The following is a 41216-nucleotide window of genomic DNA, read 5'->3' on the forward strand; positions in this document are numbered from 1 at the left end:
GAGGGCAGAAGGACTTTGTTTCAAAGGAACCACCAAACGAAACCCGATCGGGTTCCGCCCGGGGTGTTTTAAGTCTGGCGTTGACTTTTGGCACGCTGTTGAGTTCTCAAGGAACGGACGCTTCCTTCGGTGCCATTTTACCGGCGCCCTCCGAGCTTCCCTTCGTGTTTCTCAGCTTAGCAGATCCGATTTCCCGTTTCTGCCACCCGCTGAGGCGGGCTTTTGTTTCTCGCCTTGCGGCGTGTCCACTACGTTAGCCGATTTCCTGCCCCGCTCATAATCGAGCTATTCGGACTGAATTCCGGCGCACCGAAAAGCAACCCTGACGGGAAGTCGTAGTAGTGGGTGGCCACCCCCGCGGGATCCGGACGAACCGGACTCACCGTTTCAAGCGGCTCGGACTACGTTACGTACGAGCGGCGGCCGAGTCAAGCTCAACCGCCGCCCAAACGCGCAGTTTCAGCCGACCTCGACCGCGGCGAGGCTCTTCTTGCCGCGGCGGAGCACCAGCCACCTGCCGTGCAGCAGATCGGACGCGGCCGGGACCGCGTCCTCGCTGGTCACCTTGGCGTTGTTCAGGTAGGCGCCGCCCTCCTTGATGGCGCGGCGGGCGGCCGACTTGCTGGCCACCAGCTCCACCGCGGTCAGCAGGTCGACGACCGGCTCCAACGTCGTGACCTTGGCGTACGGCAGCTCGGAGAGTGCGGCCGCGAGCGTGGCCTCGTCCAGATCCGTCAGTTCTCCCTGGCCGAAAAGCGCCTTGGAAGCGCTCGTGACCGCTGTGCACTGGGCCTCCCCGTGCACCAGGGTCGTCAGCTCCTCCGCCAGGGCGCGCTGGGCGGCGCGGGCCTGCGGGCGCTCCTCCGTGAGGCGCTCCAGCTCCTCGATCTCCTCGCGGGACTTGAAGCTGAAGATCCGCAGGAACTTGGAGATGTCACGGTCGTCGGCGTTCAGCCAGAACTGGAGGAAGGCGTACGGCGTGGTCATCTCGGGGTCGAGCCAGATCGCGCCGCCCTCGGTCTTGCCGAACTTGGTGCCGTCCGCCTTGGTGATGAGCGGGGTGGCCAGGGCGTGGACGGACGCCCCCTCGACGCGGTGGATCAGGTCGATGCCGGCCGTCAGGTTGCCCCACTGGTCGCTGCCGCCGGTCTGCATCGTGCAGCCGTGACGCCGGTAGAGCTCCAGGAAGTCCATCCCCTGGAGGATCTGGTAGCTGAACTCGGTGTAGCTGATGCCCTGGTCGGAGTTGAGCCGCCGGGCGACGGCCTCCTTGGCGATCATCTTGTTGACGCGGAAGTGCTTGCCCACGTCGCGCAGGAACTCGATCGCCGACATCCCGGACGTCCAGTCCAGGTTGTTCACCATCAGTGCGGCGTTCGGGCCCTCGAAGGAGAGGAAGGGCTCGATCTGCCGCCGGACGCGCTCGACCCAGTCGGCGACGACCTCGGGAGCGTTCAGCGTTCGCTCCGCCGACGGCTTGGGGTCACCGATCAGGCCGGTGGCCCCGCCGACCAGGCCCAGCGGACGGTTGCCCGCCTGCTGCAGCCGCCGGATGGTGAGGATCTGCACCAGGTTGCCGAGGTGCAGGCTGGGCGCCGTGGGGTCGAAGCCGCAATAGACCGTGACCGGGCCGTCCGCGAACGCCTTGCGCAGTGCGTCCTCGTCAGTGGATACGGCGATCAGTCCGCGCCACTGCAGCTCGTCGACGATGTCCGTCACGGGTCTCTTGTCTCCTTGGGTCAGTGCGGCGTCAGTACTGGGGTCGGCTCTCCGCGGTCCGCTCGGGGCGGTCGCGGAGCGTCCGTACAGCGTGTCCGAGAGTACGCGTTCGCGGCGAGTCGTTATCGACGGCGTCTGGGGGCGTGGGCGCGGTAGGGACTGACGGTGCGGTCGCCGTCGATCCAGAAGCGCCAGGGGTGGACGGCGCCCTCGCCGCCGACGCCGGTGCGGGGGCCGCTGCGTACCAGGCCGGCGGCGGGCGGTGTGCCGGTGAGGACGCGGAACGGGCTGCCGGCCGGTTCGCCCGCCACGCTCGTCCAGGGGTCGCAGACGTCGGACCCGTTCAGCGACCGGTCGACGGCGAGCGCCGTGGCGAGCCGGGCCGGGCCCTGGGCGAGGTCGGCGTCCTTGCGGGAGGTGGGGCGGTTCGCGCGGGCGAGGTCCGCGCCCCGGATGATCTCGCCGCCGCGCAGCAGGATCCCGCTGGGCGTGCCCTCGGGGCCGCAGACCAGGTTGAGGCAGTGCCACATGCCGTACGTGAAGTACACGTAGCTGTGGCCGGGCGGGCCGAACATCACCGCGTTGCGTTCGGTGCGCCCGCGGTAGGCGTGTGATCCCGGGTCGACGGGTCCTGCGTAGGCTTCCACTTCGGTGAGGCGCAGCTCGATCGCGCCGTCCGGAGTGGTGCGGACGAGGATGCGGCCGAGGAGGTCCGGTGCGACGTCGAGGACGGGGCGGTCGAAGAAGGACCGGGTGAGCGGGGCCCTTTCCCTGTCGGTGATCATGCGGTACGAGGGTACTGGAACCGTTCACACCGGTTCCGCGTTCGTAGAGTCCGTAGGAACGTAGAGAAACAGTCAACCGCCGGTATGAGGAGTGGACCAACGTGGGCTTCAAGAAGCTGATGGCCAGCATGGGTGCCGGTGGCGCGTCCGTCGAGACGGTGCTGACCGACCCGAACGTGGTGCCGGGTGGTGTCGTCCGGGGCGAGGTGCGCATCCAGGGCGGCTCGGTGGCGCAGCAGATCGAAGGCCTCTCCGTCGGACTGCAGGCCCGGGTCGAGGTCGAGAGCGGCGACAACGAGTACAAGCAGGACATCGAGTTCCACCGGCAGCAGCTCGGCGGGGCGTTCGAGGTGGCACCGGGGGCCGTGCACACCGTGCCCTTCGCGCTGGAGATCCCGTGGGAGACGCCGGTCACGACGTTCCTGGGCCGGCACCTGTCGGGGATGAACATCGGGGTGACGACCGAGCTGGCGATCGCCCGCGCGGTGGACTCGGGTGACCTCGACCCGGTCAGTGTCCACCCGCTGCCGGCGCAGCAGGCGCTGCTGGACGCGTTCGGGCAGTTGGGCTTCGCGTTCAAGGCCGCGGACCTGGAGAAGGGGCAGATCCGGGGGACGCGGCAGCGGCTGCCGTTCTACCAGGAGATCGAGTTCCGGGCTCCGCACCAGTACCGGGGGCTGAACCAGGTGGAGCTGACCTTCATCGCGGACGGCCACGAGATGGACGTGATCCTGGAGATGGACAAGAAGCCGGGGCTGTTCGGCGAGGGCAGCGACTCGTACCGGTCGTTCACGGTCAACCTGCAGTCCTTCCAGGGCACCGACTGGACGGCGTACCTCAACCAGTGGCTGGCGGAGGTCGGCGGCAAGCGCAACTGGTTCTGACGATCTAGGCTCGGTCCGCAGGTGCCGCCGGCCTCGGCCGGCGGCAGTGCACAGACGTTCCCGCGATCAGGAGGTGTCGAGGTGACCGAGCAGAAGCGGCGGCCGCTCCCCCATGAGTTCCATCCGCCGGTGCCGTCGTTCACGGTGGTGAGCGATGACGTGGCGCCGGGCGGGGTGTTGAAGGACGAGCAGGTCCACGCGGCCGGGAACACCTCACCGCAGCTGCGGTGGGAGGGCTTTCCCGCCGGGACGAAGAGTTTCGCCGTGACGTGCTTCGATCCGGACGCGCCGACCGGCAGCGGGTTCTGGCACTGGTCGCTCTTCGACATCCCCGTGTCCGTCACCGAACTGCCCGCGGGTGCGGGCGGCGGGGAGTTCAAGGGGTTGCCCGAGGGCGCGGTGCATGTGCGGAACGACTACGGGACGCGGGACTTCGGCGGCGCGGCGCCGCCGCCCGGGGACGGTTCGCACCGCTATGTCTTCACCGTGTACGCGGTGGACACCGAGAAGCTCGGCCCGGACGCGGACGCCTCGCCGGCCGCGATCGGTTTCAACCTGCGCTTCCACACGCTGGGCCGCGCCCAGCTGATCGGGGAGTACGAGGCGCCGGCCGGGAGCTGACGCCGGAACCCTGAGAGCCGCCGGGGTCCTCGGGGCCGTCGGGGCGCGTTAATTGCGTTGCGCCCGAACGTCCCGAATCGCACAGTGGTACGTGTCTGGTGGTGGCCCACCATCACCGGGCGGTGGGTACCGCGTCAGCGGGGGCGGCGGTGCGTCGTGTTGTGGTGGTTCTCGCCCTCGCGATGCCGGCCGTCCGTCGGAACCGGGTGTTTCCCGCCCGGTGCCCGCGCCGCCCGCCGTACGCTCCGGACGCTTCCGTTACGCACGGGGGGAAGCGTCCGGGGCGTCCGGCGTTTTCGGCTGTCCTTCGTCCCGCGGCTGTTCCCGCGCCTCTCCGAATCCCCTGTCCCCGCAAGGAAATTGCGTTGTCCGCGGGAGTCCTGCCAGGCACAGTGGACCCACTTCGCCATGGGGCGGGGACGGATCCTTGGGGTGGGTGCAATGCGGGAGACTCTGGTGCTGAACGCGAGCTTCGAGCCGCTGTCGACGGTGTCGCTGCGGCGTGCCGTGGTGCTGGTGATGCAGGAGAAGGCCGTCGTCGAGCAGGCGCATCCCGGGCTGCGCATCCGCGCCGCGGCCGTCGAGGTTCCGGTTCCGCTGGTGATCAGACTGCGCAGATACGTTCGGGTGCCGTTCCGACAACGGGCCCCGTGGTCGCGGCGGGGGGTGCTGGTCCGTGACCGGCACCGGTGCGCGTACTGCGGTCGCCGGGCGAGCACGGTGGACCACATCGTCCCGCGGTCGCGCGGTGGCGGGGACACCTGGCTGAACACGGTCGCGGCCTGTTCCGAGGACAACGGCCGCAAGGCGGACCGGACTCCCGAGCAGGCGGGGATGCGGCTGCTGGCGCAGCCGTTCGAGCCGACGCCGGCGGACACCCTGCTGCTGGCGCTCGGGATCAGGGACAGTGCGGCGCTGCCGGGGTGGCTGGCGCTGCCGGCCTGATCGCGGTGGGGCGCTGACGGTGGCGGGCCCGGGGCGGTGTGATCACCGCGGTGTGATCGCCGTCCCGGGCCGCGTGCGGCCGGTCATCTGAGGACGAGCTGGACGATGGCCACGATGCCGACGGCGACGATGACACCGCGCAGCGCCGTCGGCGGCAGTTTGCGGCCGATGCGGGCGCCGACGACGCCGCCGAGGGTGGCGCCGGCGGCGATGAGGCCGACGGCGGCCCAGTTGAAGTCGGCGACGAAGAGGAAGATCACGGCGGCGATGCCGTTGACGAGCATGCCCAGGACGTTCTTGACCCCGTTGATCCGCTGCAGGTCGTCGTGGAGCAGCAGGCCCATCAGCGACAGGTAGAGGACGCCCTGGGCGGCTCCGAAGTAGCCGCCGTACATGCTGGCGAGGAAGAGGCCGGCGAGCAGCAGCGGGCCGCCGTCGGTGGGGACCTCGGTGCCCTCGCGTTCCCGGCGGGCCTTGATGGCGCGGGCGAGCCGGGGCTGCAGCACGACCAGGACCAGGGCCAGTCCGATCAGTACGGGGACGATCGTGTCGAACGCGTCGGACGGCAGGGTGAGCAGCAGGATCGCGCCGGTGAGGCCGCCGGCCAGGGCGGTGGAGCCGAGCCGCACGACGCGCCGGCGCTGGCCGCGCAGTTCACGGCGGTAGCCGACGGCGCCGCTGAGCGAACCGGGGACCAGGCCGAGGGTGTTGGAGACGTTCGCCGTGACCGGCGGGAGGCCGACGGCGAGCAGTACCGGGAACGTGATGAGGGTGCCGGAGCCGACGATGGTGTTGATGGTGCCGGCGCCGATGCCCGCCGCGAAGACGGCGAGTGCCTCCCAGAACGTCACGCTGTACCCCTCGATGACCGGTGTCGAATACACCGATCATGCCCGAGGGTCAGTCCTTGTCGAAGCGTGGGGTCTCGCGGCGCGGAGCGGAGTCGTCACCGCCGCCGTTGACGTTCCCGTGGTTGCCGCCGCCGGCTCCGTTGCCCGGGGCGCCGGGGAGGTTGACGATGCCGCCGAGGCCCTTGAGCGCGTCGTTGAGCTCGCTGGGGATGATCCAGAGCTTGTTGGCGTCTCCCTGCGCGATCTTCGGGAGCATCTGGAGGTACTGGTAGGCCAGCAGCTTCTGGTCCGGGTCGCCCGCGTGGATCGACTCGAAGACCGTGCGGATGGCCTGGGCCTCACCTTCGGCGCGCAGCGCGGCGGCCTTGGCGTCACCCTCGGCGCGCAGGATGGAGGACTGCTTCTCACCTTCGGCGGTGAGGATCTGGGACTGCCGGATGCCCTCGGCCGTGAGGATCGCGGCGCGCTTGTCACGGTCCGCGCGCATCTGCTTCTCCATCGAGTCCTGGATGGAGGTGGGCGGCTCGATCGCCTTGAGCTCGACGCGGTTGACGCGGATGCCCCACTTGCCGGTGGCCTCGTCCAGCACACCGCGCAGCGCCGCGTTGATCTCCTCGCGGGAGGTCAGCGTCCGTTCCAGGTCCATGCCGCCGATGATGTTGCGGAGCGTGGTGACGGTGAGCTGCTCGATCGCCTGGATGTAGCTGGCGACCTCGTACGTCGCCGCGCGGGCGTCGGTGACCTGGTAGTAGATGACCGTGTCGATGTTGACGACCAGGTTGTCCTGGGTGATCACCGGCTGCGGCGGGAACGGCACGACCTGCTCACGGAGGTCGATGCGGTTGCGGATGGTGTCGATGAACGGGACGACGATGTTCAGGCCCGCGCTCAGGGTCCGCGTGTAGCGGCCGAAGCGTTCGACGATGGCGGCACTCGCCTGGGGGATGACCTGGACCGTCTTGATGAGCGCGACGAAGACGAGCACCACCAGGATGATCAGGACGATGATGATCGGCTGCATGTCCACTCCCGCGCCGTTTGCGGACGTACTACGACATGATCAATTCTCGCAGACCACTGCGGCGGTGCGCTCAGGTTCGGCGAATTCCCGGAGCACGGCCGCGGTGGCCCTGATGGACTGTGCGGTCACATGACGACGGCGGTCGCCCCGTCGATCTCTACGACATCCACCTTCTCGCCCGGGTCGAAGCTCCGTTCCTCATCCAGGGCGCGCGCCGACCAGATCTCTCCGGCGAGCTTGATCCGTCCGCCGCCGCCGTCGACCCGTTCGAGCACGACGGCCTGCCGCCCCCTCAACGCGTCGATCCCGGTCCGCAGTTCGGGCCGCTGGGTGCGGTGCCGGTAGGCGATCGGGCGGACGACGGCGAGGAGCGCGACGGAGACGACCACGAAGACGATGACCTGGATGACGATGCCGCCGCCGAGCGCGGCGGTGATCGCCCCCGCGACGGCACCGACCGCGAACATCCCGAATTCGGGCATAGCCGTGATCACGAGCGGTATACCGAGTCCTACGGCGGCGATCAGCCACCACACCCATGAGTCCACCACCCCATCGTAGGGGCGCGGAGGTGATCTGTGACAGGCCTTCCGCGTGCGGGGACGGGCGCGGGACCGGCGCGGGGAAGCACGAACGGGGGCGTCGCCGGGGGGTGTTGGACCGCGGTCCCCCGGCAGGGCGCCCGATCGTCAGGAGAGGGGCAGTCCCGTGGCGGTCCAGCGGTCGCCCCTGCGCTCGACGATCAGCGGGAGGCCGAAGCAGTGGGAGAGGTTGCGCGAGGTGAGTTCCAGCTCGACGGGTCCCGCGACGACGACCTTGCCCTGACGGATCATGAGGACGTGGGTGAAGCCGGGGGCGATCTCCTCGACATGGTGGGTCACCATGATCATGGAGGGGGCGATCGGGTCGCGGGCGAGCCGGCCGAGGCGCCGCACCAGGTCCTCACGGCCGCCGAGGTCCAGGCCCGCGGCCGGCTCGTCGAGCAGCAGCAGCTCCGGGTCGGTCATCATGGCGCGGGCGATCAGGGTGCGCTTGCGCTCGCCCTCGGACAGGGTGCCGAACTTGCGGTCCAGGTAATCCGACATGCCCAGCCGGTCGAGGAAGGCGCGGGCGCGGTCCTCGTCGACCTGCTCGTAGCTCTCCTGCCAGTGCGCGGTCATGCCGTACGCGGCGGTGAGCACGGTCTGCAGGACGGTCTGGCCGCGCGGCATCTTGTCCGCCATGGCCGCGCCGGCCATGCCGATACGGGGGCGCAGGTCGAAGACGTCGACGCTGCCGAGCTTCTCGCCGAGCACCTGGACGGTGCCGGTGGTCGGGAAGAGGTAGCTGGAGGCGACGTTGAGCAGGGTGGTCTTTCCCGCGCCGTTCGGTCCGAGGATCACCCAGCGTTCGCCCTCGCTGACCGACCACGAGACCTGGTCCACCAGAGCCCGTCCGTCGCGGACCACCGATACGTCCACCAGCTCCAGCACATCGCTCATGAGCGCGTTGTCTCCCATTGCAGTTTCGGTTGTCACGGGCAGGGCCCCGAGGGAAAACCTACGCCACGCGTCGGGCGGTCCACTCCTTAGGCTGGGGGGATGCTTGACGAACCTCGATCAGGACGGCTGGCGGCGTGGGGAAATGCCCTACTTGCCGGACTTGCCGCACCGGATGATGTCGCCCAGGAGATTCTGGGCGAGGACGCGATCCATCGGATGACCGGACTGCCGGGCGAGAACGGCCCGGTCGGGCTGACGCTCGGCCTCGGCCGGCTGCGTGCGCTCGGCACGACCGGACTGCGGATCGCCCTGCCCGCGCCGGGACATCCGCTGGGTCTCAGCGGCCCGGCGGACTTCAACGCGCGGGCGCTCGCCGCGGGCGAGGCCGTGATCGCGGTCGGCGGCCCGGCGCTCGGCCTCGTGCCCGACGTGACGGAGGCCGGGCCGCGCGGCGATGTCCATGTGGAGGTGGAGTGGCGGTGCCGGGAAGTGCGGCAGGGCCCGCCGGCCGACGTGCCTTCGCTCGGCGAGGCCGAGCGGGAGCTGGCCGAGGCGCTGCGGGACACCACCGAGGCGCTGACCCGGCTGGACGTGGCCGGGGCGGGGCCGGTCGCCCAGGCGGCCCTGGCGGCGTACCGGGCGCGCGCGGAGCGCGGCCGTGAGCTGCTGGCGCCCGGCTATCCGCCCCGGGCGGTGCGGGTGCTGGCGCTGGCCCAGCGGGTCGGCGCGCTGGTCGCGATCGCGTCCGACGGGCACGGCGGCGCGGTGAGCGCGTCGCAGATCGCCGCGCGGGCGGAGCTGCTGCGCCCGGTGGAGCGCACCGCGCGGCGCGCGCAGGTGGCGGCGTACAACGCGTACGTGGAGGAGTCGGAGCGGCGGGCCTGAGCCGCACCGGCTCCGCCGCGGGGCGGTCAGGCGTCCGGCGGGGCTCCGATGCCATGTCTGACCGCCCACAGCGCTGCCTGGGTGCGGTCCGAGACGTCCAGCTTCATCAGGATGTTCGAGACGTGGGTCTTCACGGTCTTCTCGGAGAGCACCAGCGCGCGGGCGATCTCCCGGTTGGAGCGACCGTCGGCGATCAGCGTCAGCACCTCGCGCTCCCGCTCGGTGAGCGCGTTGCCCCGCCCCTGACCGCCGCCGTGGAACTCCTGGGAGAGCAGGGCGTCGGCCACCTCCGGCTGCAGCAGCACATGGCCGGCGTGCACCGAGCGGATCGCGCCGGCCAGCGCCTCGGGGTCCACGTCCTTGTACACGTAGCCGGCGGCTCCCGCCCGCAGGGCGGGCACGATGGTGCGCTGCTCGGTGAAGCTGGTGACGATGAGCACCCGGGCGGGGTTGCCGAGCTCGCGCAGCTTGCGCAGCGCGGAGATGCCGTCGGCGCCGGGCATCTTGATGTCCATCAGGATCACGTCGGGGCGCAGTTCCTCGGCGCGGGCCACGCCCTCGTCGCCGTCGCCCGCCTCCCCCACGACGTCGATGTCGCCCTGGACCTCCAGGAAGGTCCGCAGCCCGCGGCGCACCACCTGGTGGTCGTCGACGAGCAGCACGCGGATGCGGCCCTGTCCCTCTGACTCAGCCACCGGGCACCTCCATCTCGATGACGGTGCCCTTGCCGGGCTCCGATTCCACTGTCAGGTTCCCGCCCGCGCCGCCTGCCCGGTCCCGCATGGAGACCAGGCCCAGATGGCGTCCGGCGCGGCGCACCGCGGACGGGTCGAAGCCGTTGCCGTCGTCGCGGACCCGCAGGACCGCCCCCTTGCCGCGGCCGGTGAGGCAGACGGTGACGGTCTCGGCGTCCGCGTGGCGCAGCGCGTTGTGCAGCGCCTCCTGCGCGACGCGCAGCAGCGCTTCCTCCTGGGCGGCGGGCAACGCCTTGACCTGGCAGGACGTGAAGGTGACATGGGCGGTGTGGGCCCGGTCGAGCACTTCGGCCTGGGTGCGCAGGGTCGCGACGAGGCCGTCCTCGTCCAGTCCCGCGGGCCGCAGTTCGACGACGACGGCGCGCAGTTCGTCGGCGGCCTCGGCGGCGAGCGCCGCCACCTGCTTCAGCTCCTCCTTGGCGCGCGCCGGGTCGCGGTCGACCAGGGCGGCGGCGGCCTGTGCGGTGAGGCGCAGCGAGAAGAGCTTCTGGGAGACCGCGTCGTGCAGCTCGTGGGCGATGCGCGCCCGCTCCCCCGCCAGGGTCAGTTCCCGGCTGCGCTCGTAGAGGCGGGCGTTGGTGAGGGCGATGGCGGCGTGCGCGGCCAGGGTCCGCAGCAGCGTCTCGTCGTCCTGGGTGAAGGCGCAGTCGGTGGTGGGGCCGGTTCTCGGGCCCACCTTGTTGGCCAGGAAGATCGCGCCGAGGATCTCGTCGCCGTCCACGACCGGCATCCCGATGAAGTCGGTCATGCCGGGGTGGGCGCGCGGCCAGCCCCCGAAGCAGTCGGCCTGGGTGACGTCCGCGAGCCGCTGCGGGGTCGCTTCGTGGAGCATCGCGGCGAGGATGCCGTGCTGCCGGGGCAGTGGGCCGATCGCCTTCCACTGCTCGTCGCTCACCCCGTCGACGACGAACTGGGCGAACCCGCCGTGATCGTCGGGCACGCCGAGCGCGGCATACTCGGCGCCGAGCAGCTCGCGGGCGGACGCGACGATGGTCTGCAGCACCTCGCGCACCTCCAGGTGCCGGCTCATCGCCAGGACCGCGGCGCTGACCGCTTCGATTCCGCCTCGGGGCGACCGGTTGACCATGCCGTCAACCTACCGGCGCCGCGCCGCCGGCGGATCGGCCCGGCGACCTAGGACGAAGTGCCCCCCGAGCTGCGGCGGACGGCCGACGCGCTGGGCGCGGCGGTGTTCCTACGGTGAAGGCAGCCGCCGGGCACCGGGTCCGGAGGCGGCTCGGAGGGTGGACGACGATGACGGTAGCGATCATCACGGGGGCGTCGCGGGGACTGGGGCGTGCGGTGGCCGGCGTGCTGGCCCGGCGCGGCTGGGACCTGGTGCTCGACGGGCGGTCCGAGGGGGTGCTGAAAACGGCGGCGGCGGAGCTGGAGCGGGAGGGCCCGGGGCGGGTGGCGGCCGTGCCGGGCGATGTCACCGACGCCGCCCACCGGACCGCGCTGGTCGCGGCGGCCCGCGCGTTCGGCGGTGTCGATCTGCTGGTGAACAACGCCAGCGCGCTCGGCGCCGAGCCGCTGGTGGCGCTGGCGGAGCTCCCGGTGGACGGGCTGCGGGCCGCGCTGGAGACGAACGTGGTGGCGCCGCTGGGGCTCGTGCGGGAGGCGCTGCCCCTGCTGCGGGCGTCGGGCGGTGCGGTGCTGAACATCAGCTCCGACGCGGCGGTGGAGGCCTACGGGACCTGGGGCGGCTACGGGGCGAGCAAGGCCGCGCTGGAACAGCTGTCGGCGGTGCTGGCGGTGGAGGAGCCGGGGCTGCGCGTGTGGTGGGTGGACCCGGGCGACCTGCGGACCGACCTGTACACGGCGGCCGTCCCGGACGACGACCCGTCGGACCGGCTGCTGCCCGCGGACGTCGCCCCGGCCTTCCTGCGACTGCTGGACGAGGAGGCGCCCAGCGGGCGCTACAGCGCTCCGGCGCTGCTGGAAGCGCGGTGACCGTCGTGGCGGGGCTGCGGGGGTTGCGGGTGCCGCCCGAGCTGTCGGCGCGGGCGCCCGCCGAGCGGCGGGACGGCGTACGGCTGCTGGTCGGACGGGCGGCGGCGGGCGAGGTGTCGCACCACGCCTTCCAGGAGCTGCCCACGCTGCTGCGGGCGGGTGACGTGCTGGTGGTGAACACCTCGCGGACGCTGCCCGCGGCGGTCGGCGGGCTGCTCGCCGGGGAACCGGTGACCGTGCACTTCTCGACGCGCCAGGACCCTTCGGGCCCCGGGTCCCCGGGCCGCTGGGCCGTGGAGGTGCGGACGCCGGACGGCCGCGGCACGACCGTGCCGCGCGCCGGCGGCCCGGCCGGGGCGGTCGTGGAGCTGCCGGGCGGGGAGCGGCTGGTGCTGGAGGAGCCGCTGTCGCCGCGCGGGGACCGCATGTGGCTGGCGCGGCCGTCGATGGCGGACACCGCGGGCTATCTGCACCGGCACGGCCGGCCGATCCGGTACTCCTACACGGAGCGGGACCAGCCGCTCGCCGCGTACCAGACGGTCTTCTCGGTGCCGTCGCCCGACGGCCTCGGCTCGGCGGAGATGCCGAGCGCCGGCCGGCCGTTTACGGCCGGGATCGTGACCTCCCTGGTCAGCAGGGGTGTGCAGATAGCGCCGATCGTCCTGCACACCGGGGTCGCCTCGGCCGAGACACACGAGCCGCCGTACCCGGAGTGGTTCGAGGTGCCGCCGAGCACCGCACGGCAGGTGAACGCGGCCCGCAGCGGCGGGGGCCGGGTCGTCGCGGTCGGTACGACGGCGGTGCGGGCGCTGGAGTCGGCGGCGGACGGCCGGGGCACGGTCGGTGCCGCGCGGGGCTGGACCGATCTGGTGTTGACCCCGGAACGCGGGGTACGTGCAGTGGACGGGCTGCTGACCGGGCTGCACGAGCCGGAGGCCTCCCACCTGCTGATGCTGGAGGCGGTGGCGGGTGCTCCGCTGCTGGAGCGGGTCTACGCGGAGGCCCTGCGCGGCGGCTATCTGTGGCACGAGTTCGGCGATGTGAACCTGCTGCTTCCGTAGGACGCGCGGGCCCCTTCGCTCCGCGTCCGCCGGACGTGCGAAAAAGCCGTCACCGTACGCACCCCCGCCATGACGATCCGTCATGACGGGGGTGGTGCCGTGTGACCTGCCCGATAGGACGCACGTCACTTACGAAGCCGCTTAGTGGACCAGAAGGGTGCCCGTGGCGCGTAAGGCGCCCGTAAACCGCCCCGCCCGTTCACAGTACAACTACGACTTTCGTTAGTAATCGACCTCTTTGCCCTGCGGTTTTTACCCAGCTATCAATGCCGGAGTCCGCAAATGGAAGAGGTAACTCCGCATGCAGTTCCCGACGCTCCCGAAGCTCGGCCGCCTGAGCAAGGTGCACTCCTTCGCCGTAGCCGGCACCGCGACCGCCGCCCTGACGGTCCTGGCCATCACCGCCGGTGTCCAGGGATCCGACGGAACGGCCCTCGCCTCCGCCAACGAGCCCTCCACCTTCGCCTCGGTCAGCACCGCCGACCCGCAGACGATCGCCGACCAGGCCGGCGCCGCCGCGAAGCACGCCGCTGCCGACGCCGCCGCCAAGAAGAAGGCGGCCGACAAGGCCGCGGCCGCTAAGAAGAAGGCCGCTGACGCCGCCGCGAAGAAGAAGGCCGCCGACGAGGCCGCCCAGCGCAAGGAGGAGCAGGCCGCGAACCGCTCCAAGGAGCGCAAGGCCCTCGCCGCCAAGGAGAAGGCCGAGACCAAGGCCCCGGCTCCGGCCCCGGCCGCCGTCACGTACACCAACGACCTCGACGGCTGGATCAAGGAGTCGCTGTCGGTCATGGCCGCCCACAACATTCCGGGCACCTACGACGGCATCTACCGCAACATCATCCGTGAGTCGTCGGGCAACCCGCAGGCCATCAACCTGACGGACTCCAACGCCATGGCCGGCATACCCTCCAAGGGTCTGCTGCAGGTCATCGACCCGACGTTCCAGCAGTACCACGTCGAGGGCACCTCGATGGACATCTACGACCCGGTCGCCAACATCACCGCCGCGTGCAACTACGCGGCCGCGAACTACGGCACGATCGACAACGTCGACTCGGCCTACTGAGCACCGGTACCAACGCCGAAGGGCGGCCGCACCCCCACGGGTACGGCCGCCCTTCGGCGTTCTGCGGTCCTGCGCGCTACTTGCGCATGACCTCCGGCTCGTGGCGGCGCAGCAGCCGCGAGACCACGATGCCGCAGATGACACCGAGCACGACCAGCACGCCCATGTCGACGATCCACTGGGTGGCGGTGTGCTCCCAGAGCTGGTCCGGGTTGGCCGCGTCCCATGGCATGAGGACGTTCAGCTGGGCGGTGGTGCCCAGGGCCGAGACGGCCCAGCGGGCCGGCATCAGCCAGGCGAACTGCTCCACGCCGATCGAGTCGTAGAGCTGGAAGAGCACCCCGGTGAAGACGACCTGGACGATCGCGAACATCACCAGCAGCGGCATGGTCTTCTCGGCGGTCTTCACCAGGGCCGAGATGATCAGGCCGAACATCATCGAGGTGAAGCCGAGCGCGATGACGCCCAGCGTCATCTCGATCGCCGGCGAGCTCTTGAAGATCACGCCTTCGACGGGCATGGCCCGCGGGGCGAACCCGATGCCGCAGATGATGACGCCCTGCAGGGCCGTGATCAGACCCAGCACGATGACCTTGGACATCAGGTACGCGGAGCGGGACAGGCCGGTGGCCCGTTCCCGCTCGTAGATCACCCGTTCCTTGATCAGTTCTCGTACCGAGTTGGCGGCGCCCGAGAAGCAGGCGCCCACCGCCAGGATCAGCAGGATCGTGCCCGCGTCCTTGTTGACCAGGTGGGCCTTGAGCGGGCCCGGTCCCAGTCCGCTGTCGGCCGGGATGACGACGCTCACCACACCCAGCACCGCGGGCAGGATGAACATCAGCCCGATGAATCCGCGGTCGGAAGCGATCACCGACAGGTAACGGCGCACCAGCGTCAGCAGCTGGGAACCCCAGCTCTGCGGCTTCGGCGGCCGGGTGGCCATCTGCGGGACGACCGCCGCGGCCTGCGGGGCGGAGTCCAGGTCGGCCGCGTACATCTGGTAGTGCGGCGAACCGTGCCAGCGACCGGACCAGTCGTAGTCGCGGTAGTTCTCGAACGCCGAGAAGACGTCGGCCCAGGTCTCGTAACCGAAGAAGTTGAGCGCTTCCTCCGGCGGGCCGAAGTAGGCGACCGAACCGCCCGGCGCCATCACCAGCAGCTTGTCGCACAACGCCAGCTCGGCCACCGAGTGGGTGACCACCAGGACGGTGCGGCCGTCGTCGGCGAGACCGCGCAGCAGCTTCATGACGTCGCGGTCCATCCCGGGGTCGAGGCCGGAGGTCGGCTCGTCCAGGAAGATCAGCGACGGCTTGGTGAGCAGCTCCAGCGCGACGGAGACACGCTTGCGCTGACCGCCCGAGAGGGAGGTGATGCGCTTGTCCGCGTGGATGTCGAGCTTGAGCTCCTGCAGGACCTCCTGGATCCGGTGGTTGCGCTCGTCGGTCGCGGTGTCACCGGGGAAGCGGAGCTTGGCCGCGTACCGCAGTGCTTTGCGGACGGTCAGCTCCTTGTGCAGGATGTCGTCCTGCGGGACCAGACCGATGCGCTGCCGCAGCTCGGCGAACTGCTTGTACAGGTTCCGGTTGTCGTACAGCACCTCGCCCTGGTCGGCCGGGCGGTAGCCGGTCAGCGCACGCAGCAGCGTGGACTTGCCGGAACCGGAAGGGCCGATCACACCGATCAGCGACTTCTCCGGGACTCCGAAGGAGACGTCCTTGAGGATCGTCTTCGTGGTGTTGCCCTGCGGGACCGTGACGGTCAGCCGCCGGGCCGAGAAGGAGACCTCGCCGGTGTCGACGAACTCCTCGAGCCGGTCGCCGGCCAGCCGGAAGGTGGAGTGCCCGACGCCGACGATGTCGTTCGGGCCCAGCAGGTGGCGCTGGATCGCCTGACCGTTGACGTAGGTGCCGTTGTGGCTGCCCAGGTCGACGATCTCGAAGCGGCCGTCCGGGTGCGCCTTGAACTCGGCGTGGAACCGGGAGACCTGGAGGTCGGAGACGACCAGGTCGTTCTCCAGCGCACGGCCGATCTTCGTGACCTGGTTGATCGAGAAGTGGTGCATCGTGGTCGGGCTGCGGTGCTGCTGCCCGCCCTGCGGCTGCTGCCCACCTTGCGGCTGCTGCGGCCAGCCCTGCTGCTGCGGCACCTGCGCCGCGGGGGGCTGGTTCCAGCCACCCTGCTGCGGCGGGTGGGGCTGCTGCTGGGCCGGCGGCTGGTGCGGCTGCTGGAACGGCGGGGCCGGCCGTGCGACGGGTGCCGCGCGGCCCGCGGGTGCCTGGTGCGGCTGCGCCAGCGACGTCTCCGCACTGTAGAGATCGGCGCTGACCTGTTGACCGGCGCTGAAGTTGAGACGGGGGCCGTCGGTCGCGTTGCCGAGGTTCACGGCGGATCCCGGTCCGACCTCCATCTGGTGGATGCGCTGGCCCTGGACGTAGGTGCCGTTGGTGCTGCCGAGATCCTCGACGACCCAACTGCGCTCGCCCCGGCGGATGGTGGCGTGCCGCCAGGAGACCCTGGCGTCGTCGAACACCATGTCTCCCTGCGGATCCCGCCCGAGGCTGTACGACCTGGATGGATCGAGCGTCCAGGTTTGACCGTTCAATTCGAGTACGAGTTCAGGCACCCCAAGCCCCAAAAGTTGTCCCCCGGTATTTCCCCATGCGGGGAGTCTAGGGATTGCGAACATCGGGAGGAACTATTTCAGGCCCGGCAGTCGAACCGGAACCCGCCCTCCGACAAGTACGCCCGCCGGCAGCGTTGACTGTGCTCAAAAGCCACCGGAGAGTAGTAACCGCCCAAGGACACGACCTCGGGGGGCCGGGATGACCGCTAGGACCACGCCCTGGCTGAGCGTACTGCTCTCCGCCGTCGCGGCTGTGAGTTGGGCGTTTCTGGCCATGACGGCCACCGCGGCGCTCGGGTTGCACTTACTCGGGGCGGACGCCGCCGGCTCGCTCGGACCGATGACGGCGGCGGTGGTCGCGATGGCCGCGGGCGGCCGGGTCAGCCCGTCGGGCGACGTCGCCATGTTCGGGATGGACGGCATGGAGACGCAGGGCGCCATCGGCGTCATGCCCCTGGGCGTCGGCCTGGTGGGCGCGTTGCTGCTGGCGTGGGTCTTCCTGCGGTCGTTGCGCGGCGCAGCCGAGATGCAACGAAGGGTGGGGGTCGCGAGCGAGGAACGAGCGACCGGAACCCGCCCGCAGCGGAGTCGAGGCGGAGCGCGCACAACGGAGAGGCGCAAGGCCGGGACGGTCGTCCCCGTCGGCGAACTCGCCGCCCGGGTGCTCTCGGTCGCGGCGCTCTTCCTGGCCCTGCTCGGCGGGCTGGCCTGGGCCGGCCAGGACACCATCGCCATCGACGGGGCCGCGCTCGGCTCCTCCCCGGGCGGCGGCCTGCTGGACGACCTGCCCGGCATCGGGGGCAGCGGGCTCACCGACGGGCTGGAGGGTCTGATCAAGGCCAAGACATCGGTGGGCTTCCATGTCGACACCGCCCCCACGCTGCTGCGCGGCCTGGTGTGGGTGCTGGCGGTGCTGCTGATCGCGCTGCTCGCCTCCCGCCGTACGCCGCTGCCGCCGGGCTGGCAGGCGGTGCACCGCGTGGTGCGGCCCGCCGTCTCGGCGCTGTGCGGGGTGCTGGTGCTCGCGGTGGCGGCGGGGTTCGCCGCCGCCGGGTACGCGGCGGTCACCGGCGACGAACCGGGCCGGATCATGGGCGCCGCGCTCCTGGGCGCGCCCAACGGGGTCTGGCTGGCGGTGCCACTGGGCCTGTTCGTCCAGTGGAAGGGCGTCGCGACCGGCGAACTCGCCAAGCTGCTGCCCCATCCCATCGACGGGCTGCTGAGCGAGGGCGTCAACGAGCCCGTCACGATCGGCCGCCTCGCCGACCTGGACGGCCGGGTCTGGCTGCTGCCCGTCGCGGTGGCGCTGATGATGCTGACCGCCGGGGCGCTCACCGCGACCCGCACCCCCCTGGGGGCCGGGCCGCGCGCCGGCTGGGTGGGGCGCTGCGCGCTGCGGCTGGGGGCCGCGTCGGCCGTCGCGTTCCCGCTGCTGGTGTGGCTCACCGGTGTCTCGGTCAACGCGAACCTGTCGGTCTTCGGCTTCGACGCCGTCGGGGCCGGGATGGAGCTGCACGGCAGCATCCCGTGGGCGCTGCTGCTGGGCGCGCTCTGGGGCGCGGGAGCGGGCGGCGCGGGCGCGCTGCTAGCGCTGGCGACCGGCGCCGCGGGGCGGCAGGCGGCGCCCCTGGCGCTCGGCCGCGCCCCGGAAGGGGCGGCCGGCGACTCCGCGCGGACGTACCCGGCCCTCGCGTACGAGCCGGGGCCGTACCTTCCCAGCCCGGCGTACCGGCCGGACGAGGACGGGCCGAACCCGTACAAGCAGTCGGCGGGGGCCGGCGGGAACGCCGGGGGCGACTCGCCGCACGCGGCCCAGACGGTGGCCGGCGCTCCACTGCCCCCGCCGCTGCCGCGCCGCTCCCAGGGCCGGGGCGGTTCCGACAAGTGGCCCGACCCGCCGGGCGAGCCCCCGCCCCCGCCGGGAGCACCGCCCCGCCGACGTTAGGTCGTGCTCCGGCGGCGACGGCGGTGGCAAGCGGTGGCAGCGGCGACGACGACGGCGGCGGCGGAAGGGCGTAGAGCCGGGCATTCCGGTTGATTGTCTCCCCGCAGGTCCGGACGGGTGTCCGCCACGCGGGACGGCTCGTCGTGTCCTTGAGGCCGCCGGATACGGTGGTGTCACCATGAACGACGCCACGCAGCCCCTCCCTGTCGCCGCCGTTCCCTCCGCGGACGCGCCCACCCTCCTCGTCAAGATCTTCGGCAAGGACCGCCCAGGCATCACCGCCGGGCTCTTCGACACCCTCGCCGCGTTCGGTGTGGACGTCGTGGACATCGAGCAGGTCGTCACCCGGGGCCGGATGGTGCTGTGCGCGCTGGTGACCGCGCCGACCGCCCCCGGCGCGGAGGGCGAGCTGCGCTCCACCGTGCACAGCTGGTCCGAGTCGATCAAGATGCAGGCGGAGATCATCTCCGGCATCGGCGACAACCGGCCGCGCGGTGAGGGACGTTCCCACGTGACGGTGCTGGGCAACCCGCTGACCGCCCGGTCGACAGCCGCCATAGCGGCTTGCATCACCGGCACCGGCGGCAACATCGACCGTATCTTCCGGCTCGCCAAGTACCCCGTCACCGCGGTCGAGTTCGCCGTCTCGGGCGCCGACCCGCTGGTGCTGCGCTCCGCGCTGGCGACGGAGGCCGCGGCGCGCGGGGTGGACGTGGCGGTGGTCCCGGCCGGGCTGCACCGCAGGGCGCAGCGGCTGGTGGTCATGGACGTCGACTCCACCGTCATCCAGGACGAGGTGATCGAGCTCTTCGCCGCGCACGCCGGGTGCGAGGCGGAGGTCGCGGAGGTCACCGCCGCGGCGATGCGCGGCGAGCTGGACTTCGAGCAGTCGCTGCACGCCCGGGTCGCGCTGCTGGCGGGGCTGGACGAGTCGGTGGCGGACAAGGTCCGCGCCGAGGTGCGGCTCACCAAGGGCGCCCGCACCCTGATCCGCACCCTCAAGCGGCTCGGCTACCAGGTGGGGATCGTCTCGGGCGGCTTCACCCAGGTCACCGATGATCTGAAGGAGCGGCTGGGGCTGGACTTCGCGGCCGCCAACACCCTGGAAGTGGTGGACGGGAAGTTCACCGGCCGGGTGACGGGGCCGATCGTGGACCGGGCCGGCAAGGCCCGGCTGCTGCGGAGTTTCGCCGAGCAGGCGGGGGTGCCGCTGAGCCAGACCGTCGCGATCGGTGACGGGGCGAACGACCTGGACATGCTGAACGCGGCGGGGCTGGGTGTCGCGTTCAACGCCAAGCCGGTCGTCCGGCAGGCCGCCGACACCGCGGTCAACGTGCCGTTCCTCGACACCGTCCTGTACCTGCTGGGCATCACGCGCGAAGAGGTCGAGGCGGCCGACGCGCTGGACGGCACCCCGACGGAGTCCGCCCCGGGCGAGTAGGCCCCGGAAAGCGGGCGGCTCCGGGGGCGGGCGCGGCCCCGGGCTCAGGCCTCGTGCGGCACCCAGTAGTCGGTGAGCCTGCCGACGCCGTGCTCGACGGATTTCCAGGAGCCGGAGAACGTGATCACGGCGAAGGCCGCGGTCGGGAAGCCGCCGCGGTTCATCCGGGCGAGGGCGTCCGCCTCGGCGCTGCCCGCGAGGGCGTCGGAGAGGGCGTGCACGCCGGGGTTGTGGCCGACGACCAGCAGGGTGCCGATGTCCTCGGGGGTCTCGTTGAGCAGGGCCAGCAGATCGCCCAGGCTCGCTTCGTACAGCCGCTCCTCGTAGACGGTCCTGGGTCGCTCCGGCATCTCGTGCGCGGCGAGCTTCCAGGTCTCCCGGGTGCGGGCGGCGGTGGAGCACAGGACCAGGTCGGGGGCGACCCCCGCGTCGGCGAGGCGGCGGCCGGCCACTGAGGCGTCCGTGCGACCGCGTTCGGCCAGCGGCCGCTCGTGGTCGGCGACCGCGGGCCAGTCGGCCTTGGCGTGGCGGAGTAGGACGATCGTGCGGGGCGAGTCGACGCTCATGCCCCTCAGCTTTCCAGAAAATCCGCGATCAGGCGCGGGGTAGCGGTTACGGCCCGTGCCCGGCCGCCGGTGCCGCCGGTCACAGGAGGCGCTGGGCGATACCGGGCAGCGCGTCCGCGACACGGGCGATGACGTCGCCGGCGGACTCGGTCGCCCCGGCGTCGGTCCGGCCGGGTCCCGCGATCAGCATGAGCAGGGCGGCGAAGGCGAGCGCGGGGAGCGCGACGGCCCACCACGGCAGGCTCGTCTGCACCCCGCCGACCCCTCGGCGGACCGGGTGCCGCGAGGGCCGGGTGTGTGCCTGGATGGGCTGGGTGGACACGGTGACCGCCTCGGGTAGTGCCGGGATGTTCTGACCCTTCGAAACTACGGAAGGGTGCACGAAGATCCCATCGGGCGGGCCACCCACTTGACCCTGACCTGGCCCCCCTAGGGATGGTGGGGTTGTCCCCACCCTGGGCCTCAGGGGGCGGTGGTTGACCGGCGGGTCGGCGGCGGGTCAGCCGAACTTGGCCGCGACGGTCGCGATGACCGCGACGAAGGCCGGAACGGCCAGCATCAGACCGACGATGACCATCAGCCGCTTCTGGCTCTGCGGGGGGTTGGGCTCGAGTACGGGCATGCTCCCAGTCTCGCACCGGCGCCGCGGAGGACGTCGGCGGGGTCTCTCGCGGTGCCGTCACAGTTCGTCCTCGATGTACCGGTTGCGTCCGGCCAGCACGCCGACGACGATCTGCGGCAGCATGAGCGCGGCCATCAGGGCGATGGGCAGGTCCCAGCCGCCGCTGTGCTGGTAGAGGGCGCCGACCAGGATCGGTCCCGGGATCGAGATCAGATAGCCGGTGCTCTGCGCGAAGGCGGACAGCCGGACCACTCCGGCGCCGGTGCGCGAGCGCATCCCGACCATCGTCAGGGCCAGCGGGAAGGCGCAGTTGGCGATGCCGAGCAGCAGGGCCCACACCCAGGGGGCGCCGGCCGGGGCCAGCCACAGGCCGGTGTATCCGGCGAGGCCGAAGAGCGCGAGGACGACGACGAGCGGGCCCTGGTGCCGCATCCGGCCGGCGAGCGAGGGCAGCGCGAAGGAGAGCGGGACGCCCATCACCATCGTCACGGCCAGCAGCGCGCCCGCGGTGCCGGCGGAGAGCCCGGCGTCGCGGAAGATCTGCGGCATCCAGCCCATCGTGACGTAGGCGGCGGTGGCCTGCAGACCGAAGAAGCAGGCCAGCGCCCAGGCCGTGGGGCTGCGGACGATCCGTCCGCCGTCCCCCGCCGTCACGGCGGTCGCGCCCGGGGCCCTGGGGGCGGTCCGCCCCGCCGCGCTGCGGTCCCGGATCAGGCCGAGCCACGGCACGATCGCGACGACAGCGAGCGCCGCCCAGACGCCCAGGCCGAGCCGCCAGCCGTGACCCATGGCGGAGGTCAGCGGCACGGTCGCCGCGGCGGCGGCCGCGGTGCCCAGCGAGAGCGCCATCGAGTAGAGCCCGGTCATCGCGCCGACCCGGTCGGGGAAGTACCGCTTGACGATCACCGGCATCAGGATGTTGCCGACGGCTATGCCGGCCAGCGCGACGGCGCTGGCGGCGAGGAAGAGCACGGTGCCGTTCGCGAACGGGCGCAGCAGGAGTCCGGTGGCGATGGCCGCCATGCCCGCGCACACCACGGCGCCCGCGCCGAAGCGGCGGGCGAGGCGCGGGGCGGCGATCCCGAACAGCGCGAAGCACAGGGCGGGGACGGAGGTGAGGAGCCCGGCCACGGCGCCGCTCATGCCGAGGCCGGCCCGGACCTCCTTCATCAGCGGCCCGAGGCTGGTGACGGCGGGACGGAGGTTGAGCGCGGCGAGGATCAGTCCGGCGAGCACGAGGCGCCGCGTCCAGACGGACAACGGCGCCGTTTCCCGCCCGGCGGACGGGGCGGGGGCCTGCTCCGGGTCCGCCGGGCCCGCCGAAATCACAGTCCTGTCGCGGTCGAGGGTGAGGGGTTCGTCATCGCGCATGCACCCATCATAGAATGATGGGATGAATCTCGGTCCACTCCCCCGGCAGTCCACCCTCGCCGACCAGGTGATCGCCCGACTGCGCACCCAGATCACGTCCGGGGAGTGGCCGGTCGGCTCCCGCATCCCGACGGAACCCGAACTCGTCGAACAGCTCGGCGTCGCCCGCAACACGGTCCGCGAGGCGGTCAGGGCCCTGGCCCACAACGGCCTGCTCGACATCCGGCAGGGCTCCGGCACCTACGTCCGGGCCACCAGCGAGCTGGCGGGCGTCATGCACCGCCGGTTCGCCGACGCCGACCCGCGGCACGTCGCCGAGTTGCGCAGCGCCCTGGAGGCGTCCGCCGCCGGGCTGGCCGCCGTCCGCCGCACCGACCGCGACCTGCGCCTTCTCGGCACCCTGCTGGAGCGCCGCGAGCGGGCCTGGGAGTCGGGGGACGCCGCCGCGTTCGTCGACGCGGACGCGACGCTGCACCTGGCGGTCGTCGGCGCCTCGCACAACGACGTGCTGGTCGAGCTCTACGCGGACTTCGGCGAGGTGCTGCGCGACTTCCTGCGCGCGGACGTCGGCGAGGTGCTGCGCCCGGAGCAGCACCTGGACCACGCCCGGCTGGTCGAGGCGATCCGCGCGGGCGACGCGGAGGCGGCTTCCGCCGAGGCGGCCGGGCACGCGTTCCACTGCCGGGGGCTCGGCGCCGCGTAGACCCGGCAACGGCGAACGCCCGGCCCCGGACGCCATCGAGGCGTCGGGACCGGGCGTTCGCCGTCGGTCAGGAGCGGCACAGGCCAGAAGCGGTACGGCTCAGGCTCCGACCGCGTGCAGGCCGTCGACGTGGATGATCTCGCCGGTCGGCCCCCGCGTTCCCTGCCGCGCTCGCACTGCTCGGCCCCGGGGGCCTCTCAGGCTTCGTACGGCTGTGCCGGACTCCGTCCGGCGGGGCGGCACATCACCGCCGCGCCGGCCCGCGCGCTAGGCTCCGACCGCGTGCAGGCCGCCGTCGACGTGGATGATCTCGCCGGTGGTCTTCGGGAACCAGTCCGAGAGCAGGGCGACGACACCGCGGCCGGTCGGCTCGGGGTCGGACATGTCCCACTCCAGCGGGGAGCGGTGGTTCCAGACGTCCGCGAGTTCCCCGAAGCCCGGGATGGACTTGGCGGCCATCGAGCCGATCGGCCCGGCCGAGATCAGGTTGCAGCGGACGTTCTGCTTGCCCAGGTCGCGGGCGAGGTAGCGGGAGGTGGCCTCCAGCGCGGCCTTGGCCGGGCCCATCCAGTCGTACTGCGGCCAGGCGTACTGCGCGTCGAAGGTGAGACCGACGACCGAGCCGCCGCCGTTGCTCATCAGGGGCAGGCACGCCATGGTCAGCGACTTCAGCGAGAACGCGGACACGTGCATCGCGGTGGCGACGGACTCCCACGGCGCGTTGAGGAAGTTGCCGCCCAGCGCGTCCTGCGGGGCGAAGCCGATGGAGTGCACCACGCCGTCCAGGCTGCCCAGCTCGGCGCGGACGGTGTCCGCGAGCGAGCCGAGGTGCTCGGCGTTGGTCACGTCCAGCTCGATGACCTTGGTGGGCTTCGGCAGCTTCCTGGCGATGCGCTCGGTCAGGGTGGGCCGCGGGAAGGCGGTGAGGATGATCTCAGCGCCCTGCTCCTGCGCCAGCTTGGCGGTGTGGAACGCGATGGAGGACTCCATCAGCACTCCGGTGATCAGGATGCGCTTGCCTTCGAGAATTCCACTCATGGTGATCAGTGACCCATGCCCAATCCGCCGTCTACGGGAATGACGGCACCAGTGATGTATGCGGCCTCGTCGGAGGCGAGGAAGCGGACCGAGGAGGCGATCTCCGCGGTCTGCGCGTAACGGCCCAGCGGGATCTGTCCGACGATCTTCTCGCGCTGCTCGTCGCTGAGCGTGCGGGTCATGTCGGTGTCCACGAAGCCGGGGGCCACGACGTTCACGGTGATGTTGCGCGAGCCGAGCTCGCGGGCGAGCGAGCGAGCGAAGCCGACCAGGCCGGCCTTGGAGGCGGCGTAGTTCGACTGGCCGGCGGAGCCGAGCAGGCCCACGACCGAGGAGATGAGCACAATGCGTCCCTGGCGGGCCCGCAGCATCTTCCGGGCGGCGGCCTTGACGACACGGAAGGTGCCCGTGAGGTTCGTGTCCAGGACGGACGTGAAGTCCTCGTCGGTCATCCGGAGCAGCAGCTGGTCGCGGGTGACGCCGGCGTTGGCGATCAGCACCTCGACCGCACCGTGCTTCTCCTCGATCTCCTTGAAGGCCTGCTCGACCTGCTCGGATTCGGTGATGTCGCAGCGCACCGCGAGGAAGCCCGCTGGTGGCTCGCCCGAGCGGTAGGTGATGGCGACCTTGTCCCCCGCGTCGGCGAAGGCCTGGGCGATGGCGAGGCCGATGCCCCGGTTTCCTCCGGTGACGAGAACCGAGCGGCTCAACGGATCACCCTTTCCCATAGTTGTGGCTATCACCACGAAACTATCGGTCCGGGCAGCGATACGAGGAACCGGGCCCGACAGGGGCATCAGGCTGTCCCTGTCGGGTCCCTACAGTCGATGTTGCTACGCCTGGGTACCGGATGCCGTCCGGCGGCGGCCGCGGAGGATCATTCCGACGGCTCCCGCGGCGAGAACGGCGCTGCCGCCGAGTGCCGTCTTCAGGGTGCCGTCGGTCCGGCCGCTCGCCGCCGCGTTCTGGGCGACGAGCGAGGTGTCCCCGCCGTGGCCGTGGTGGCTGACGGTCGACCGGGCCGATCCGGCGGTGATCTGCTGCTCGCTGGGTGCGGCCGGGGCCGCGGCCGGGGCGACGCCCTGTCCGTAGACGACGTCGGAGCAGCCGTAGAAGGCTTCGGGGCTGTCGGTGCGCTGCCAGACCTGGTAGATCAGGTGGCGGCCGGAGCGGCTGGGCAGGTTCGCGGTGAAGTTGTAGGAGCCGCCTGTCGCGGTGGAGCTGGTGGCGTAGGTGGCGATCGGGGTGGTGTCCAGGTCCGACCACTTGAGCGGCTTCGTCGGGTCGTAGCCGGTCTTGGTGATGTAAAGGGTCATGACGCCGCGGTGGGGCGCGGTGACCCGGAACGCGATGTTGCGGGAGCCGGCGGTGACGGACGTGGCCGGCCAGTCGGTGCGGGCCATGTCGAGGGCCTTGTACTTGTCGCGGTTGGCCGAGCACAGCTTGCCGTCGGGGATGATGTCGCGGCTGTGGCCGTCGGCGTTGGCGATGTTGACTTCGTTCCAGTCGTAGAGCGGCTGGGTGCCGCTCATGGTGACCAGGTCCTTGCAGACCTGCGACTGCGGGTGCTCGGGGCCTTCGGCGTAGCAGGCGGATATCCGGCTGACGGGGCCGCTGAGCGCGCCGTGCGCGCTCGCGGACACCGGGGTGAGGGCGACGAGCGCCAGCGCGGCGGCGCCCGCGGCGCCGATCACCGCGCCATGGCGGACGGCGGACCGCCGGGGCGGGGGGACGCGGAGTGCCGAGAGGTGGGGGGTTGGCATGGGGGGCTCCTTGTCGTGCTGTTTCTCAGGACTGCGCGGACACAGGCGTGGGGGGACCAGCAGCCCCGAGCATAGGATTGGTCTGGACCAACGACAAGAGCCTTGTCGTCATCGGGTTCTGACGGATCATCACCGGTGCGCCGGGCGCGCCGGATATACCGTGGCCACCGGGCTGTCCGACCGGCATGATTCACTGCGCAGACCTGTCGAATCAGACCTGTCGAATCGGGCGAAAGGGGAGGCCGCTGTGCCTCACGAGGTCGATCAGTCATTCCTGGCGCTGCCACTGCGGGCGCTGGCCGACGCGGCACTCGCCCGCGCGCGGGCGCTCGGAGCGGAGCACGCGGACTTCCGCTTCGAACGGATCCGCAGCGCCACCCACCGGCTCCGGGACGCCCGGCCGTCCGGCACCACGGACACCACGGACACCGGGTACGCGGTCCGGGTCGTGCACGGCGGCGCCTGGGGCTTCGCGTCCGGCGTCGACCTGACGATGGACGCGGCGGCGCGGGTCGCCGGCCAGGCGGTCGCCATGGCGCGGCTGTCGGCGAAGGTGATCGCCGCCGCGGGTTCCGACGAACGCGTCGAGCTGGCGGACGAGCCGGTGCACGCGGACAAGGTGTGGGTCTCCGCGTACGGGACCAACCCCTTCGACGTCCCGGACGCGGAGAAGACGGCGCTGCTCGCCGAGTGGAGCAGCCGGCTGCTCGCCGCGAAGGGCGTCGCGCACGCGGACGCGGCCCTGATGACCGTCCAGGAGAACAAGTTCTACGCGGACTCCTCCGGCACCAGCACCACGCAGCAGCGGGTGCGGCTGCACCCGCAGCTCACCGCCGTCGCGGTGGATCCCGGCAGCGGCGACTTCGACTCCATGCGCACCCTGGCCCCGCCGGTCGGCCGCGGCTGGGAGTACCTGACGGGCACCGGCTGGGACTGGGACGCCGAACTGGCGCAGATCCCGGAACTGCTGGCGGAGAAGATGCTCGCGCCGACCGTGGAGGCCGGTTCGTACGACGTCGTGGTGGACCCGTCCAACCTGTGGCTGACGATCCACGAGTCGATCGGCCACGCCACCGAGCTGGACCGGGCGCTCGGTTACGAAGCCGCCTACGCGGGCACCTCGTTCGCGACCTTCGACCAGCTGGGCACGTTGAAGTACGGCTCCGCGCTGATGAACGTCACCGGGGACCGCACCGCGGAACACGGCCTCGCGACGATCGGCTACGACGACGAGGGCGTCGCCGGGCAGACCTGGGACCTGGTGAAGGACGGCACCCTGGTCGGGTACCAGCTGGACCGCCGGATCGCGAAGCTCACCGGCTTCGAACGGTCCAACGGCTGCGCGTTCGCCGACTCCTCCGGCCATGTGCCGGTGCAGCGGATGGCCAACGTGTCGCTCCAGCCGGCGCAGGACGGGCCGTCGACGCAGGAGCTGATCGGCGGCGTCGAGCGCGGCATCTACATCGTCGGCGACCGCTCCTGGTCGATCGACATGCAGCGCTACAACTTCCAGTTCACCGGCCAGCGGTTCTTCCGGATCGAGAACGGCCGGCTCGCGGGCCAGCTCAAGGACGTCGCCTACCAGGCCACGACCACCGACTTCTGGGGCTCGATGGAAGCCGTCGGCGGCCCGCAGACCTACGTCCTCGGCGGCGCCTTCAACTGCGGCAAGGCCCAGCCCGGGCAGGTCGCGGCGGTCAGCCACGGCTGCCCCTCCGCGCTGTTCCGCGGTGTCAACATCCTGAACACGACCCAGGAGGCCGGCCGATGAGCCCCCGCAGCACCGCTCCGCACGAGATCGTCGAGCGCGCCCTGGCACTGTCCCGCGCCGACGGCTGCGTCGTCATCGCGGACGAGGAGTCCAGCGCCAACCTGCGCTGGGCGGGCAACGCCCTCACCACCAACGGCGTGACCCGTGGCCGCACCCTCACCGTCATCGCGACGGTGAACGGCTCGCAGGGCGCCGCCTCCGGTGTGGTGTCCCGCTCCGCGGTGACCGTCGACGACCTGGAGCCGCTGGTCCGGGCCGCCGAGGAGGCGGCCCGCGCCGCGGGGCCGGCCGAGGACGCCCAGCCGCTCGTCGAGGGCACCGCGCACTCCGCCGGCTTCACCGAGCCGCCCGCCGAGACCTCCTCCGAGGTCTTCGGATCGTTCGCGCCCGCGCTGGGCGAGTCCTTCGCGACCGCACGGGCCGGCGGACGGCAGCTGTACGGGTTCGCCTTCCACTCGGTGACCTCCAGCTACCTCGGCAGCTCCACGGGACTGCGGCTGCGGCACGACCAGCCGACCGGCACGATGGAGCTGAACGCCAAGTCCCCCGACCGCTCCCGCTCCGCCTGGGCAGGGGCCTCGACCAGGGACTTCAAGGACGTCGACCCGGCGGCGCTCGACGCGGAGCTCGCCCAGCGGCTCGTCTGGGCGGAGCGGCGCGTCGAACTGCCCGCCGGCCGGTACGAGACGCTGCTGCCGCCGTCCGCCGTCGCGGACCTGGCGATCTACCAGCTGTGGTCGTCCGGCGCCCGTGACGCGGCCGAGGGCCGCACCGTGTTCAGCAAGCCGGGCGGGGGCACCCGGGTCGGGGAGAAGCTCTCCGAGCTGCCGCTGACGCTGCGCAGCGACCCGTCGGCGCCCGGTCTGGAGTCGGCCCCGTTCGTCATCGCGCACGCCTCGGGCGACGAGTCCTCGGTGTTCGACAACGGCCTGCCGGTCGGGCCGGTGGAGTGGATCCGCGACGGGGTGCTCATCCGGCTGCCCACCACCCGGCACAGCGCGGGCCTCACGGGCCTCCCGGTGACCCCGACCGCCGACAACCTGATCCTGGACGGCGGCGGCACCAAGTCGCTGGAGGAGATGGTCGCGGCGACCGGGCGCGGGCTGCTGCTGACCTGCCTGTGGTACATCCGCGAGGTCGATCCGGCGACGCTGCTGCTCACCGGCCTCACCCGGGACGGCGTCTACCTGGTCGAGAACGGCGAGGTGACGGGCGCGGTGAACAACTTCCGGTTCAACGAGTCGCCGGTGGACCTGCTCGGCCGGGTCGCCGAGACGGGCCGCACCGAGCGGACGCTGCCGCGCGAGTGGAGCGACTACTTCACCCGGGCCGCCGCGCCGGCCATGCGGATCCCGGACTTCAACATGAGCTCGGTCAGCCAGGGCGTCTGACCGGCGTGCCAGGAGGATGACGACGGTGGACGAGAAGCGGACGGTCAAGGTCTCGAAGTTCCTGGCCATGGTGCTGCGGCATCATCCGGGAGCGGTCGGGCTGACCCTCGACGAGGGCGGCTGGGTGGCGGTCGACGAACTGATCGCCGCCTGCGACCGGGCCGGCCGCCGCTTCTCGCGCGCCGAGCTGGACCATGTCGTCGCGACGAACAACAAGAAGCGGTACGAATACGCGCCGGACGGCCTGCGGATCCGGGCCAGCCAGGGCCACTCGGTCCCGGTGGACCTCGGGCTGGCGGCGGCGCCACCGCCCGACGTGCTCTTCCACGGCACGGCCACGACGACCCTGCCGCTGATCCTCCGGGACGGGTTGCTGCCGATGTCCCGTCAGGACGTCCATCTGTCGGCCGACGTGGAGACGGCCGTGCGCGTGGGTGCGCGGCACGGCCGTCCTGTGGTGCTGGAGGTGGACGCTGCCCGGCTGGCCGCCGAGGGCCATGTGTTCCGGGTCAGCGCCAACGGAGTGTGGCTGACCGACCGGGTGCCCGCGGCGCGGTTGCGGCAGCGCCCGGTCTGAGCGAACGGTCTGCCGGCGTCAGGCAGTCCTCTTGCCCCTGATCGCCGCCCACAGGCCGTCCCCCACGGCGACCACCGCGATGGCTCCGAGCAACTGCAGCAGGTGCCGGGTCCAGTCGATACCACTGGTGTTGTTGACGCCGATCCACGTCGCGATGGCGTTGCCCAGGACGCTGCCGAGCATGCCGAAGATCGCGGTCAGCCACAGCGGGATGGCCTGCTTGCCGGGCAGGATCGCCTTGGCGATCAGACCCAGAACCAGACCGACGATGATCGCCCACAACCAACTCATGTCACACGCCTCCTCGCGTTCAAGTGACCATGCACTCGTGTCGCCAGTCTGCTGCGAGGCGGGCTACGCCGCATGTCGGGTGCGTCCATACGCCGTACGACGGGGTGCGCACGCCACTCGCGGGGCGGCCCCGGTCTCGAATGCGGCGGACCCGCGGCGTACCGTGAGTAAGGCCTGGGGCGGGTCCCCGCAACAGAATTCGGTACGGCCCGACGGGCCGAGCAGGCGGTGGAATGTGATGCGGAAGCACAGCGACGGTGAGGTCATCCGGATCACCGGAGCCCGTACCAGCCTGACGCAGGACGTGCAGGGCCGGCAGCGCCGCTACGTCATCTCGATGCTGGTCCGTACCGCCTCGGTCATCGCGACCGTGACCTTGTGGAACGTGCAGCGGCCGCTGGCCTGGGTCGCGCTGGTCCTGGGCGCGCTGCTGCCCTATGTCGCGGTGGTCATCGCCAACGCGGGACGGGAGAACGCGCCGTCGCTGCCGTCCTCCTTCGTCCCGCCGCCGACCCGGCCGATGCTGGAGCGGGCCGTCGTGGAGGGCCGTGTGGTGCCGGGAACGGAATCCCCGGAGGGCCCGCACAGCGGTCGGAACTGAGCCGCCCATGGCCGGAAAACCTCAAGAAAAGCTCAGATCAATCATGGGGATCCCCTCCTCGACCGGGGTGCATGCGTGACATACTTCGTACGCGCTCCGCATCCCCCGTCGGAGCGACGGACCGACGCCGGGCGGCTCCCCCCGTGGCTGCCCGGCGTCGCCATGTTTACTGGCGGCTATGAACGACGAGACGCCGATCTGCTCGGCCAAGGGCTGCCGCACCACCGCCGCGTGGGTGCTGGCGTGGAACAACCCCAAACTGCACACCCCGGACCGCCGGAAGACCTGGCTCGCCTGTGACGAGCACCGGGAGCACCTGTCGCAGTTCCTGGATCTGCGGGGTTTCCTGAAGGACGTCGTGCCGTTCGCGGAGTGGCAGGACCCGGCGGACGTCGCACCGCCGCGGAATGCGACGGCGCCGGGAACCCCCGAGGCGTCCTGAGGCCTCCTGGCGCGTCCTGATAGCGGACGCGACGCGGGCCCCGGCCGACCGCGGGCGGCGAGGCCCGAGGGGCGCCTCGCGGGGCCCTCGGGAGGTACCCCGGAGCCCTCTTAGCCGCCGATCGCCGACATCGGGCGGTCAGGCTGGAGGAACGACGGGTCGTCGAGCCCGGAGCCGGCCTTCTTGCCCCACATCGCGGTCTTCCACAGCGCGGCGATCTCCGCGTCGGTGGCGCCGGAGCGCAGCGGGGCGCGCAGGTCGGACTCGGTGCGGGCGAAGAGGCAGTCGCGGACCTGGCCGTCGGCGGTGAGCCGGGTGCGGTCGCAGGCGCGGCAGAAGGGGCGGGTCACGGAGGCGATGACGCCGACCCGGGCCGGGCCGCCGTCCACCAGCCAGCGTTCGGCGGGGGCCGAGCCGCGGGCCCCGTTGGGTTCGGGGGTGAGCGTGAAGCGGGTCTGGAGGCTCTCCAGGATCTCCTCCGCGGTCACCATGTCGCCGCGCTGCCAGCCGTGCTGGGCGTCCAGCGGCATCTGCTCGATGAAGCGCAGCTCGTACCCGTTCTCGACGGCCCACCGGAGCAGTTCCGGGGCCTCGTCGTCGTTGACCCCGCGCATGAGCACCGCGTTGACCTTGACCGGGGTCAGGCCGGCGGCGCGGGCCGCTTCGAGCCCGGCGATGACGTCATGGTGGCGCTTGCGCCGGGTCATGGCCTGGAAGACGTCGGGGCGCAGGGTGTCCAGGGAGACGTTGACCCGGTTCAGGCCGGCGTCGCGCAGCGCGGCGGCGGTGCGGCCCAGGCCGATGCCGTTGGTGGTCAGCGAGATCCGGGGTCGGGGTTCGAGGGCCGCGACGCGTTCGATGATGCCGACCAGGCCGGGGCGGAGCAGTGGCTCGCCGCCGGTGAAGCGGACGTCCTTGACGCCGAGGTCGGTGACGCCGATCCGTACCATCCGGACGATCTCGTCGTCGGTGAGCAGTTCGGGCTTGGCCAGCCACTGCAGGCCCTCTTCGGGCATGCAGTAGGTGCAGCGCAGATTGCACCGGTCGGTGAGCGAGACCCGCAGATCGGTGGCCACGCGTCCGTAGGTGTCGATCAGCACGCGTTCCGCCTCCCTCGCGGGCACCTGGTGCACCCGCCACTCCAGCTTAGGACCACAGCGGCCCATCGCGTATCGCCGCAGCGTACGCGATGGGCCCCTGATTGCAACAGTTTGTTGAATCCGTGGCGGAGGGCTGGATCAGTGAGCTCCGGCGCCGGTCATGGAGCGCACCTCCAGCTCCTTGTACTTCTCGAGGTCCGGCTTCTCCTTGGACAGGACCGTGCCCAGCCAGCCGAGCAGGAAGCCCAGCGGGATGGAGACGATGCCCGGGTTGGCCAGCGGGAACCAGTGGAAGTCGCTGCCGGTGAAGAGCGAGTCCGAGGCGCCGGAGACGACCGGCGAGAAGATCACCAGGACGACCGAGGAGACCAGGCCGCCGTAGATCGACCAGGTCGCTCCCGCGGTGGTGAACTTCTTCCAGTACAGGCTGTAGAGAATGGTCGGGAGGTTGGCGGAGGCGGCGACCGCGAAGGCCAGCGCGACCAGGGCCGCCGCGTTGAGTTTGGTGGCGTACATGCCGAGCCCGATGGAGACCGCGCCGATCGCCACCGCGGCGATCTTGGCGGTGATGACCTCGTTCTTCTCGCTGACCTTGCCCTTGCGGATGACGTTGGCCCACAGGTCGTGCGCGAACGAGGCCGACGACGCGAGGGTGAGGCCCGCGACGACGGCGAGGATGGTGGCGAAGGCCACCGCGGAGATCACTGCGAGCAGGATTGCGCCGCCGGTCGTGCCGGGGCCGCCGCCGACGTACTCGGCGAGCAGCGGCGCCGCGGTGTTGCCGGACTTGTCGCTCGCCTTGATCTTGGCTGCCCCGACCAGGGCCGCCGCGCCGAAGCCGAGGGCGATGGTCATCAGATAGAAGCCGCCGATGATGCCGATCGCCCAGTTCACGGACTTCCGGGCGACCTTCGCCGAGGGCACGGTGTAGAAGCGCACCAGGATGTGCGGCAGCCCGGCGGTGCCCAGGACGAGGGCCAGGCCCAGCGAGATGAAGTTGATCTTGCTGGTGCTGTCGACGCCGTACTTGAGGCCGGGCTCCAGGAACTTGTGCCCCTGACCGCTCTTCTCGGCCGCGGCACCCAGCAGCGCGGACGGGTTCCAGTGGAACTTGTTGAGCACCAGGACCGTGATCAGCAGGGTGCCGAGGATCAGCATCACGGCCTTGATGATCTGCACCCAGGTCGTGCCCTTCATGCCGCCGATCGTCACGTACAGCACCATGACGATGCCGACCAGCGCCACGATCAGCCGCTTCGGGCCCTCACCGGTGACGCCGAGCAGCAGCGAGACCAGGGCGCCCGCGCCGACCATCTGGGCCAGCAGATAGAAGATCGACACGATGATGGTCGAGGTGCCGGCGGCGGTGCGCACCGGGCGCTGGCGCAGCCGGTAGGCGAGCACGTCGGCCATGGTGAAGCGGCCGGAGTTGCGGAGCGGTTCCGCGACCAGCAGCAGGGCGACCAGCCAGGCGACCAGGAAGCCGATCGAGTAGAGGAACCCGTCGTAGCCGACGAGCGCGATGGCGCCGGCGATCCCCAGGAACGAGGCGGCGGACATGTAGTCGCCGGAGATCGCCAGCCCGTTCTGGAAGCCGGTGAAGCCGCGGCCGCCCGCGTAGAAGTCGGTGGCGTCCTTCGTCTGGCGGCCGGCCCAGACGGTGATGCCGAGGGTGATGACGACGAACACCGAGAAGAGCGTGATGATCAGGGTGCGGTGCTCCGACGCCGCCGCCTCGGCCGCCAGGTTGATCGTGCCGGTGGTCATGAGCGGTCCTCCAACGTAGCGCCGTTCTCCAGCCGCGCCTTGAGGGCCTCGGCTCCCGGGTCGAGCCGGGCGTTCGCGTACCGGGCGTATATCCACGCGATGAGGAAGGTGGTGAGGAACTGCGCGAGGCCGAAGACGAACGCCACGTTGATGTTGCCGACGACCTTGGTCGCCATGAACCCGCCCGCGTAGCTCGACAGGAGCACGTAGAGCAAATACCAGGCGAGGAAGGCGACGGTGACCGGGAACGCGAACACCCGGTAGGAGTGCCGTAGTTCGGCGAATTCCGGACTCGCCTCCACCGCGGAGTACGAAGCGGGGGTCGGGAGACCCGGGGTGGCGGACGGTGGTGCGGGATCCACGGTGCCTCCATGAGTGATCTGCGTCACGTCGATGATCGGAACCGCATGCTAGAGGTGTGACGGCAGGTGTTCAACAGGTCCTCCGGCAAAACTGCCGCGATCCGAGCCACGGCCGACACCGCGGCCGGGGCGCTTCGTTGTACAAGGCGCCCAGCACCGTCGCCGAGCGGCCCCGACGCGGCCGTGACGTCAGTCCGAGGACATCGCCCGTGAACACCCAGCCGAGTTCCCCGCCACCGGGTCCGCGCCGACTGCCGTACGGGGCCGTCCGGTTGGCCGCCCCGGTGGCCGCGGCTCCGCGACCGGCCGGCCGCGCGGCGCCCGGCCGGTGGTACGGACCGCGGGTCGTCATACCGCTGTTGAGCATCGAGGCGCTGCGGTCCGGCCACGGCGGCGGCTGACGCGTCTTCGGCTCGAACGGGAATCCGGTAGGAATCCGGGATTTCTACCGCAATCCATTGATGGCGCCACCGGTACGACGATAGTTTCCATCGTCATGTACCTGTCCCACGCCAACCGGGTCGTCGGGACGGGTAGTCGGACGATTGGAGATCCCATGGTTCCTCTTCACAGACGGTCCGGACGGCGCCGCGTACTCGCGGCGACCGTCGGGATGGCGCTGGCGGCAGCGGTCGCCGTACTGCCGGGCGCCGCTTCGGCGGCAGCGGCGGACACCACGGCGGCGGCCGACGGCCCGCTGCTGTCGTACGTGGTCAACACCAAGGTGGACCGCGGCACCGTCAAGAGCGTCGAGCGTGCGGTGGCCCGGGCCGGCGGCCAGGTCGTCATCTCGTACGAGAAGATCGGCGTCATCGTCGTCCACTCGGCGAACCCGGGGTTCGCCGCCGCGATACGCAAGGCCCATGGGGTGCAGACGGCGGGCGCCACCCGTACCTCCGCCATCGCCCCGGCCTCGACCACCGAGCTGGGCGCACCGGAACGGCTCACCGCCGCCCAGGTCGCCGCGGCCACCGCGAAGGCCGGCCCCGCGCAGGAGCCGCTGGAGGCGAACCAGTGGGACCTGGTGGCCATCAAGGCCGACCAGGCCGCCAAGATCAACCCGGGCAGCCGGAAGGTCACGGTCGGTGTCATCGACACCGGCGTCGACGACACGCACCCGGACCTCGCCGCGAACTTCTCCGCCTCGCAGTCCGCGAACTGCGTGGGCGGTGTGGCCGACACGAGCCCGGGCGCCTGGCGCCCGTACGACCCGGCCAGTGACTACCACGGCACGCACGTGGCGGGCGAGATCGCCGCCGCGCGCAACGGCATCGGCGTGGCCGGCGTCGCCCCCAACGTCAAGGTCGCGGCCATCAAGGTCAGCGACCCCGTCACGAGCCTGTTCTACCCGGAGAGCGTGGTCTGCGCGTTCGTCTTCGCGGCCGACCACGGCATCTCCGTGACGAACAACAGCTATTACATCGACCCCTGGCTGTACAACTGCCTCGCCGACCCCGACCAGAAGGCGATCGTCGACGCCGTCAACCGCGCGTCCAAGTACTCCGAGCGCAAGGGTGTACTGAACGTCGCGTCGGCCGGCAACTCCGACGACGACCTGGACTCGGACGCGATCGTCGACGCGTCCAGCCCGGACGACAGCACCCCGGTCGAGCGCACCATCGACCCGCACAAGTGCTTCGACATTCCCACCCAGCTGCCCGGCGTCGTCACGGTCTCCGCGACCGGCGTGCAGAACCTCAAGTCGTACTACTCCAGCTACGGCCGGGGCGTCATCGACGTCGCCGCCCCCGGCGGGGACAAATACCAGATCCCGGGTACTCCGGACAAGAACGGCCGGATCCTGTCCACCCTGCCCGGCAACACCTATGGATATCTGCAGGGCACCTCGATGGCCAGCCCGCACGTGGCCGCCGTCGCGGCGCTCGTCAAGAGCAAGCACCCGCACGCGACGCCTGAGCAGATCCAGTGGATCCTCAAGGCCGAGGCCGACAACCCCGGCTGCCCGACGGGCCTCTACGACCCGGACGGCAACGGAGTGCAGGACGCCACCTGCACCGGCCCGAAGCGGGTGAACAGCTTCTACGGGTTCGGCATCGTCGACGCCCTGGACGCCGTCACCAAGTAACCGCCGCGACGAGAACGCCGGGTGGGCCCGCGATACGGGCCCACCCGGCGTTTCGTCTTCCGTCAGAACCTGACGATGGCCTTCAGCGCGGTCCGCTGGTCCATCGCCTTGTACCCGCCGGGGACACCGTCCAGGTCGACCGCGAGGTCGAAGACCGGGGACGGGTCGATGGCGCCGGACAGGACGTCGGGGAGCAGCTCCCCGATGTAGCTGCGGACCGGGGCGACGCCGCCGCGCAGGGCGATGTTGCGGTTGAACATCTCGCCGAGGTCCAGGCCGGTGCCGCTGCCGTGCGGGACGCCGACGTAGCCGATGGCGCCGCCGTCGCGGGTGATGCCCACCGCGGTGCGCATGGACTGCTCGGTGCCGACCGCCTCGATGACGGCGTGCGCGCCCTGCCCGCGGGTCAGCTCCCGGACCGCCGCGACGGCCGCCTCGCCGCGCTCGGCGACGACGTCGGTGGCGCCGAAGGTGCGGGCGAGGTCGGTGCGCGCCTCGTGCCGGCCGAGCGCGATGATCCGCTCGGCCCCCAGCCGCTTGGCGGCGAGCACCCCGCACAGGCCGACCGCGCCGTCTCCGACGACGGCCACCGTCGTGCCGGGGCCGACACCGGCGCCGACGGCGGCGTGGTGGCCGGTGCCCATGACGTCGGACAGGGCGAGCAGCCCGGACAGCAGACGGTCGTCGGAGAGCGCGTCGGCGGGCAGTTTGACCAGGGTGGCGTCGGCGAAGGGGACCCGGACGGCCTCGCCCTGGCCGCCGTCGGAGCCGACCGAGCCCCAGAAGCCGCCGTGCACGCAGGAGGTCGTCAGGCCCTCGACGCAGTACTCGCAGACGCCGTCGGACCACATGAAGGGGGCGACGACCAGGTCGCCCGCTCGCAGTCCCGACACCTCGGAGCCGGTCTCCTCGACGACGCCGAGGAATTCGTGGCCGATGCGCTGCCCCGGCTCGCGGGCGGCCTCGCCGCGGTACGCCCACAGGTCGCTGCCGCAGACGCAGGCGCGGACCACCCGGACGACCGCGTCGCCGGGCTGCCGCAGCGCCGCGTCGGGTACGTCCTCCACCCTGATGTCGAACGGGGCGTGGATGACGGTGGCGCGCATGGGGTGTCCTTGGTGCTCAGCTCGATGGGGTGACTTCACGGTACGCCTGGGGTCCGGGTGCCGCACGCCGCGGGTCCCGGCGGGTCAGGGCGCCGGCCAGCAGGTACTGGGCGGCCAGGTAGGTCAGCATGATCCAGAAGTCATGGCCCGGGAGCAGCGGCCAGTCGGCGATACCGGCGGCGATGAGCGTGTCGGAGAGCAGGAACAGGGCGCCGCCGGCCGCGGCCCGCGCGCCGAGCCCGGCCGCTCCGGCGGCCATCGCGGTGAGCAGCAGGCTGTACCCCGCGACCGGGATCCGCATCGACGCCTCCAGGCCGCCCCACAGCAGCGTGATCATGACCAGCCACACCGCGGCGTACCCGGCGGCGCGCCGCAGCGCCGCCCGGCGGTCGGCGAAGGCGCCGTGCCGGACGAAGAGCACCAGATAGCAGACGTGTCCGGCGGCGAAGGAGCCCATGCCGGCCAGGAACGCCAGGTCACCGCCGATCTGCAGGGCGACATCGCCGCCCCAGCCGAAGAGCAGCGCGGCGATCAGCGGCCGCGGGCCGCCGCGGGCCGCCGCCCAGCCGGCCAGGACGGGCAGCAGGAGGGGCTTGGTGAGCTGCCGCCCCAGGTCCCAGCCCGCCAGGGTCGCGGCCAGGTGGGCGACGCCGACGACGGCGAACGCGACGAGCAGCGTCCGCTCCGTACGGGCACGGCTCACGCGGCCTGCTCCCCGGCTGCCGGCGCCGTGGGACCGCCGGCCGGTACGGGTACCGGCGCGGGCGCCGGGACCGGCTGCCAGCCGGGGCCGCGCAGCACATGCCCGAAGCGGGCCCGCCAGGTGCCGGCGGCGGCCACGTCGCGGGCGATGGCGGCGTACTCGTGGGTGGCCACCCGCAGCGGGTTGTACGTGCCGATGTTCTTGGTGAGGCCGAACACCGGCCGCTCGGTCTCGGGCGCGAAGGAGCCGAAGAGCCGGTCCCAGACGATGAGGATGCCGCCGAAGTTGCGGTCCAGGTAGCCGCCCTGGGAGGCGTGGTGCACCCGGTGGTGCGAGGGGGTATTGAGCACGTACTCGAAGGGGCGGGGCAGCTTGTCGACCCGCTCGGTGTGCACGAAGAACTGGTAGACGAGGTTGACCGAGGAGCAGAAGGCCAGCGCGGCCGGGTGCACCCCGCAGGCGATCAGCGGCACGTAGAAGGGCCACACGGTGAGGGTGGTCCAGGGCTGGCGCAGCGCGGTGGAGAGGTTGAAGTTGCGGCTGGAGTGGTGGACCACGTGGCAGGCCCACAGCAGCCGGATCATGTGGTGTCCGCGGTGCGACCAGTAGTAGAAGAAGTCCTGGCCGAGCAGCATCAGCGGGAGCGTCCACCACAGCACCGGGAGGTGCAGCGGGGTGAGTTCGTAGACCGCCGCGTACACGGCGACGATGGGGATCTTCCACAGCAGGTCGAAGACCAGGCTGCCGAGACCCATCGTGATACTGGTGGCGGCGTCCTTGGCGACGTATCCCGCGGCGTCCTCGTCGGGATGGATGCGGTAGCTCACCATCTCCAGGACGGTGAGCAGGACGAAGGCCGGTATCGACCACAGCACGACATCGGGCAGTTGCGGCATGGACGCACGATAGGGGCGCCCGGGCGGCCGCCGCTAGTGGTTGTTACCGACAAGTACGCCGACTGTTACGGCGGCCGTTACGGCGGACGCCTCCGCCCGCGGCCGGTCACCGTCCGGCCGGGGTTCCCGGCGCGGCCGCCAGCGCCGCCGCCAGATCGGCCCGCTGCCGGATGCCGAGCTTGCGGTAGGTGCTGGTCAGATGGGTCTCGACGGTCCTGCGGGCCAGATGCAGCAGCTCCGCTATGGCCCCGTTCCCGTGGCCCGCGGCGGCCAGTTCCGCTATCCGCCGCTCGCTGGCCGTCAGGGCGCCGGTCCCGGTGTGCGGGATCCGGCGCGGGCGGGCGCCGCCGTCCCGCAGCGCCTGCCGCGCGAGCCGGCCCAGGCGTACGGCGCCGAGCCGCTCGGCCCGCGCGGCGGCCTCCCGCAGCACGTCGCGGGCCTGCCCCGAGCACCGGGCGGCGGTGAGGGAGCGGCCCAGGCCGAGCTGCGCGGCGATCAGTTCCGGCTCGGCGGCCGCATCCTCGCGCAGCCGGGCGACGGCCTCCTCGATCAGCTCGATCCCGCGCCGGCCGCCGGTCGCCGAGCCGAGCGCGCGCAGGGCCCGCCCCTCGGTACGGGCCGTGCCCCAGATCCTGGCCAGCCGCAGTTCCTCGGCGGCGAGCGGCACCGCCTCGCCGGCCCGGCCGGTCCGCACCAGGCTGTCGGCGGCGGGCGAGCGCCAGGCGGTGACGACCGGGCTCACCACGCCCCGGGCGGCCTGCCGCCGGCCGCAGTCGTTGAAGTCCTCCAGTGCGCCGGTGTCGTCACCCAGGGCGGAGCGCAGCAGACCGCGCGCGTACAGGAACTCGCACCACTGCCAGGAGTGGTCGGGGCCGGGGCCCGCGAGCTTTCCGGCGAGCTCGGCGGCCTCGTCCAGCCGGTCGAGTTCGGTGAGCGCGATCATCGTCTGGGCGCCGACATGGACGTTGGCCGCGGGGTCCTGGTCGTCGACGAGCCGGGCGAAGTCTCCCCGCATGACGGCGGCCTCGGCCCGCACGCTCACCAGGCACTCGTGGCCGGGGTGCAGCACCGGCTCGCCGAGCGGGATCCGGGCGGCGAGCCGTTCCGCCTCGTCCAGCCGGTCGGCCCACTGCGCGACGGTGGCGACCGACCCCAGGACGTACGGCTCCAGCAGCGGGTCGACCGCGCCGGGTGCGAGCAGCGGACGCACCTGCTCCCAGGCCTGTTCCGCCGAGAGCAGCCCGGCGGCCGACTCGTACTCGGTGAGCATCGTCTCGGCCATCGGATCGGGATCGCCGAGGTGCCGCAGCCGCAGCAGCTCCGAGACCATCTGCCGCCAGCTCTCCCCGTCGTGCGAGGCGATGAGCGCGGTCGCCGCCTGCACCGCGCTCAGCAGGTCGGGGCGGCCGGCGAAACCGTCGGCGAGTTCGCGCAGCACGGCGATGGCCGCCGGCACCTCGCCGTGCGCGGCGAGCGCCGTGCCCAGCGCGTTGGCCACCCGCACCCGGCCGTGCCCGTCCTGCTGCACGCGCAGCGCCTCCGCCAGCCGCCGGACCCCGGCCGCCCGCTCGATCCTGACCTCCAGGCAGCCCAGTTCGGTGAGCACGCTGCCGCGCCGCTCGGTGGTGAGGGGCTCGTCCAGCGCCCGGCGCAGATGGGCGACGGCCCGCGGAACGCCGTCCGGCTCCGCGCGGGTCTCCTGCGCGGCGGCGAGCAGCACGTCGGCGGCCCACGCCTCGCCGACCGGAGGCACCGGCAGCAGGTGCCCGGCGACGGCGCCGGCCCGGTCACCGCGCTCGAGCAGCAGCCGGGCGGCGGTGCGGTGCGCCGCGTCCCGGCGCTCGCGGGGCAGGGTGTGCAGCACCGCGTCGCGCAGCAGCGGGTGGGCGAAGCTGGCCGGCTCGGCCGCGTCGCCCCCTCCGGCGGCCAGGAAGCCGGGGTGGCGCAGTGCGGCGGCCCAGCCGGCCAGCCGGGCCGGGTCGGCGGTCTCCTGCGCGCCGCGGGCCGGCACGGTGGTCGGCGGG

42 protein-coding genes are annotated in these 41216 nt (G+C 71.8%); 18 read left to right on the forward strand and 24 right to left on the reverse strand.

The window, feature by feature from the left end; all coding sequences use genetic code 11:
* Positions 1 to 257 (forward strand): hypothetical protein (locus tag O3X23_RS37880; RefSeq protein WP_269277901.1); only part of this gene is annotated, 257 nt, incomplete at its 5' end.
* Between the two features lie 202 nt (positions 258 to 459).
* Here O3X23_RS37880 and tyrS read toward each other — a convergent pair.
* The gene (gene tyrS, locus O3X23_RS37885; RefSeq protein WP_269277903.1) at positions 460 to 1719 is read right to left on the reverse strand and encodes a tyrosine--tRNA ligase; all 1260 of its coding nucleotides are present in this window, start codon (positions 1717 to 1719) and stop codon (positions 460 to 462) included.
* Positions 1720 to 1841: 122 nt separating this feature from the next.
* A complete protein-coding gene (locus O3X23_RS37890; protein ID WP_269277906.1) occupies positions 1842 to 2504 on the reverse strand; it encodes a DNA-3-methyladenine glycosylase in 663 nt (220 codons plus the stop codon).
* Positions 2505 to 2605: 101 nt separating this feature from the next.
* Between O3X23_RS37890 and O3X23_RS37895 the strand changes: the two genes are divergently transcribed.
* The 3 genes from O3X23_RS37895 to O3X23_RS37905 all read left to right on the forward strand — a co-directional run bounded on the left by O3X23_RS37895 (position 2606) and on the right by O3X23_RS37905 (position 4954).
* The gene (locus tag O3X23_RS37895) at positions 2606 to 3388 is read left to right on the forward strand and encodes a sporulation protein (protein ID WP_269277908.1); all 783 of its coding nucleotides are present in this window, start codon (positions 2606 to 2608) and stop codon (positions 3386 to 3388) included.
* An 81-nt stretch (positions 3389 to 3469) separates the two neighbouring features.
* Positions 3470 to 4009, forward strand: a complete 540-nt coding sequence (locus tag O3X23_RS37900; protein WP_269277912.1) for a YbhB/YbcL family Raf kinase inhibitor-like protein — start codon at positions 3470 to 3472, stop codon at positions 4007 to 4009.
* A 441-nt stretch (positions 4010 to 4450) separates the two neighbouring features.
* The gene (locus O3X23_RS37905) at positions 4451 to 4954 is read left to right on the forward strand and encodes an HNH endonuclease (RefSeq protein ID WP_269277915.1); all 504 of its coding nucleotides are present in this window, start codon (positions 4451 to 4453) and stop codon (positions 4952 to 4954) included.
* 83 nt (positions 4955 to 5037) lie between these two features.
* On the opposite strand, the gene O3X23_RS37910 is transcribed toward O3X23_RS37905, so the two are convergent.
* From O3X23_RS37910 to O3X23_RS37925, 4 genes are all read right to left on the reverse strand, one after another.
* Positions 5038 to 5805 carry a sulfite exporter TauE/SafE family protein gene (locus tag O3X23_RS37910; RefSeq protein ID WP_269278020.1) on the reverse strand — a complete coding sequence of 256 codons (768 nt, stop codon included), beginning with the start codon at positions 5803 to 5805 and terminating at the stop codon, positions 5038 to 5040.
* Positions 5806 to 5854: 49 nt separating this feature from the next.
* Positions 5855 to 6826, reverse strand: a complete 972-nt coding sequence (locus O3X23_RS37915; protein ID WP_269277918.1) for an SPFH domain-containing protein — start codon at positions 6824 to 6826, stop codon at positions 5855 to 5857.
* A 125-nt stretch (positions 6827 to 6951) separates the two neighbouring features.
* Entirely contained in the window at positions 6952 to 7374 is a 423-nt protein-coding gene (locus tag O3X23_RS37920; protein ID WP_331284002.1) for an NfeD family protein, read from the reverse strand.
* Positions 7375 to 7515: 141 nt separating this feature from the next.
* Positions 7516 to 8325, reverse strand: a complete 810-nt coding sequence (locus O3X23_RS37925; protein ID WP_269277924.1) for an ABC transporter ATP-binding protein — start codon at positions 8323 to 8325, stop codon at positions 7516 to 7518.
* Between the two features lie 81 nt (positions 8326 to 8406).
* On the opposite strand from O3X23_RS37925, the gene O3X23_RS37930 reads away from it, so the two are divergent.
* Complete coding sequence (locus O3X23_RS37930) at positions 8407 to 9192, forward strand: hypothetical protein (RefSeq protein WP_269277927.1); 786 nt, start codon at positions 8407 to 8409, stop codon at positions 9190 to 9192.
* A 26-nt stretch (positions 9193 to 9218) separates the two neighbouring features.
* Here O3X23_RS37930 and O3X23_RS37935 read toward each other — a convergent pair whose 3' ends face one another.
* On the reverse strand, positions 9219 to 9887 hold the full coding sequence (locus O3X23_RS37935; protein ID WP_269277929.1) for a response regulator: 669 nt from the start codon (positions 9885 to 9887) through the stop codon (positions 9219 to 9221).
* Positions 9880 to 11034: a GAF domain-containing sensor histidine kinase gene (locus tag O3X23_RS37940; RefSeq protein ID WP_269277932.1), complete on the reverse strand. Its 1155-nt coding sequence runs from the start codon at positions 11032 to 11034 to the stop codon at positions 9880 to 9882. The genes O3X23_RS37935 and O3X23_RS37940 overlap by 8 nt, the downstream gene beginning before the upstream one ends.
* Before the next feature lie 167 nt (positions 11035 to 11201).
* Between O3X23_RS37940 and O3X23_RS37945 the strand changes: the two genes are divergently transcribed.
* From O3X23_RS37945 to O3X23_RS37955, 3 genes are all read left to right on the forward strand, one after another.
* Complete coding sequence (locus O3X23_RS37945; protein ID WP_269277935.1) at positions 11202 to 11900, forward strand: SDR family NAD(P)-dependent oxidoreductase; 699 nt, start codon at positions 11202 to 11204, stop codon at positions 11898 to 11900.
* Positions 11897 to 12961, forward strand: coding sequence for an S-adenosylmethionine:tRNA ribosyltransferase-isomerase (locus tag O3X23_RS37950; protein WP_269277938.1), 1065 nt, complete (start codon positions 11897 to 11899; stop codon positions 12959 to 12961). Before O3X23_RS37945 ends, O3X23_RS37950 begins: the two co-directional genes overlap by 4 nt.
* A 301-nt stretch (positions 12962 to 13262) precedes the next feature.
* Positions 13263 to 14027: a transglycosylase SLT domain-containing protein gene (locus tag O3X23_RS37955; RefSeq protein WP_269277944.1), complete on the forward strand. Its 765-nt coding sequence runs from the start codon at positions 13263 to 13265 to the stop codon at positions 14025 to 14027.
* A gap of 76 nt (positions 14028 to 14103) precedes the next feature.
* On the opposite strand, the gene O3X23_RS37960 is transcribed toward O3X23_RS37955, so the two are convergent.
* Entirely contained in the window at positions 14104 to 16650 is a 2547-nt protein-coding gene (locus tag O3X23_RS37960; protein ID WP_269277947.1) for an FHA domain-containing protein, read from the reverse strand.
* 199 nt (positions 16651 to 16849) lie between these two features.
* Between O3X23_RS37960 and O3X23_RS37965 the strand changes: the two genes are divergently transcribed.
* Together O3X23_RS37965 and serB are read left to right on the forward strand one after the other, a co-directional pair.
* Positions 16850 to 18595 carry a streptophobe family protein gene (locus O3X23_RS37965; RefSeq protein WP_269277950.1) on the forward strand — a complete coding sequence of 582 codons (1746 nt, stop codon included), beginning with the start codon at positions 16850 to 16852 and terminating at the stop codon, positions 18593 to 18595.
* Positions 18596 to 18773: 178 nt separating this feature from the next.
* Positions 18774 to 20036, forward strand: coding sequence for a phosphoserine phosphatase SerB (gene serB, locus O3X23_RS37970; RefSeq protein WP_269277953.1), 1263 nt, complete (start codon positions 18774 to 18776; stop codon positions 20034 to 20036).
* 44 nt (positions 20037 to 20080) lie between these two features.
* Here the strand turns inward: serB and O3X23_RS37975 are convergent, their stop codons facing one another.
* From O3X23_RS37975 to O3X23_RS37990, 4 genes are all read right to left on the reverse strand, one after another.
* Positions 20081 to 20602 (reverse strand): SixA phosphatase family protein, encoded by a 522-nt coding sequence (locus tag O3X23_RS37975; RefSeq protein WP_269277956.1) that lies wholly within the window; start codon positions 20600 to 20602, stop codon positions 20081 to 20083.
* Positions 20603 to 20681: 79 nt separating this feature from the next.
* Positions 20682 to 20924, reverse strand: coding sequence for a hypothetical protein (locus O3X23_RS37980; protein WP_269278026.1), 243 nt, complete (start codon positions 20922 to 20924; stop codon positions 20682 to 20684).
* Between the two features lie 177 nt (positions 20925 to 21101).
* Positions 21102 to 21224 (reverse strand): SGM_5486 family transporter-associated protein, encoded by a 123-nt coding sequence (locus tag O3X23_RS37985; RefSeq protein WP_269277959.1) that lies wholly within the window; start codon positions 21222 to 21224, stop codon positions 21102 to 21104.
* A gap of 57 nt (positions 21225 to 21281) precedes the next feature.
* On the reverse strand, positions 21282 to 22595 hold the full coding sequence (locus O3X23_RS37990; protein ID WP_269277962.1) for a CynX/NimT family MFS transporter: 1314 nt from the start codon (positions 22593 to 22595) through the stop codon (positions 21282 to 21284).
* A gap of 22 nt (positions 22596 to 22617) precedes the next feature.
* Here O3X23_RS37990 and O3X23_RS37995 point away from each other — a divergent pair, with 22 nt between their 5' ends.
* The gene (locus O3X23_RS37995; RefSeq protein WP_269277965.1) at positions 22618 to 23298 is read left to right on the forward strand and encodes a FadR/GntR family transcriptional regulator; all 681 of its coding nucleotides are present in this window, start codon (positions 22618 to 22620) and stop codon (positions 23296 to 23298) included.
* A 267-nt stretch (positions 23299 to 23565) separates the two neighbouring features.
* On the opposite strand, the gene fabI is transcribed toward O3X23_RS37995, so the two are convergent.
* The 3 genes from fabI to O3X23_RS38010 all read right to left on the reverse strand — a co-directional run bounded on the left by fabI (position 23566) and on the right by O3X23_RS38010 (position 26099).
* Positions 23566 to 24336, reverse strand: coding sequence for an enoyl-ACP reductase FabI (gene fabI / locus O3X23_RS38000; RefSeq protein WP_250991543.1), 771 nt, complete (start codon positions 24334 to 24336; stop codon positions 23566 to 23568).
* Positions 24337 to 24341: 5 nt separating this feature from the next.
* Complete coding sequence (fabG, locus tag O3X23_RS38005; RefSeq protein WP_269277971.1) at positions 24342 to 25046, reverse strand: 3-oxoacyl-[acyl-carrier-protein] reductase; 705 nt, start codon at positions 25044 to 25046, stop codon at positions 24342 to 24344.
* Between the two features lie 123 nt (positions 25047 to 25169).
* A complete protein-coding gene (locus O3X23_RS38010; protein WP_269277974.1) occupies positions 25170 to 26099 on the reverse strand; it encodes a lytic polysaccharide monooxygenase auxiliary activity family 9 protein in 930 nt (309 codons plus the stop codon).
* A 247-nt stretch (positions 26100 to 26346) separates the two neighbouring features.
* On the opposite strand from O3X23_RS38010, the gene O3X23_RS38015 reads away from it, so the two are divergent.
* From O3X23_RS38015 to O3X23_RS38025, 3 genes are read left to right on the forward strand one after another with little or no spacing between them, the layout of a single operon-like run.
* On the forward strand, positions 26347 to 27870 hold the full coding sequence (locus O3X23_RS38015; protein ID WP_269277977.1) for a TldD/PmbA family protein: 1524 nt from the start codon (positions 26347 to 26349) through the stop codon (positions 27868 to 27870).
* Complete coding sequence (locus O3X23_RS38020) at positions 27867 to 29261, forward strand: metallopeptidase TldD-related protein (RefSeq protein WP_269277980.1); 1395 nt, start codon at positions 27867 to 27869, stop codon at positions 29259 to 29261. The genes O3X23_RS38015 and O3X23_RS38020 overlap by 4 nt, the downstream gene beginning before the upstream one ends.
* 25 nt (positions 29262 to 29286) lie before the next feature.
* The gene (locus O3X23_RS38025) at positions 29287 to 29838 is read left to right on the forward strand and encodes an RNA 2'-phosphotransferase (RefSeq protein WP_269277982.1); all 552 of its coding nucleotides are present in this window, start codon (positions 29287 to 29289) and stop codon (positions 29836 to 29838) included.
* Positions 29839 to 29856: 18 nt separating this feature from the next.
* Here the strand turns inward: O3X23_RS38025 and O3X23_RS38030 are convergent, their stop codons facing one another.
* On the reverse strand, positions 29857 to 30129 hold the full coding sequence (locus O3X23_RS38030; RefSeq protein ID WP_269277986.1) for a GlsB/YeaQ/YmgE family stress response membrane protein: 273 nt from the start codon (positions 30127 to 30129) through the stop codon (positions 29857 to 29859).
* A 235-nt stretch (positions 30130 to 30364) separates the two neighbouring features.
* On the opposite strand from O3X23_RS38030, the gene O3X23_RS38035 reads away from it, so the two are divergent.
* On the forward strand, positions 30365 to 30730 hold the full coding sequence (locus O3X23_RS38035; RefSeq protein ID WP_269277990.1) for a DUF3099 domain-containing protein: 366 nt from the start codon (positions 30365 to 30367) through the stop codon (positions 30728 to 30730).
* Between the two features lie 178 nt (positions 30731 to 30908).
* Complete coding sequence (locus tag O3X23_RS38040; protein ID WP_269277992.1) at positions 30909 to 31172, forward strand: hypothetical protein; 264 nt, start codon at positions 30909 to 30911, stop codon at positions 31170 to 31172.
* 110 nt (positions 31173 to 31282) lie between these two features.
* Here the strand turns inward: O3X23_RS38040 and moaA are convergent, their stop codons facing one another.
* The 3 genes from moaA to O3X23_RS38055 form a co-directional block, all read right to left on the reverse strand.
* Positions 31283 to 32272: a GTP 3',8-cyclase MoaA gene (gene moaA, locus O3X23_RS38045; RefSeq protein WP_269277995.1), complete on the reverse strand. Its 990-nt coding sequence runs from the start codon at positions 32270 to 32272 to the stop codon at positions 31283 to 31285.
* A 138-nt stretch (positions 32273 to 32410) separates the two neighbouring features.
* Complete coding sequence (locus O3X23_RS38050; RefSeq protein WP_269277998.1) at positions 32411 to 34039, reverse strand: solute symporter family protein; 1629 nt, start codon at positions 34037 to 34039, stop codon at positions 32411 to 32413.
* The gene (locus O3X23_RS38055) at positions 34036 to 34401 is read right to left on the reverse strand and encodes a DUF485 domain-containing protein (RefSeq protein WP_269278001.1); all 366 of its coding nucleotides are present in this window, start codon (positions 34399 to 34401) and stop codon (positions 34036 to 34038) included. Before O3X23_RS38055 ends, O3X23_RS38050 begins: the two co-directional genes overlap by 4 nt.
* A 209-nt stretch (positions 34402 to 34610) precedes the next feature.
* On the opposite strand from O3X23_RS38055, the gene O3X23_RS38060 reads away from it, so the two are divergent.
* Together O3X23_RS38060 and O3X23_RS38065 are read left to right on the forward strand one after the other, a co-directional pair.
* Positions 34611 to 34802, forward strand: a complete 192-nt coding sequence (locus O3X23_RS38060) for a hypothetical protein (protein WP_269278004.1) — start codon at positions 34611 to 34613, stop codon at positions 34800 to 34802.
* 155 nt (positions 34803 to 34957) lie between these two features.
* Positions 34958 to 36487, forward strand: a complete 1530-nt coding sequence (locus O3X23_RS38065; protein ID WP_269278007.1) for a S8 family peptidase — start codon at positions 34958 to 34960, stop codon at positions 36485 to 36487.
* A gap of 62 nt (positions 36488 to 36549) precedes the next feature.
* Here the strand turns inward: O3X23_RS38065 and O3X23_RS38070 are convergent, their stop codons facing one another.
* From O3X23_RS38070 to O3X23_RS38085, 4 genes are all read right to left on the reverse strand, one after another.
* Positions 36550 to 37593 (reverse strand): zinc-dependent alcohol dehydrogenase family protein, encoded by a 1044-nt coding sequence (locus O3X23_RS38070; RefSeq protein WP_269278010.1) that lies wholly within the window; start codon positions 37591 to 37593, stop codon positions 36550 to 36552.
* Positions 37594 to 37609: 16 nt separating this feature from the next.
* Positions 37610 to 38296, reverse strand: coding sequence for a lysoplasmalogenase (locus tag O3X23_RS38075; protein ID WP_443048102.1), 687 nt, complete (start codon positions 38294 to 38296; stop codon positions 37610 to 37612).
* A complete protein-coding gene (locus O3X23_RS38080; protein ID WP_269278014.1) occupies positions 38293 to 39192 on the reverse strand; it encodes a sterol desaturase family protein in 900 nt (299 codons plus the stop codon). Before O3X23_RS38080 ends, O3X23_RS38075 begins: the two co-directional genes overlap by 4 nt.
* A gap of 106 nt (positions 39193 to 39298) precedes the next feature.
* A partial coding sequence (locus tag O3X23_RS38085) for a helix-turn-helix transcriptional regulator (protein ID WP_269278017.1) occupies positions 39299 to 41216 on the reverse strand: 1918 nt, incomplete at its 5' end.

The sequence above is a fragment of the Streptomyces sp. H39-S7 genome (assembly GCF_027158205.1).
GTDB lineage: Bacteria > Actinomycetota > Actinomycetes > Streptomycetales > Streptomycetaceae > Actinacidiphila.

Excerpts from the sequence above, each read along its gene's own strand:
- O3X23_RS37955 (WP_269277944.1), top strand. The coding sequence starts at position 13,263 with ATGCAGTTCCCGACGCTCCCGAAGCTCGGCCGCCTGAGCAAGGTGCAC.
- O3X23_RS37940 (WP_269277932.1), bottom strand. The coding sequence starts at position 11,034 with ATGGTCAACCGGTCGCCCCGAGGCGGAATCGAAGCGGTCAGCGCCGCG.
- O3X23_RS37985 (WP_269277959.1), bottom strand. The coding sequence starts at position 21,224 with ATGCCCGTACTCGAGCCCAACCCCCCGCAGAGCCAGAAGCGGCTGATG.
- O3X23_RS37915 (WP_269277918.1), bottom strand. The coding sequence starts at position 6,826 with ATGCAGCCGATCATCATCGTCCTGATCATCCTGGTGGTGCTCGTCTTC.
- O3X23_RS37925 (WP_269277924.1), bottom strand. The coding sequence starts at position 8,325 with ATGGGAGACAACGCGCTCATGAGCGATGTGCTGGAGCTGGTGGACGTA.
- O3X23_RS38070 (WP_269278010.1), bottom strand. The coding sequence starts at position 37,593 with ATGCGCGCCACCGTCATCCACGCCCCGTTCGACATCAGGGTGGAGGAC.
- O3X23_RS37995 (WP_269277965.1), top strand. The coding sequence starts at position 22,618 with ATGAATCTCGGTCCACTCCCCCGGCAGTCCACCCTCGCCGACCAGGTG.
- O3X23_RS38010 (WP_269277974.1), bottom strand. The coding sequence starts at position 26,099 with ATGCCAACCCCCCACCTCTCGGCACTCCGCGTCCCCCCGCCCCGGCGG.
- O3X23_RS37975 (WP_269277956.1), bottom strand. The coding sequence starts at position 20,602 with ATGAGCGTCGACTCGCCCCGCACGATCGTCCTACTCCGCCACGCCAAG.
- O3X23_RS37990 (WP_269277962.1), bottom strand. The coding sequence starts at position 22,595 with ATGCGCGATGACGAACCCCTCACCCTCGACCGCGACAGGACTGTGATT.
- O3X23_RS38020 (WP_269277980.1), top strand. The coding sequence starts at position 27,867 with ATGAGCCCCCGCAGCACCGCTCCGCACGAGATCGTCGAGCGCGCCCTG.
- O3X23_RS37930 (WP_269277927.1), top strand. The coding sequence starts at position 8,407 with ATGCTTGACGAACCTCGATCAGGACGGCTGGCGGCGTGGGGAAATGCC.
- O3X23_RS37890 (WP_269277906.1), bottom strand. The coding sequence starts at position 2,504 with ATGATCACCGACAGGGAAAGGGCCCCGCTCACCCGGTCCTTCTTCGAC.
- O3X23_RS37905 (WP_269277915.1), top strand. The coding sequence starts at position 4,451 with ATGCGGGAGACTCTGGTGCTGAACGCGAGCTTCGAGCCGCTGTCGACG.
- O3X23_RS38050 (WP_269277998.1), bottom strand. The coding sequence starts at position 34,039 with ATGACCACCGGCACGATCAACCTGGCGGCCGAGGCGGCGGCGTCGGAG.
- O3X23_RS37965 (WP_269277950.1), top strand. The coding sequence starts at position 16,850 with ATGACCGCTAGGACCACGCCCTGGCTGAGCGTACTGCTCTCCGCCGTC.
- fabI (WP_250991543.1), bottom strand. The coding sequence starts at position 24,336 with ATGAGTGGAATTCTCGAAGGCAAGCGCATCCTGATCACCGGAGTGCTG.
- O3X23_RS38040 (WP_269277992.1), top strand. The coding sequence starts at position 30,909 with ATGAACGACGAGACGCCGATCTGCTCGGCCAAGGGCTGCCGCACCACC.
- O3X23_RS38080 (WP_269278014.1), bottom strand. The coding sequence starts at position 39,192 with ATGCCGCAACTGCCCGATGTCGTGCTGTGGTCGATACCGGCCTTCGTC.
- serB (WP_269277953.1), top strand. The coding sequence starts at position 18,774 with ATGAACGACGCCACGCAGCCCCTCCCTGTCGCCGCCGTTCCCTCCGCG.
- O3X23_RS37945 (WP_269277935.1), top strand. The coding sequence starts at position 11,202 with ATGACGGTAGCGATCATCACGGGGGCGTCGCGGGGACTGGGGCGTGCG.
- O3X23_RS38065 (WP_269278007.1), top strand. The coding sequence starts at position 34,958 with ATGGTTCCTCTTCACAGACGGTCCGGACGGCGCCGCGTACTCGCGGCG.
- O3X23_RS38030 (WP_269277986.1), bottom strand. The coding sequence starts at position 30,129 with ATGAGTTGGTTGTGGGCGATCATCGTCGGTCTGGTTCTGGGTCTGATC.